We start from the raw sequence: 57,671 nt of genomic DNA on the forward strand, positions 1-57,671 counted from the left end.
TGGCGGCAGAAAGGCTACCTGTCTGCACAATCGCCACAAATAGGCGGAGATTGTTTAAATCCATCGTTTTTCCTTTTTATATATGGAAGTTATTTTATTATTTTTTATGGGATTATTCTATTGTTTTTTGAGATTTGGTTAATGCTGGGGCTGTCTTATGATAAGATTGAAAAGACAACCCATTGATTTTTCATTAACTTTTAATGACTTGCTTTGTGGCGGTGATTTGATTGGCTGTTGGTTATTTGTGGGAAGTTTTTTAAACTTTGTACACTTTGCAATTTCTTACCTATAAGAAAATTTGCCAGCCAGTACCTTTTGCAGATTTGATCAGAAATAGCATCATTTATTTAGACAGTTTCTTTTTGTCATTTTAATAAACACCTATATCACCACCTGCACCTTATAGCTTCTATAAAATACATTAGCAAAAATATTAATCGTTATAGAATTTTAGGAAAACTTGCTATAGAATTTAAAATTAATTTCTATATATAAGTTAATTATGCGAAAAGTAGGCAAGGGTAGAATCTTGGACAATCCTGATGAATGGTTTAACGGCGACCTTATTTATCAGCCAATCGCCAACCATCTCAGCGATGGCGACACCTACTACCTCTGATTTATATGAGTGGCTGGCGTAGGGTGGGAAGTCCAATGGCTATATTTGGTTAGAAAACAAATCCTGATGGCAACTTTGATATCTCAACTGGAAATCTCGAATTGCCCCATGGCATTTGATATTCTGCAAAAATAGGCTCCTCATTGGAATAAACACAAAAGTGAATTTCTTGAATTAAGATCTCAGAATGACTATGATAGATTTGCAAGAGATTTTGTGGAAAATCCACCTACTGGAACCTTAACAAAAACTAGATCTGATGGGGATGTTCTTTTTTATCAACCATCTACGAATACTTTTGTTATCAAAGATAAAAATGGCAGTATTAAGACAATGTTTAAGCCAAAAGATAAGGAGAAATATTGGAATGCTCAATAAGATAACATTTATTAACGATGGTGAATTTTTATGTCCGTGTTGTAATCAAACAAAATTTCATCAAGATGAAGAATTTGATATATGCCCAATATGTTTATGGCAATATGATAAAATTCAAATAATAGACCCAGATTACTCTGGTGGTGCTAATGGATTATCTATTAAAGAGTATAGAAAAAATTATTTATTAAAAAAAGATAAAAGGTGATTGAACATGCCTACGCTAAGAAAAATGTCCAGCAGTGTTTGAATGGTAAGTTTTCGATATTCTTTAGCTTTTTGAGTATTGTATTTATTGATGAAAGCATGGCTGGCATCAATATGGCTGGAGGCAAAATTCTTAGCAAGGCTTTTAAAAGCAAAGATGAAGCTGAAAAAGTGTTGGATAAGGCTAGAAAAGCTGGCAGAAAATCTCAAGAAAGTAAAGGTGTCACCAATCCAGAGGTGCAAAAATTAAGCAATCCTCCCGTGCCACAAGGTATGACAAAGGACATGGTTATTCAATAGCATAGGTTTTATAAGAATGAATATGCTAGAAATTTAAATAATCTTACTGCTGAAAATAGAGTGGTATTCATTATACTAAAATGTTACAATCATATCACTATTGTTTTTATCTGTCAGAGATTTGAACCGTGAACCATATTTATAAAATCGTCTTTAATAAATCCACACAGACTTGGATGGCGGTTTGTGAATATGCTCGTGGTGTGTCTTGTAACAGTGTCAGTGCTGGTAACAAGCCGTCAATAAAAGGCATGATGGGCAAAGTAACCGCTTTATCCTTTGTGCTATTATGCTTATTACAATCAGCCCACGCCAACACCCCAACAACCATCTTAGCCGACAAATCCGCCGATAAATCACTACAACCCATTGTTCTACTCACAGCCAGTGGCATCACTTCAGTCAATATCACAACACCCAATGCTCGCGGTTTATCCAATAACCATTATAGCCAATTTGATGTCGGCAACTCTGGTGTTATTTTAAATAACAACCGCCAAGCAACAAATACCCAAATTGCAGGCTTTGTGGCAGCCAACCCCTTTATGGCTCGTGGTGAAGCTTCTACCATCTTAAACCAAATCAATTCAAACCATCCAAGCTACTTGGGTGGTTTTATTGAAATTGCAGGTAAAAAGGCAGATGTCATCATTGCTAATCCATCAGGCTTAGTGGTTAATGGCGCTGGGCTTATCAATGCAGGCAATGCCCATCTGGCAGCAGCGGGTAGTGAAGTTAATCAAGGGCAGGTATCTGGTTATCAGGTGGGTGGTGATGTATTGGTGCTTGGTACAGGACTGGACAATCGTCAGGTAGATTTTACCCAAGTGATTGCTCGTCATGTGCAGCTAGATGCACCAATTGTAGCCAATGAACTACAGCTAATTACCAGCAATGGTTATATAGATACCAATGGCACAACAACCAGCACATCAGCACAGGGCAAGCAAATCACCAAAGGTCGTACCATCGCTGTCGATATTGGTGAATTGGGCGGTGTGTACGCAGGTAAAATCACACTGATCAGCAGCGAAATTGACACACTGGTGAATAACCAAGGTCAAATCTTTAGTGGGCTTGGTGGGCTGCAATTGGACATTGGGGGCAACCTTGTTAATACTGGCACCATTTCTTCACAAGGCAAAGCCACCCTTGTTGCCAAAGATGCAATAAACAGTGGCACAGTATCATCAAAAGAGCAGCTCACTCTTGTCTTTGACAATCTAGACAATGCAGGCACAGTTTTAACCACGGATGAAGTTAAAGCACAGGTTGTCAATACAATAAGCAACCAATCATCAGCACAAATCAATGCCCAACGCTTGAATGTGCAATCAAACCAATTCATCAATGACGGTACAATCACCCAAACAGGCACACAAGCCCTATCCGTTATCGCACAAGGCAAATTAACCAACCTAGGTGATATTGGCAAGGTTGATACAGTTGCCATTGATACCATGCCCACACCTGATACACCATCAGCACCGATATCTCCCAAAGAGACAACAGTTGCCCTACCAAGCAGTGCCACAGATCAAGGCATAAGCCAAATTACCAGCAGCCCACCACAAAACCAAAACTTAGCCACTGGTATCATCAAAACCATCAACAATCTTGATAATCTTGGCAAAATCCAAGCAAATGGCGGCGTTGATTTGACCGCCATATCAGGTCTTGATAATACTGGCAAGCTCAATGTACGCCACCTTAAAGCATCAGGTGATGCTTTGACAAATACCGCTGATATTCAGGCAAGCACCACTGATATTTATACCAATACAGTAAATAATAACCATGGCAAACTTACAGCATCACACATGCTGTCTATCACAACCGACCAACTAAATAACACCAAGGGCAAGCTGCATTCAGCCAAAGACAGCGACTTACAAGTTAGCCAACAGATAACCAACACCCAAGGTGAGATTTTAGCCAATGGCTTATTAAACATTCATGACAATAACCAAAACAGCCTAACTGTCATCAATGCCGATGGCACACTGCTTGCCCAAGATTTATCCATACAAGCCAAATCACTAAGCAACACAGGCGAGCTGTCAGCAGCAAACGATTTATCATTACAGCTTACTGATGATTTGCAAGTTCAGCGTGATTTGCAAGCAGGCAATACTTTAACCATCAACACCCAAGGCAGTATTGACAACCAAAAAACCATCCAAGCTGGCTTTGTTGTTGATATCTTTGCCAAAGACATCATAAACCAAGGCACCATAAACAGCAATAAAACAACCTATTTACAGTCTCAAAAAACTTTACTGAATATAGGCACAGGCAAGATTTATGGCGATCATGTGGCATTGGCTGCCAACACGCTAAGTAATACCGATACAGATAATGCATCTGCCATCATTGCAGCCTATACACGACTGGATATTGGTGCAGATAAAATCATCAATAAAACACAGCGTAAAACCCTACAAAACAGCGACAGTCATAGCAAACTGTTAAGCGAAGGCACGCTACATATTGGCGGCAGTCTTGATGATAATCATCAAGCAGTGGGCAAAGCGACTTCTTTGGAGAACTTATCTACCAATATTGAATCTGGCGGCGATATGTTTATTGCAGCTGCCAAAACAACCAATGACAATCTGCACCTTGAAACTGCCATTCATCAAATTGGTGATATAGAAGAAAAACACACAATCAGCTTTTCAAATCGCACCAGCAGCGAGCATGGACCAGGTGATTGGGGCTGGAACCTAAAAGACAAATTGCCAGATGAATATGAACCAAGTAAATTTCGCTTCGATGGCTTAAAGCACATCTATCTAGATAATGAAGACGGCAGCACGGTTGGCTTGGGTCGTATTTGGATAGAGAATTATGACAAGCTACGCCATTTTAAAACCTTGGTTAAGTATACAGACCCGTCGGTGATTAAGTCTGGCGGCAGTATTCGCTTTGATGGCGATGTAGACAACCTAGATAGCACCATCTTGGCACAGGATGATATTCTGGCCACAAGTACCAATATTAACAATATCAGTACCAAAGGTGTCAGCTATACACTAAGAGACAGACAAAGCACCCACCGAGACTGGTATCATGATGGTGGTATTGGTGGCAGTGGTTATACACGCGCAGATTTGTACAACAAAACCACCAATGAAAAAATTCATGAAAAAACCTTTGAGATGCCCACCACTGTTACGCTAAATCAGCAAAGCATTGACAAACCAAACAGTAATGCACAAACTGCTGACATCACCTCCAAGACAGCCAATGTTGCCATTGCCACCATCAACACCACATTGCTACCAAGCAGCAGTCTTTATACCATAAACCCTGCACATCCAGATTATCTGGTGCAGACCGACCCCGCCTTTGTCAATTATCGCAAATGGCTATCGTCTGATTATATGCTAAAGGCGCTACAATCAGACCCCAATTATATGCACAAACAAATTGGTGATGGTTATTATCAGCAGCGTCTTGTTGCCGAGCAGATTGCACAGCTTACTGGTCGCAATTATCTGTCTGATTATCAAAATCAAGAAGAACAGTTCAAGGCACTGATGGATGCTGGTATTGAATTTGCCCAAGCATTTAATCTTGCAGCTGGCACGGCATTAACCGCCGAGCAGATGTCGCTATTAACAAAGCCCATGATTTGGTTGCAGCTAAAAGACATCGCACTTGAGGACGGCAGCTGGCAAAGGGTCTATTATCCTGTGGTGCTACTACCAAAAAATCAACTCACACTACAGGCTGATGGTGCTCTTATTGCTGCACGCAATATCATTGTTGATGGCGAAATTATCAAAAATAAAGGCACAATGCTGGCAAAAGAGGATGTGATATTGGCAGCAAAGGATGTTTATTTGTCAGGCGGCTCTCTTGCGGCTAAGCGTATCCGAGTGTTGGCAGAGCAAAATATCCACAATCAAGCAAAGATTGATGCCGATGAATCTGTAAAACTGCACGCTGGTCAAGATATCTACCCAACAGCAACTGCTGGATTAAATAGCACATCACCTGCACAAATTCGTGTCGGTGATGCCAAAGCAGATACTCAGGCAAATCTTATATTACAAGCTGGTCGTGATATCACCCTAGCAAATGCCAATATCAGCAATGAAAGCCAAGCCGTTAGCATTATAAAAGCAGATCGCAACCTAAACATTGGTGCTGTCAGCACCACCCATACACAAAAGACTGTATGGAACCAAGACAATGAGCAGCAGCAAAGCAAAACCATTTGGCACGGCAGCCAAATCGATACACAGGGCAGTTTGTTGCTACACTCAGCCAATGAGTTAAATATCACTGTTAATCATACCACGCAAACAGAATCTTATTCTGATAGATTCTACACCAAGAACAAACAAACTCTATCAAGCTCATCAGCCAAATCACAGTCTAATTACAACAAAACCACCGCAGTAGGCAGTCAAATTACTGGTACAAAAGTCCTGCTGTCTGCCAATGACAATATTCAAATTACAAGCAGTCAGGTGGTGTCAGATGATGGCACATCGCTAAATGCTGGCAAAGACATACGCATTGACTCTGCCACCAACACCCTAAATAGCCAGTTTGCGTTTAGCCATGACACATCAGGTCTTATGAGTTCTGGTAATATTGGCGTAAGCATTGGCAAAGAAACCATAAGCCAAGACACGGTTCAAAACCGCACCACCCAAGCAGGCAGTACGGTTGGCAGCTTACAAGGTAATACAACCAGCCATGCTGGCAATAACTACAGCCAAACCGCTTCTATTATCTCAACACCGCAAGGCGACACTACCATTACTGCCAAACAAGTAGATATCACGACAGCAGATAACACCTACTATACCAACAATCAAAGCAAATACAAGAAAAAAGGTTTAACCTTTGCCGTCAATGTACCTATTGTCAATGCAGCACAAGCCACCGTCAACACCGCCCAAACTGTGGGCAAAAGCAGCAATGATAGAATTAACGCCATGGCAGTGGCTAATACTGGCTGGCAGGCTTATCAGACAAGCAAGACTCTGGCAAATACTGGCAAAGCCATCAGTGAGATAGCCAAAGGCAACTTAAAAAATGCCAACGAATTGGCTCAAATCAGTGCCGCCATCACCTATGGTGAGCAACAAAACACCACCCAAACCATCCTACAAGGTACAACAGCTGAGGCAAGTCAAGTGTTGGCTGGTGGTACGGTTACTATCCAAGCCACAGACAAAGATGGCACAAATAGCACATCAAACATCAATATCACAGGCTCGAATGTATTGGGCAGATTAAGCACACAGCTAACTGCTGATAATGATATTGACATTAAAGCCTATGAGCAATACCACAGTGAGCGTAGCTCAAATCAATCCAAAGGTTACAACGCAGGTGTTGCCATCAGTTACGGCAAGGATGGCTTTGCCTTTGGTGTAACTGCTGGTGGTAATTATGGCAAGGGCTATGGCAATGCTGATGAAGTAACATACAAAACAAGCCATGTTGGTGATTCAAACAGCCAAACCACCATTACCACTGGCGATAAACTTACCGTACAAGGCGGTCAGGTCAAAGGTGGTGGCGTTACCATCACTGCCAATGATTTATACCTAGCAAGTACACAAGACACAGCGACTTATGTAGCCAAACAACAAAATATCCAAGCCCAAGCAGCAGCTGGTTATGGTGCCAGTCTTAATGTCAACTACAGCCAATCAAAAATCAACGCCGACTACAAATCAGTTACCGAACAATCAGGCATCTTTGCTGGCAATGATGGTTTTAACATCAATATCAATAACCACACACAGCTAGACGGTGCCATCATCACCTCTACTGCCAAAGCAGAAGAACAAGGCAAAAACAGCTTTGGTACAGGTACCCTTACCATCACTCATTTTGATAATGAAAGCCATCATGAGGGCGATAGCTTGGGAGTGGGTGCTGGTGTAAATTTTGCAAGCAAAAAATCCAACCAATCCCAACCCAACACTAAGGATGTTGCAACAAAATCCAAGGGTATGGTTTCTAACAGTATTGGTTTGGGCAGTGATAGTGGCAATCAAGTTTCCGTTACAAAAGGCGGTATCTATACTAAAAATGTTGTCATTACCGATACAGCCAATCAGATACAGGTGGCAGGTAAATCTGCACAGGATGTCATCAGTAATGCCAAGATTGAGTATAGTACGGATGATTTTGCCAATAATAATTGGCAGGCAATAGGTTCATTAACCAATAACTTTGATGCTGATAAAGTCTTAAAAGAGCTTAATATTCAGGTTAAAGCCACCCAAGACTTTCGTGAGAATAGCTTTGGCGTGATTACAGAATATGCTGATAAAAAACAAGCCAATCTTAGAGAGCAAATCAAGCAAACAACCGATGAGACGCTTAAGACGCAGCTTTATAAAGAAATATACAAAGTTCAATACCAAAGACGGCTACTTGAAACCTTGGTTGGTAGCATCTCAGGAACGCCCGATGTGACTATTACCCAAGGTGCATTACAACTGGCGGCGACAAAGATGCGAGAAGAGTCGCTGGAGAATTCTCGCCAGTCACCTGGATTTGAGGACTTAGGTACAGGTCAAGCAATTAATAATGTCAGTTATGACAGTGGCTATTTTGATGGAGTAAAACTGGGCGGTACTCGCCTGGGTACAGATATTATTTGTGGCAAGGATGGGAGTAGGTGCGAAAAAGACCCTTCAAATCCAGAAAAATTCCTAATAAATGAAAATGGTAACTATATTTTTAAACCAAATGACATTTATCCGAATTTACAATCATTCCTAAATGATAAGAGCAAAGATGCAGCTGGAAAACTATACGGTCTAACAGGTGGCTCCCAAGCTCTATCAGGAACAATGTTTGGAAAACCTTATAAAATTGGTGGCTTTGTTGACTTAACTACAGAGAGTTTTGCTGGTACCCATGATTATCTAGGTGGTCAGCGACCAGGTTACTATGACAAAGATGGCAATACCAAGCCAGGTAATAATAAAGGACAGGGTATTGTAACAGGTTTAGCCATTCCAATATCGGCACCATTTGCCTTGGCTGACTTGATTACACCTGATTTTATGTCTATTATTTTAAAGATTGCGAGATAGGAGAGAGGATTTTATGCGATACAAATTAAACACTCTTATTATTATAGCCACTTCCTTTCTATTAACAAGTTGTTATTACAAACAGGGTTGTTGGTATGTTGCTCAGGATGTTTTTTGTGGCGAAGTTAAATCGGTTAAACCAGCACAACAATGGCAAAAACAAGGACTTATAGGTCGCACAGATGTTGAGCAGAGAAAACAAGATTTTATGCAATGTGGCGTACGAAATTATTATGATGGTGTATTAGATCTCAATGTTCGCTATGAAAAAACCAGTCAGGAACTGCAGGAGCGTTCAGAGAGGGTTTGGTCTTGCATGAGAGGCAAGGGCTATATACTCCTTCACCACTCCGAGTGTGTGGACAGTAAAAAAAATGAATATACTGGATTGTGTAATTAGCTTCATTCTACCAGTCATTTAATACCAAAGACGGCTACTTGAAACCTTGGTTGGTATCATCTCAGGAACGCCCAATGTGACTATTACCCAAGGTGCATTACAACTGGCGGCGACAAAGATGCGAGAAGAGAGTTTGGCAAATTCACGCTTATTTAAAGGTATATCCGATGGTGTAACTACGCTAACCAATACAAGCTATGATGCTAATAGCTTTGGCATTGGTGGAGGTGTTAATATCAGCGGTGAAGCATTGGGACAAAAAATCCCAAATCCCAACAAGCCAATCAAAGCCCAAACTGTATCAACCGCCACCACACCAACCTATCAAGGCATGGGCTATGGCACAGACAAAGACAACAACCACAGCCAAACAACAAGTGGTATTGGCACACATAATATTACCATCACAAATCAAGACAAACAAAACAGCAAATACCAAAACACAGACAGCCAAAACCTATACACCAACATCACCACCGATGATGTAGCAGAAAATAAGTATATCAATGGCATTATTAGCAACAACTTTGACAAAAACAAAGTGCAGCAAGAAATCACTCTACAGCAACAAGTAACCTTTACCTTTGGACAAAACGCACCAAAGGCAGTGGCTGAAATTTCTGACTATGCCATCACCAAGATACTTAACAACCCCAATCTTACCACAGATGAAAAACTGGCAGAAACTAAGAAATGGGCAGAGGGTGGTATTTACCGAATAGCACTACATACCCTAACAGGCATTCTTGCTACAGGTACGGTACAAGGAGCCATCACCACAGGTTCTGTAGCAGCTGCTGCACCCTATATTAATAAACTAGAAGAAAAACTGATCGATAAACTTATAGCCAAAGGGATAAATAAAAATGATGCCGAAGCTGCAGCAGGCAAACTGACCTCTTTGGTATTATTAACAGCAGGGGTTGCAATCGGTGCAGATACCTCAGCCACTGCCACAGCACTGAATGTGGATGCGTTTAATAGGCAGTTGCATGCCAATATGGGAGAGGCTTGGGTTATTGAAGAGCTCTATAAAAGACAAGGTGGTAATAAAAAATGGTCAAGAGAACAAATTGCTAATGCACTAAGAGCTGCTAATTTTAAAAAAGGTAGCTTCTATGAAAATGCTGATAGTCATAACGCTGTTCCATCAAATAGACCTGATTTGGGCTATGATAATTTGGTTGGCGTACAATGGAATAATCATGGTACTGGCATCAGCCTAAATTGCAAACTCCACACCCCCTTGATCACTCATTCCAGTCTCAAATGAACAGTAATTCCAATTTAAAATGACCAGCCATTCCGATGAATGCTGATCATTTGATTTTGGCTTTTGTGAAATTAGTTGCTTAATGATTAATTGATAACGTGCGCCAATTTCTTACGCATGGATTCGCCAGTCAGGGTGATTGGATACGCTCGGTGAACTATACGATCAAGCACTGCATCAGCAATGGTTGCTTCTGGAAACAGTCCATGCCAACGCTCAATAGGGAATTGACTGGTGATGAGTAAACCGCCCACAGTGGATTGCTTATCTATAATATCCAGCAGCACAGGGCAGATTTGGGGCAGCAATTCACCAATACCGAAGTCGTCTATAATCAGTAAATCTACTTTGCAATATTTCTGCTTGGTTTTGGCAATGCTGCCATCAGCGATGGAGAGAATGATATCTTCATACAGATCAGCAGCTTGAACAAATAGCACTTTTCTTAAATTGCGACAAGCATGTATGCCTAAGGCACAAGCCAGCCAAGTTTTGCCTGTACCAGTTGCACCCATGATGATTGCGCTACGATGCCTATCCAACCACTCATCTTCTAATAAGTGCGATATACTATCAGGACTTAACCGTTTGCTGCTGTAGTCTATATCTTCAATTCTAGCTTTATTGTAGCGAAATTTGGCGTTTTTAACCAGCTTGTCAATGTGATTATTGTGCCTTTTGTTAATTTCATACTCCAACATACCATCAATCAGCTGCACTGTGCTAATTTGTGGATTGCTTGGTGTAAGATAATGTGTCTCGTAGTAATTGGCAGCATGGCTTAGTTTTAACTGCTTTAATTTTGTGACAATTGGATTGTTTGACATGGTTCTTCCCTATATTGCAATTTGGTTTAATTTATTAGCATAGTAGCTTGATCCACGGATGTTTTCATGTGGCTGTTTCGGAGCAAAGACCACATCCAACTCTTCCATACTTGGCATGAGTAGATGCTCGTTCTTTTGGTAAACTTTATTTTTAAATACTGAAATAATCCGATCAACCGCACAGATATTGAGTCTTTGCACATAGTCAAAGCCTTGTTCTATCTGTATATTTGGTACTTTATGTTCAAGTAAATATCGCTTTAACTGATTGAGTTTTCTAAGATTATTGGCGTAGCCAGTTTTATTATTTAGCAGCTTTTGGATAACAGCTGCGGCTTGTGAGCCAATGCTCTTAGCCCATGCCATCAACCGATCTGGTTGCATTTCATCTTGTAGCTGATGGTTTCTTGGCATATGCTCAGTAAGAATACTATTGCCTAAGGCAATGTATGGATGTTCAGCAATAAGCTCTCTATTTAGATATATTAATACTTTATTGCCTGCCACTTTAGCATCTACACGCTGTCCGATAAACTGATATGGCACCGAATAATTTGAATCACCTACGGTAATAGTATAGAACTCAGATACTTTTAGGCCGTAAGTCCAGTGGCAGACTTCGTATGGTGCGGCAGGTAGTGGGTTTAAGAACGGTTCATCTGTCTTTGTAAAGCTAACATAACGACTTTCTGGGTAGCGCCTAGTGGTTTTGGTGTTTAAAATCACAAGCTCTTCTTTGAGCACTTGGTTGAGCTCGTCAAGATCAAAAAACTTTCGGTTTCTTAATTTGGCTAAAATACCCATCTGCACAATGCGAACTACCAGCTCTGCCATGGATTTATCTTGAGGTTTTCTAGGTCTTGAAGGTAAAATGATAATATTATAATGATCAGCAAGTTCACTGTACGATGCGTTTAGCCGAATGCCTGTTTTATTATTGCTAATCACCGCAGATTTTAAATTGTCTGTAACCAACTTTAAGGGCACGCCACCAAAAAATTCAAACATACGAATATGACACAACTGCCAATCATCAATCTTTTGAGAAGCAACGGCAGTGCAATAGATATAACCAGATGCTGGTAATATGGCAACAAATATTTGGGCATTGATCATGATTTTGCCCATTTTCTCATCGTATATCGGTACAGTACGACCGCAGAAATCCACTTGCACCATATCGCCAGCTTTATAAACTTGCCTTTTGCTTGGTCTTACTGTTTTCTTATACTTGCGATATTGTTCACAAAACTGTGAATAGCCAATGCCATCTGGATGTGTCTTCTTGAACTCTTGCCACAATAACTCAAGTGTCATATCAGGGCGTGTCATCTCCTGATCTATATATGTCCAATCAGGATGCGGCTTAACTGGATTGATTTTATGTGGGTTATATGCTTTTTCCAGACCCAACAGTCTTCGCATCTCAATATCACTGACGGTGAGTAGTTCATCAATATCAACAATGCAGCCAGAATAAAGCTTTCGTATTTTGGCGACAGTTGTGGGTGAGATGCTCAGATGGAGAGCTATGGCTCGGTTGCTTAAGTCTTGATCAATTTGCCGTATGGCGGCACGGATAATTTTATTATCTATTTTCATAAGAAATCCTCAATGGTTAAATTAAAGAATATTTTTAACTTTTAAGGATTGCAAAGCCCTATAGCACTTGACAAATCAAGTACTAGCAGAGATAATAAAGATGTCAGCCCTCTAGCAGACAATCTTTATGAAGCACTATCAATTGGCGTTGATAGCGCTTTTTTGTTGCAATCGTGTTTATGTTGGCGTTTAATTCGCTATGACCAGTGCATAAGCTACCTCCCGTTATTCATTCGTTATTCATTCTTTCTACCAGTTATTAAAAAGACACGCAAAAAGCGTGCCCAATCTTATAAAGATGCAAGATGTATTGATCTGCTTATTTGTGAGTTGTAGGTGTTAATCGCAGATTCGCGACGGTTCTTTTCTTCGCTGATAAGTTTGGCAATAAAGCCTGACAATGACTGAAAATCATTGTCAGCTTGCTCTTTTGCCCAGTCTTTCAGGTATGTTGGTAGCTTTATGTTGCTTTGCGTGATTTTACGATTATGTTGGGCAGACATGAGATACTCCTAGCTGTAAAAAGTTACGACTGATTGCCTTATCATAAATGATTGATTTGCTACTGTCAAATAATTTTGTACCAATATATATTTTTTATTTTATTTACATGTACCATATTGTACCATAAATATAAAATAATGGTATACAATGTAGCAAAATTATATTAATTCTCACTCACTTTTTAGTATAATGAATTCATTTAAATCCAAAGGAGCTGTTATGGCTGGTGATATTCAGGTGAATCTACGCATCCCACCTGATCTGAAACAAAAACTCTTAGAACAAGCAGAGTTTAACGGACGCTCGCTTAATCTTGAAATGAATTATCGCCTGGTCAATTCATTCTCTACCCCTAATGACAGCTATGCAGACATCATCCAGAAGATGGATGAGATTGTCGCTCGTCATCATAAAACCAAGCGATTAAGCGCCATTAAAGAACGATTAAATATCGCTTTATTGGAATTGTGTAAAGTTCCGATGGTTAGGCAGCTTACCTCTGCACGCATCGCCTATGAATTGGGCTATGAGCGTGCCGATGAAGTGGTTCGCTGGTTTGAAGGTGATCTTGAACCCACCTTTACCCAGCTTGAACAGCTGGCAGATTATTTAGGCTGTGACGCCGCTTGGTTGATGTTTGATGAGGGCTGTCCATACCCTACTAAAAACAAAGACTTTAGCAATTTAAATACCGTCGAGGCGGTGGTTGAGTTTTGTTTTAAGCCAGAGGCGAGATTTGATGAGGTTCAAAAGGTTTCATTTATCCGAAATGACACTCACACAGGTGAGGTATTGATCATCAAGCAATTTGATCAAAAGCACGCTCAAGTCTATACCACCAACATCCATTTGAGCGATGTTGTCGGTGCCACGGGTGCCAGAATACAAGCTTTATTTGTACTGGCACTAAGAGCTATTTGCAAAAGCAATGAATACAAACATCGAGCCATGAGTTATGTATTTGACACGGAACGGTGCGAACAATTAAAACAAGGCATACAACATCCACTAAATCTGATGGCGCGCACCACCTTTATTCCATGGATGGATGATATTTGGGATCGGTACATGTATGAAAAACAAGATGCTAATTACTACTGGCAAGGTTATCAAGATTTGTGCTTTAGGGCGCAGACATATATCAATGAGGATGCTAGGTTGAGAACTTATTATGATTGATTCAAGTCGTGACAGTCAAAGGTTAGGCAAATATTCAAGATCGTCTAATGACCATCTAATCAGCAATTAAAGTTACCTGATTGTAACTGATGGATTTGATGATTGCAAGATTCTTTATTTAGATTTTATCATCATTTGATTTATCTTAAAAAATTAAATCATTTTTTAAATATTGTGATTATAAACAGAATTGCATAGTAACCATAGATGCTGATTAGTATCATAAAACAAGAAGTGATTCGAGTATGCAGAGTAACTTTTAAATAAAGTTAAAAAATAAAAATTAAATTTTTAAATAGATAAGACTTTATTTTTAAGAATACCTGTGCTAATATCCACAAAATATTACTGCTTTGTTGCTAAGAATTGGTAAACTGGCAGGTGTTTTGGTAGATTAAGATTATAATTTGGTACTGTAAGATAGGTGTGCAATCATGAACCGTTTTTGTTATCGTGTGATTTTTAGCAAAAGCCTAGGCAGACTTGTGGTGGTTTCTGAAAAGACAAGATCGCAAGGCAAATCCGATAACTCAAGCATGGGCGGTAGTACGCCGGCTGCGTCATCACCTGTTGGTTTTGGTTTAAAGACTCTTGCACTATCACTTCTGCTTGGGCTGGACATGACTGCCCACGCCACCACCGTCATCGCTGATCCATCCGCCGATAAATCACTACAACCCATTGTTCTACCCACAGCCAGTGGCATCACTTCAGTCAATATCACCACCCCCAATGCTCGCGGTTTATCCAATAACCATTATAGCCAATTTGATGTCGGCAGTTCTGGTGTTATTTTAAATAACAACCGCCAAGCAACAAATACCCAAATCGCAGGCTTTGTGGCAGCCAACCCCTTTATGGCTCGTGGTGAAGCTTCTACCATCTTAAACCAAATCAATTCAAACCATCCAAGCTACTTGGGTGGTTTTATTGAAATTGCAGGTAAAAAGGCAGATGTCATCATTGCTAATCCATCAGGCTTAGTGGTTAATGGCGCTGGGCTTATCAATGCAGGCAATGTCCATCTGGCAGCAGCAGGCAGCCAAGTCAATCAAGGGCAGGTATCTGGTTATCAAGTCAGTGGCAACTCTGCTGCTCATATTGAAGTCAATGGCAAACTAAACCTACAAGGCACCGATTATGCCGCTTTAATTACCAAAACTGCCCAAATCAATGATAAGATTTATGCAGGTAATACGCTTGATATTATTCTAGGCGAAAATCAAATCAGTCTTCAAAATGGTGATTTTACCAAGCTTAATGCCACTAATAAACAAACCAGTGCATTATCCGCCAGTCAAACCACCAATAAAGAACAGCGAGGCGTTGCCCTAGACATCTCATCTTTGGGTGGTATGTATGCTGGTAAAATCCATCTGATTGGCACGGACAAAGGCTTTGGGGTTAATAACACTGGTGTCATCACCGCAACTGGCAAAGGCGTACAGGCAGGCGGTACACTCACCCTAGATGCTCAGGGCAATCTTGTCAATGCTGGCATACTGTCTGCCAAAGACAAACTTGCCATCAATACCCATAATCATTCTGTTCTAAACGATGGCACACTGCTTAGCGAACAAGCCAATCTCACCATCAATACAAAAGACCTTGAGAGTGCAGGCACCATCCACAGCACTCAGACCACCCAAATTGATGCCACTGATACTTTAAACAATCAAGGCAGTATTTATGGCGGTGTTTTACAACTTACCACCAATCAGCTTGATAATACAGGCAAACTCATCCAAACAGGCACAGGCCGTCTTAATATCAGCACAGACACACTCACCAACAGCAATAAAGCCGTCATCGGTCAAAGTCTGTATGAGCAAACCACCCTCGATGCACCAAGCACGCCAAGCAGCGATCAGAGTGCTGGTACTATTGGTAGTGATTCTAAAGACAATACAACAGCCAACACTGCCAACTCATCAAACCCATCACTACCTGCAACCACAGACACAACTCAGTCCATCCCAGTACCAAGTGCTGATGGTTTTATCACAGCCAAATCTTTGACCAACACAAACGATCAAGCACTCATCACAGCCACAGGCGACATTAGTATCACCGCCAATCAGACAAAGAACACCAATCAAGCATCCATTGACGCACAAACCTTAAACACCAAGACTCTTACCAACACCGACAGTAAAATCGCCTTAGACACCGTTAACTGGCAATTAACCAGCTTTGACAACAGCAAAGGCGATATTAGTGCCAAAGATGGTATGGTGATTGACAGTGAATCTACCATCATTAATGCAGAGGGTAGTTTGACAAGCGGTGGTGATATGATACTTATCGCCAAGGACAGTATTATCAATCAAGACGGCACCATTACCGCAGTCAAACAAGCAGATATCACTGCCAAAGAATTACAAAATGGCGGTACTATCACGGCTGATACGCTGACCATCACCCAACAAGCAGACTATACCCACACGGATCAGGATAAGCTTGTTGCCAATCGCCTAGCGTTTACAACAAGTGGCAAGCTGATTAACCAAAGTCAATTTACCGCCGATCAAGATTTGACACTGAATGCCAATGACATCACAAACCAAGGCTTGATCAACAGTGAAAACACATTCATCAAAGCTGCAGGCACCATTGATAACTTGGCTGGTGGTCGTATCTATGGCACACACCTTGCCATTACTGCCGACACACTAAACAACACCCCAGCCAAAGCCAGTGATACCGACAGCCATCACACCGCCCCAGTCATTGCAGCCAGAGAGCGTCTGGATATTGGTGTAAACACCCTAAACAACAACCCCAACCCTGACAGAGCGGGCAAATTCAACGAAAACTTCGACAGTCAAGCTTTAATCACAAGTCTTGACAGTCTTAACATTGGCGGCAGTCTTGATGACAATCATCATGCCACAGGCAAAGCCGAAGCCATCATCAATAACGGTGCAACCATTGAATCTGGTGGGCAGATGCAGGTTAATACCAAAACCTTGTTAAACACCAATGCCGACTTTAACAAGCATACAGTCAAGGTAGAGGAAGAATCTGTCTATGGACAAACACTCTATCGCAACCGTGAGCAGTCAGGGGCAGCTCCTGTCATTCAAAAAAGCACCAATACTGATGATTTGGGCAATAAACCCATGGCAGGATTGTTTGACTGCCCAGAGGGTAGCGACTGCATCATCAACTACGGCAATGATTCTGCCATCTGGTCGTACTTTAAAATTGAGCCGCCCAAAGAGCCTATCCCAAGCATTAAAGCTCAGGATCTGTTAGATGAGCCTGATCTGCCAGAAAATGAAACCGCCGAAAGCTGTGCTTTGGCAGGTGCAGCCAATCAAGCGTGTGCTCAGTACAACAAAGAGCTGGCAAATTACACCAAAGTTATGGGTCCATTGTTAAAATGGGAAGAGGATAATGCTGCATCCATCGAAGCGCTAAATTCAGCGATTCGAGAGTATAACCGTCAGTTCGTCAAAGACAAAAGCGATGTGGATTTGGCATTAAACATCTACACCACCGATGAAGCGTATTTGGGTCCAACCAGTAAAAAAGGCGCACCGACTGGTGCTTTATATGTCAAACAAGCTAACGGTGATTATCATCGTGTTGGTGAAGAGATTGATGAGATCACTGTTGACTTTGTGGTCTATGAGGATAAAACCCTCACCTCTGACCCTGCTCGTATGGTGGCTGGCAATAATCTTATCATTCATGGCGATACCTTAATTAATGATAAAAGCCAGATAACTGCAGGTCATGACTTTGCTGTCATTGGCGATACTGTCATTCAAACACCTGACAATGGCCTGCATGGTGAAAAAACCAAAGTCACGGAAAATGGTCGATATGTCAGCCGCACGGTTGAGTCATCTGCTGCAGGTCGTAGGCATAAGCGTATTGATATCGGCAGTGGTGCCTTTGTACAATCCTTTGCGCCGCTGGCAACTTACGAGCTCCCCATCCTAAACGCTGCGATCAATACCACGCCAAATAGCACCAGCATTGACAAGCCAGCTGTGGATAATGATGTTTCTACCATCATTAAAGATGTGGGTGATGACACCATCACCTTACCAACTTCAGCCTTATACATCATCAACGCTGACGACCCTAATCAGCCACTGGTTCAAACCGATGCCGCCTTTACCGATTACAAACAGTGGCTTGGCTCGGATTATATGCTAAAAGCCCTACAATCAGACCCAAATCACATCCACAAACGCCTCTCTGATGGCTATGGTGAGCAACAGCGCATTAAAGATCAGTATTATCTACTGACAGGCAGACACATCAACACCGATTACCGCAGTAATGAAGAAGCCTTTAAACAGTTGATGGATAATGGCATCACTCATGCCAAACAGTTCGGCTACACGCTTGGCACCGCACTCACGCCTGAGCAGATGGCGAACTTAACCACAGACATCGTCTGGTTGGTCAAACAGTCCATCACGGTCGCCACCAAAGACAAAGATGGCAATACCATCACCAAAACAGAAGAAGTGTTGGTGCCTAAGCTGTATCTAAGATCTGCCAACATCGCCACAGGTGCACTTACCCCTGATGGCAGATACAGTGCTGTCTCAGCAAGAAATATTAACATGCAGCTGACTGGCGATCTTGACAATAATGGCAACCTCATCGCCAAAGACACAGCTGCCATTACCGCAAACAATGTCAATAATACAGGCACCATTTATGGTAACTTTGTCGCTGTCACAGCAGATAATACCATTGCCAATCATGGCACCATGTATGCAAACAGTGCCATGAGTCTAGATGCAGGCAACCAAATCATCAACCAAAGCCAAACAGCTACCCAAACAAACACACAAGGACAAAGCCACTCATCTAACACCGCCACCACACGCATCGCCACCATCAGTGTTGGTGAGGGCTTAAAAGACAAAACTGATGATAATGGCAAACCTTTAACCACCCTAAGTCTGCGTGGCAATCAGATCATCTATCAAGGTGCCACATCAGACAACGCTGGTGGCAGCACCCAAATCACCGCCGAAAACGGCATCGACATTGGTGCTGTTACCGTAAGCAATCACATCAGTGCTGTCGCCGATGAGAATAACTACTTTAAGTACAGCCAAACTACCGATGTAGGCTCAAATATTAGCAGTTATGGCAACACCATCATCAGAACTACAGGTGAGTATGCAGACATTAACATCCAAGGCTCGCACTTAGACTCTGCCACAGGCACTACGGCTATTATTGGTACTGGGGATGTACGCATGATTGAGGGGCGGCAGACACAGAGTGTAGAGAGTGCAAGTTTACACACCAATCGCCGCTTAACAGGCAGTAAAACTGAGCGGTCTAGCTTTGAGCAGCACAGCAGCACCAGCATAAAAAATCAGGTGGGCGGCAATCAAGTAGTCATCAGCGGTGTAAATACAACATTGGTAGCTACCGAAGTGTTGGCAGATGGCGATGTCCTTGTTAAAGCCGACAAACAGCTTAGCATTGGCTCTACCGCAGACAGTCTAAGTAGCCACAGTAGCGAGCAAACCACCAAAAAAGGCATATTTACCACCGCGCCCGCCTCAGTGACCCTAGGCAAACAGCAAACTCGTCAGAACGATGCCTATGAGCAAGTCACCTACACAGGCTCATTGGTGGGTACAACAGGGGGTAACATCCGCCTTGAAGCAGGTGATGGGGTGGATGTCATTAACAGTGACATCATCGCTCAAAAAGATGCGATTGATGCCAATACAGGTAATATTTTATTTAAAGCCCAAGCTGTCAATATCACAAGCCAAAATATCCAATCCAGCAATGAATCACACTTCTTACAAAAAACCACAGGGGTGACTGCCGGTGTTTCAAGCAGTGTTGTGAGTGATACACAAAGCATTGAAAGCTTAAAAGACGCTGCCCAAGACACCGACTCTCGCCGTGCTAAGCTCATGGGGACTTTAGCAGCTGCATCTAAAATACGCACCCTTAATCAAAACCTACAAGACAGCAAACTAGGCTCTGTCAGAGCCCAAGCTACCATCGGCAGTCAAAGCACCAAAAGCGACAGCCAAAGCCATCAAGAGACCAATGACGCTGCCAATGTCCATGCAGATGGCAATCTGATCTTTGATGTCAAAGGCAAAGGCGAAAACAGCACACTCACCGTCACAGGCTCAAACATCAGTGTTGGACAAAACCTATACAACCATGTTGAGGGCGATGTCATCTACCAAGCCTCAACCCAAACCAGCACCCAAGACAGCCAAAACAGCAGTAAAGGATGGGGAGCAGGTGTCTATGCCTCTGCCAATCTTGGCACCGATGGACTAAGCTCAAACTCTGCTGGCTTTACCGCTAATGCCAATAGAGCAAAAGGCAGTAGCCAAGAGATTGCCACAACCCACACCAATACCCAAGTCACTGTTGGCGGTACAACCGTCAATGACATTGGTGGCAGTCTTATCCTAGATGGTGCCAATCTTGATACCACATACCTAACAGGCACAGTAGGCGGTGATCTGATCGTCAAAAGCCATCAAGACGAATATCAATACACCCATGACCAAAAACAAATGGGCGGCAGTCTTGATGTCAGCTTCCAAGGCACACCACAATCTGCCAGTATCAATGGCGGCAAAACAGACATAGACGCAAGCTACAAGCAAGTCACCCAGCAATCAGGCATCAAAGCCAATACCTCAAACCTATCCGTACAAGGAAAAGGCAGCTTCACTGGTGGCTATCTCATCACTGATGCAGGTAAAAACCAAACTCAATTTGCCCAAGGCATCCAAACCCAAGACATTGAAAATCAGCTAAGCTATGAAGGTGATGCCATCAGTGTCGGCATTGGTATCGGTGCAGACGCCAGCAGTCTAGATGGCAAAGCAAAACCTGCCCTACAAGGCTTAGGCTATGGTACAATAGACCCAGTTAATAAAACTAGCACCACCCATTCTGCCATCACTGACCAAGCAGGACTTAGCCATATCAATACAGAGAACTTCAAACAAGAAGAAGTGCAAGATGAGCTAAATCAAATCATCACCAATGACTTTGATAAGGAGCAGGCATTAAAAGAGTTAAATGCTCAAACAATCATTACCACAGAGTTTGGGAGGGAAATACCTAAACAAATCGGCGATTATGCCCAAGCCAAAGAGTTTGAACTGCTTGCCCAAGGCAACATCCAAGAAGCCCAAAAGTGGAGCGAAGGTGGAGTTTATCGTGTGGCTTTGCATACGGCTGTGGGTGCAATAAGCGCGGGTACTATTGAAGGTGCGGCATCGGCAGGTACAACCACTTACGCCATTCCAAAGATTGATGAATATCTAAAAGAACAGGGTTTTGACGAAACAGCACGACACTCTGCTTTGCTTGCCCTATCAGCAGGACTGGGAGCAACCATAGGTGACAGCACAGCAAGCACCATCAATAATGTGGGGCAGGTGCAGTGGAATTATTTGTACCATGAATCTGCATTAAGAAGTGGCAAATTAACTCCTGCACAATTGGAACATGTTCTAGCTCTCAAAAGAGCTGGTGCTGTTTCTTATGAAACACTAGAAAGAAAATATAATGCTTGTAAAGATGATGCTTGTAGAGATGCGGTTAAAAACGAGTGGCATCGAGAATCAGAACGCACCAAGAATATACAACTTCAATTAGTAAAGCAGGGTATACTTACTTGGGAGGATTTTGATAGTTTTGCTAATGATGGCTATATTGGTGTAAATTCACCACATTTAGAAACCATTCAAAATAAACGTCATACTTTGGCTGCAATGGAGCTATCAAGCTGGTCATCAGCTCAAACGCCACCAGCACGAATAGAGGCTCTTCGAAGAGATGGTGGAGTAACACCTGGAAGCATTGAAGATTTGCTAATGCAAGCTGGTGCTGGGACGGTTGGTGCAGCAGTTGCTGGGCGTGGAAGCCGAACACCTGCAAAGGCTAATAATCAGACGTTATTACCTGCGGCACCTATTGCCAATAGTGGTGCTGCTTACAGACAAAATATTATAACAGTTGCAAATAACCGTCAACTTGCACAAATGCCCATTACCATCAATAATAAAACATACCAACCCATTGCACAACCAACAACCGCTGGTGCACCTATTTATAGAGGTGTAAGCAACCAAGATGTTTATCGGGCATTTAAAGATATAGCTGGGATTAAGACATTGCCACAAACGGGCAGTCCTATGTATCAAGCTATTCCAGGCAAAACATCGCCATCAGGCAAGCCAGGATATATAATCAAAGTTCCGCAAAGTGATGGCTCAACGGTATTATTAAGAAACTTTGCAACATCTAACAGGGAACATCCTGTGCGTTTTACCATTGAAATTCAACGGCCTGTTGGCTCATCATCTAAAACATTGGAGTTAAAATTCGAATGAAACAGATTGAACTAATTATCCATACCTTTTTAAATCGTCATTTTGCTTCAGAGCTTTACTTTCTTTGGGATGATGTCTGGGCGGTTAGTGAAAATCTCATACAACCACCCTGTGAAGAAATTATTTATGATAACGAAACGGCATTTTTTCTCGCTTTGGAACTCTTGTTTGCCCAAAACTACTGTCGCTTAATAACCAATGATGGCAATAAAGAGATTGATGATGAAATAGCCAAGATGGATGCCAAACAAGCTTGTCAGCTACTTAAAGATGTTTGGATTGGTGAGGAGGCTATGAATAAGCTTGATGAAGAAAATCAGTATGTTGGTTGGTGGTTTAGGATATTATGCCCCTATAACATCGTTCATCGATATGTAGATGAAGATGGTGAAGAGAGATGGGTTCTTAATTAATTTTAACCTCCTGTAACAAAAGCTGCAACGGCTAGGGTTAGATATCTAAACAGCAACTTTGGTAAAATGTGGGTGGTACAAATTAAAGTTGGAAATAAATATCTAGATTTCGATGGAAATTTTTATAGAACCCCCCAACAAAATATTACTCATATTCCTGTTAATATAGCTAAATCATATGAAAAATTTAGATTACTATCAATCGCTGGTGCAGCCCGTAGGCTGGGTTAGCGACAGCGTAACCCAGCATTTATAGTGTAACTCATTGATTTTGTTGGGTTTCGCTTTACTTAACCCAACCCTTAAAGACTATAACCTATTAACCCAACCCACAACCCAAAAAGACCCAAACCCATGACCTATACCAACCACCCATCTTGCCATATATTATCCTTACCAACACGATTGGCATTGGCTGTCTCTTTGACCTTATGCTGTTCAGCATATGCCAATACCCCTGAACAGATTGCCCATCAGCAAATCTTGCTTAATGAACAAAGACAAGCGGTGCTTAATCAATCATTGATGACAAGCCCTAGCGTGCAAGTTGATGTGCCCGCCTTTGAGTCTATTGCCAAGATGGATTCTATTCATACTGACAGTCAAAACAGCCACGATGATTTGCCTTGCTTTACCATCAATCAAATCGCTTATGCACCGATTGATGCTGCTAGCGATATTACTGGCGATGCTGATAGAGCAGATTTGAATCAATTCGCCTTTGCTCTTACGCCTTTAACACATGGCAAAAGTAGTGTATTGGGTCAATGTTTAAACATCAATGATATACATCACATTGTCCGTGATGTACAAAACCGCTTGATTGAGCGTGGCTTTGCCACCACCAGAGTCTTTATTGGTAATCAAAACTTATCTGGTGGTCAGCTTGTCTTGTACTGTCGTACCAGGTGTTATTGGACAGATTAAGGCAGATACGGCAAATAGTCCCAAGCCCATTTATACAGTTTATACAGACCCCACAGGACTGCCTGCCAATTTTAATACCGCTTTGCCTTTTAAATTTGGTGATGTACTAAACATCAGACAGCTTGAAACCGCCCTTGAAAACCTAAAACGAGTGCCAAGCTCTGATGCTGATTTTGCCATCATGCCAAGTGAGACTAGCAAGGTGGGAGCAAGCGATGTACTCATCAAATACGCCGCATCCAGAAAAGTGCGAGGCAGCCTTGGTCTTGATGACTCAGGGTCAAAAACCACAGGTAAATATCAAGGCAGTGTTACCTTAAGCTTTGGCAACCCCACTTGGCATAATGACTTACTCTATCTGACCTATAGCCGTGATTTAGGCAATCACATCAATAAAGACGAATATACCAATAAGACTGATAAAGGTGGCAGTAAAAACTATGGTATGGGCTATGTATTACCTATTAACAACACCGTCTTTCATGCCAATGCCAGCCATTACACCTATCATCAAACCGTGGCAGGGGTGAATCAAGACTATCTCTACAGCGGTGATTCTGATAACATCAGTCTAAATGCCAGCCACTTGGTACATCGAGATGCTAAGAGCAAAACATGGCTCAATGCAGGTGGCTTCACCAAATCACAAAAAAGTTATATTGATGATACCCAAATCGATGTACAACGCCGCAAAATCTCAGGCTGGACGGCAGGCATTCGCCATGAGACACGCTTGGGGCAAAGTCAGCTAAATACAGATGTCAGCATACAAAGAGGTACAGGTGCATTTAATGCCTTGACACCACCTGAGAGTCTGTTTAACGAAGGCACGGCACGCACACCGATTTATAAGCTTAATCTAAACTTTGCTACACCTCTCAAAATGGGCGATAACTACCAAGCAGGCTATCAGGCAAACCTAAAAGCCCAATACACCCAAGAAGCCCTAGTCCCCAGTGAGCGAATGAGTATTGGTGGACGATACAGTGTGCGTGGCTTTGATGGCGAGCGGACACTGTCAGGCGACATCGGAGCAATCCTTCGTCAAGATGTCAGCTTTCCCATTAAGCAGTCAAATCACAGTCTATATCTAGCCCTAGATGCTGGCAGTATCGCCATGTAAAACAAAGAGCAAGACAATCTGCTACTTGGACACACACCCATCGGTGGTGCCATCGGCATCAAAGGGCAAATTAAGCCACTGCGCCTAAACTACGACTTCTTTGCAGGGCATCCCATCAGACAGCCTAAGTATTTTGGTGATAAAGATTGGGTTGGTGGAATGAGTTTGGGGGTGGAGTTCTAACCAAACGGTTTTTTAAACCAGCAGACAAATAAATCCTGCGTAAACCATCAGTTAGGCATTGGCTTGGCTGGTGGTTTTTTATTGGGTGGGTAGAATGTTTACAAATATTTTGTAATACTTGCACATTGCCATCTCTTGTTTTAAAATATATAAACCTTTATGTAACAATTGTGCAAAATTATACCCAATCATCTGATGTTTGGGTAAGGTATTAAAATCTTCGAATGTTTGGTGGTATATCAAGCTGGTAAAAAACATGGTTGTTTTGGTTTTGTGAATATACACATAATTGGTGTATAGATGCTTACATCAATGAAAAAAGTAATGGTGAACTATATGGACTTAAATGTGATTAGAGAGAATCGCTGATTTAGTAGATGTGGCTGAGCAGCGCCGTATTTCCTTTTCTGAAATACAATCGGTTTTTAAATCTGTCAAAAATTCGTTAAATGGCAGAACATTTATTCATCTTAAAAATAAATTGGGTGGCGAGTACGACAGTGTTAAATTAACGACATTACATCAAAATTTGTCTAACATAATAAACGCACATATTTTCTTTGATGACAAGTTGATTTTTATTTTTGAAAAAGAAGATGAGATAAAAACTAAGCTTGATGCATATTTTGATGGTCAAAATTTTGGAAGTTATCAACCATACAAAAAACAGAAGCTTGATGAATTATGTGATTTCTATCATTTTTTTGTTTGCCGAGAGATTAATGTTAAGGTTCAACTTAGTTTGAATGATTTAAAGGAAGTTGATGGCAATTATCAAGAAATATATGCCATCGAAAAAATTCCGCTAAATTGCCATGATTTTATCATGATTGATAATAAGTGGATTGTGGTTGGAATTGATTTGGCGGACGTACTTGGTGCCAATGAGCTAAATATTGCCGAAAATAACTTTTTTAATTTTTTAAACAAGGAAATTGACATTCGGTTGGATAAGCGAGTGGATTTTTTCCCAAAAATTAGAGCATTTTACGACTTGCCACAGAATAGCGACAATGGCGTTACCGAGATTTCATTCATCACAACAGCAGGTACGGCTCATCATGAAGTACTAAAAGGAAATGCAACGGATTTGCGCCAAGCTCCTTACCATGATGGCGGTGTAAAAGCAGTTCGTGGACAAAAATACAACGGGCAGTTGTTGAATAATGATATCACTCCTTATAAAATAAACACAAGATTCTATCGCGTGGATAATAGAGACATGGATATCGCCATCAAGAGCAGTTATCGAGCTCTGCATACAGCCAATGCTTCACATGTCTATGGTGCTTTTATTTACGGCAGTAGGAGTTTGTCTGATTTGAATTTTGCAATTAATCGCTTGACTGCTTGATCATGAATATTGTTGATAACGCAAAAAATGAGCTAGACTCTCGCCACATCCCCCAAGATGTAGCGAGTGTTTGTCTTGCGATTATCAATCATGTGTCAAGATCCCCAAAAGCTTTCTCTCACTTGAGCTTTATGGATTTATATCGAATTAGCCCGAGAGTTGATGACGATAGCTTTTATCAAGCGGTATTTTTGTTAACCAGGCATCCATATAATATTCTAACTCAGAACTTTGAAGCTCAGCATCCAAGAGATGGCTTTAAAATTGTACCAAATAAAGAAGAGATCATAGAGGCAATGAAAACTAGCGATTTCTTCAATCCTTTTACTGGGCAGAGCTTAACCGAACAGGAGTTTGGAGAGCAGGTACTAACTTTTTTTTCACCCTCAGATGAATTATTGGAAATGTTTAATGCTAAATAATTCGCAACTATCCAATAATAAGATACGCCAATTGTCCATAACACCCAATCCAAAAAGCTATCAAGAATTTTTGGATGCCTTGTATTGCGATCTAGATTTTGCTATCGCAGAGCTTGCAAAATATAAAAATATTTGCTCTCAGGGGATTAAAAATAACCCCACCCAGGGCGAAAACCTGATTAATGTAATTATTTGCGTCATTCTGACCGCTCGTGGTTGGCAAGCTGGGCATGACACTTCTATCAATGGTCACGCTGATATTGTCGTCACTTTGCCATATATGAGTTATCAATGGATTGGTGAAGGAAAAATTTATAGCGGACCCACTTATACCACTAAAGGCTTAAATCAGCTTGCTTATCGCTATTCCACTGGACTAGAAGGTCAAAATGCAGGTGGGCTTTTGATTTATATTGACAGCACAAATCTCAACCAAAAGCAGATACTAGATAAATGGTTCAAGTCATTGCAGGATTCCTGCTTTCCAATAATCAAGCCCAACAGTCCTTGCGCAAATAACAGCCTTGCATTCTATAGTACGCATACCCATCCTTCTTCAGGTCTTGATTACACCATCCGGCACATGACGCTAGATTTTCGATATAATCCAAAAGACTAAGCAAATCACGTCTTAACAACTGTTAGCCACCTCTACAAATTAATTTAATATAGTCATTATACAAAATAACTACTAGATGATCACATGAAGAGTAGAATAAGTGGTCACGTGAAGAGTGGAATAAGTGATCATTTGGAGTGGAATATGCAGCCTAAATATCCCAAAAGTTGATCCAAGTTTAGTTTCATACATTCAAAGTCATACTGGCAAGGGTGATTTTGCGTCATATCAATATACTTGGAATAATAACAGGATTATTGGTAATCAACAGCCCTCAACAATACCAAGAGCAACAAGAGTTCAAGCACCAACCTATCCACAAAGTGCTTTAGGAAGGTATAATAATACTACAAAAGCCTCTAATATTAATATTTCTGGGGCCAGAACTACCAAAAGTTATATCACTGATTCTCTAGGAAGATATGGAGATTCGGTTGTAAACACTACGCTATCTGGTGCGAATACTTCAGCTTCTTTTGAAGCGACCGGCATGGTAGGCTTTGGTTTTGGATATAGTGGAGGGACAGCATTGGATACAGAAAGAAAAGTATGTAATGTTGATAGTGTTTGTTTTTTGTTAGGTCCAAGATTTGGTGGTTCTGCTAGTGGAAATATTGAGGTAGCTACAGGAACATTGAGTCCTGGAGAAAAAACAACAGGTGTTTCTCTTGAGGGTGCTGTTGTTCCCATTGCTGGCATAAAAGGGAATGTTACTCTTTACGGAAATGGTTCTGTTGGCTATTCTTATAGCAAATCATTAGGTGCCGATACTGGAGTTGCCTTAAAAGTATGTTCCGTAGAAACTAAAAAGGATTGTAAAGACTTGCAATGAAAAGAAATTATTTATTTTTTGTACCATTCTTGCTGATAATTTTTTTGGGTAATTTTGGAGAATATATTTCAAAGCCAGTTTTTTACACCATTTTTTTATTGATAATTATTCTTTCTTTTTTTGGTTTTTTAGATGTATTCTTTTTCATGTTTAGATTTTTTAAAAAAAAGTTAAAATAATAAGTAATAAAATAGGCACATTGGGCGGTGCCATAATGATTTGTTCAAAAAAAGTGGGAGATGCTTGTGCCAATGAATGATGGTTATTACAAGAATAAAACTAAGTTGAAAAAATTTCATATTAGTTTTGTAATTTATCTTATTTTATTTGCCATTACTGGTGTTTTGGCTTATTTGCAATTTATGACTCTGTTTAAATTGTTTTTTTTCATAGTAGTTTTATCATTTTTTTATGTGTTTTATAGAGGCAATGACTTTTATAATCATATGAAAAACAAAATGAAAGAAAAAAAGAAAAAAGGCGTAAAACCTGCTTTTGATATAGATATTATTGAAGACTAAATAAAACCTAAGAATCTTCGATAGCATCACCTCAGCCTTGTATGCTCCTAATTCAAATGGTATCATAGGTGATGTGGCAAGAGCGGCAAGTCCAGAGCTTGCTTATCGGATTGGGCAATATTTTAAAGAAAACAAACTCAAAAATGAAATTGATGGTGGTAATCGCCCAGAAGAACAAAGCCCACAACACCTATTAGCCCATACCATACTAGGTGCTGCTGTAAGCTACGCCACAGGCAATAACCCAATAACAGGTGCTGTATCAGCAGTAGGCAGTGAAGCTGTTACTCCTATCTTATCTGACTTCTTATTTGGCAAAAAACCAAACGAGCTAAGTCAAGAACAAAAAGATACTATTACAAGTATTTTAAGTCTAACCACAGTTACTACTGCTTATAGCACAACAGGCGATGTGAGCAGTGCGGTGAGTGGGGCTGAAGTGGGGAGAGTTGGGGTTGAGAATAATGCTAATATTTTTGTAAATGGGCATTGGAATAGGTATGTTGGCAATCTGGAGAAGCTAACAGGTGGTCTCATCCCTAACCTTTCTCCCGCCAGCCCCGGCAAAGAAAAATATTGGGATTGGATAGGTGGAACTTCTTTTGTTCCAAAAGCCAAAGAATTTTTAAATTCAGAAGCAGAAAAAGACATCTTTGTCGATGGATCTAGTTTCATGGGGATAGATCAGGATGGTAAAGACAGATATCGTTTAGGCTATCAAGAGGTCTATAATAACATCGATAAGTATGAATCACTTTTGACGAGTCGTAACGAAACTTTTAAAATTATCTCGCATAGTGAAGGTGGTGCGTATGGAGCAGGCATGGCTCAAGCTTTGATAGATAAAGGCTATAAAGTTGAAACCATGCTGAGTTTATCACCTGATGAAGCGACAGATTATTCTGTGCCAAGACAGCCCACCACTTATCAGATACACAGTAATTTTGATATGGTATCTCCTTTTGCTGTGCCAAAAGGTACAGACTATGTGTTGTTATTAACAGATAGCAATGATGTCACTCGGACTCACACAAGAACAGTTTCAGCTAAGTCAATCAATAGGTTAAAAAATTATCTGAAGCAGCTTGGTGGCAGAAAAAACTCCTTTTATGACAATAAAGGAGGAATTAGGAGGTATGAGTAACTTGAGTTTAAGACTTTTAAGTTGGATTTTTTTTATCTTTAACTGCTTATACATTCCATTATTTTTGGTGCAGTTGGGAGGTTTTTTATCTTCCTCGTATATGGCTTGTGTTAGAGTGCTGAAATATGGTAGATTTTACGATTCCTTGATGAGTTATACGATTATTTTTGGTTTATTCATTATTTTAAATTTATGCTTTTTGTGTGTTATTTATTTGCTTAATAGAAACATGATTGGTCTTATTATTAAGGAGAATAAGAGAATTCTAGTTTTTCTAACCGCTCTTTCTCATGTTATACTTTTGTATAGCCTTTGGATGGATATTGAGAGTGACTGTTCGGCATTTCCTGAGCTCGCAGGTTGGGTTGAGCACCTATAGCCCGTAGCACGGTAGCCCGTAGGCTTGGGTTAGCGATAGCGTGTGGCAGAGTTTGCCGACAACCAAGCCTTTAAACTCATTCAAAAGCTAGATGAACTCAATGATAAAAACATTGACATTACTTCTGATGAGTATCAAAATACCATCAAAGAGATCGACAAGTGGGGTGAAGGCGGCATCTACCGAATAGCACTACACACCCTAACAGGTGTTCTTGCTACAGGTACAATACAAGGAGCTGTATCAGCAGGTACAACCGCCTATACCATTCCAAAGATTGATGAATACCTTACAAAACAAGGCTTTGATAAAGAAACAAGAGACGCAACCTTACTTGCCCTATCAGCAGCCCTAGGCACAACCATAGGCGACAGCACAGCAAGCACGGTGAATAATGTGGGGCAGACAAGGTGGAATTATTTATATCATGAGTCTGCATTAAGAAATAAGCAATTAACTAAGAAACAAAAAGATCATATTCTAGCACTTAAACGAGCAGGTGCTGTTTCATACGAAACCCTTGAAAAAAAGTACAACGAATGTGAAAATGATACATGCAGAAATGAGATTAAACAACAATGGTATCAAGAATCTGAAAGAACCAAGCAAATACAGCTTGAGCTGGTAAAACAAGGTGTGCTTACTTGGGAGGATTTTGATAGCTATGCAAATGGTGGATATATTGGCATAAATTCAACTCACCTAACAACCATACAAAACAAACAGCACACCCTAGCTGCAATGGAATTGTCAAGCTGGGCACAAAATCAGAACACTCCAGCAAGAACAGAAGCCTTAAGAAGAGATGGAGGAGTAACCCCGGGAAGTACCGAAGATTTGTTAATGCAAGTTGGTGCTGGTGCGGTTGGTGGAATGGTTGCAGGGCGTGGGCAGAGAGGCAGTAGTGTTGCCACTCCGACTACCAATCAAAGCACAATATCAAGCTCAAATATTGTTGTTTATAATCCTCAATATGCTACGAAGCAAGTTTTGAATGGAGGTAGGATTAATGAATCTAATTTGAGAAAATTGGTTCCTCAGGGGACAACGGATATTTTTGTATCATCAGCAAGTATCAGGCAGGGCTATAAATATGAATTTTATGCCAATGGTACAAAAGTTCAAATTAAATGGCACAGCCCAGACCAACAAGCTGCCCTTAAATACCCAAACAGTAACTCTGGCAGAATGTGGACGGCACAAATTAAAGTTGGGAATAAATATCTAGGTTCCGATGGAAATTTTTATAGAAACCCTCAACAAAATATTACTCACATCCCTGTTAATATAGGCAAATAGCATGAAAAATTTAGATTACTATCAATCTTTGCCAGAATCTCCTTCTGTGGCATTGATGGAAAATGAGTTTGACTATCTGATCGATAACCTATTACCCAATTTGAACTTTAATGATTTACTGCCAATATTATATGAATTGTCAGATAGGCAATGGAACACCTATACCATCGCCGATGACAAAATAAAAGATGCTGTAAGTGGATATCTAATTAAGTTTATGAATATAAACTCTGAAAATGAAGTAGATTCTGCCTTGCATATTTCATTGGCTATGGGGTTGCCAAGTGTTTATTTTTATATTCTTAACAGTTTTGATAACATTGTTAATGTAAATGTAAAAAACTTAATTAATGAGTACAGGGAGGAGGTTGTTGATATAGCAAACCCTTATATAGGGATGGAATAAACTGGCTCGTAGCCTATTTTGATGGCCAAACAAAACCTAAGACCCTTCGATAGCATTACCTCAGTCTTGTATGCCCCTAATTCAAATGGTATCATAGGCGATGTGGCAAGAGCAGTAAGCCCACAAGTAGCTTATAACATAGGACAATACTTTAAACAAAACAAAACCCTAAACCAACTAGACAATGGTAATCGTCCAGAAGAACAAAGCCCACAACACCTACTAGCCCATACCATACTAGGTGCTGCTGTAAGCTATGCCACAGGTAATAACCCAACCATAGGTGCCTTATCAGCAGTAGGCAGTGAAGCTGTTGCTCCAGTTTTATCAAATTATTTATATGGCAAAAAACCAAACGAGCTTAGTCAAGATGAAAAGGATACCATCACAAGTATCTTAAGCTTAACCACTGCCATAACTACCTACACCACAACAGGCGGTAGTGTAGCCGATGCAGTTAATGGAGCTGAGATTGGGAGAGTTGGGGTTGAGTGGAATGCTGGACACTCAGCAAAACAAATCGCAAGTATTTCAAAGAGACAACAAAATGAATGTAAATCTTTGGGCATACCTTCAAATCAATGTGGCAAGTATCATGGTGAGAAAAGCCTTGAAATCCTCAGACAAATAGGCTTGTTCATTATACCAACCACTCCAGAAGAAATTGCTATTGCAGTTGTAACTGGCGGTGCTGGTGGGTATGTGATTAAAGCTGGAGGTAAAATTCTTAGCAAGACTTTTAAAAGCAAAGATGAAGCTGAAAAAGTCTTAGCGGAAGCTAAGAGGGTAAGATATAACAATCCACAGACTTACAGAGAAGATTTGGCTCGCCAAGCCGGCATCCCTAGGGATATTATCAACAACCCTACCAGCATTTGGGGTAAAGCCGCCGATCAGATTAAACAATCCCTTGAAATGGACGGTGCTGTTGTTACCAAAAAACCTCACAGAGCTAGATCTTCAGGCAATGGTCAGGTTTATGAAGTTAAAGGTGGTTCATCAGGAATTGGAGAGTTTGAGTATCATGCAGGTGGAGGTGTTCATGGTGCACCTTATTACAAAATAGTTAAAAATGATGGTACCATAGTCAAGATTATAGAGAAAAATAGTGGCTACAAGCCAGGAACCATAACTCGAAATCAGATTTATTTAAACCCTCAAGGTCAGCGATTAATATATAAAGGTGAAAAGTGGATGATTTGGGAATGATGAGTGTTCAAAACATACCCTTGGTGCCAGATTTAATGGCAGATATTATTCCTGAGCAGTCTGCTGCTGGTTATCATATAGGTATGGATTTTAATCAATTTTTTCAGACAATATCTACAAATTTTATTTATCAAAGAGAAGATATTGACTTATCTTTGACCGAGAAAGATGTTTGGGTGGTGGAATTTTTTTTCAGTGAACATTACCCGAATAGACAGATTGCATCTTGGAATAATACGGTAACACTCATATTTGATGATAACAAGCTCAATATTATCAGTTTAAAAAATGACTATCAAGGAAAATTATTTGATAAAGTCAACATTGGCGATAGATTGGATATATTGTTAGATAAGTATTATTTTTTATTTTATTTTGAGGTGCATTTATTGGTTGAAAAGAATCAAAATAGAGAAATTTTAGAAAAATATATATTTGATAATGATTTATATGATATTGATATAGAAAATGATTTTGATGTAATGAGTATCATATATGATATAAATGATACAATTACTGTTTTGGGCGTAGAATTCAATACAAACTATAAAATTCAATTTTCCAAAGAATATCCAGATCAAATTATTGAAGAGATTGTTATTTTTGGCTCATAAAAACATATTTTCTATAGTAATTTTATCAGCTACTTACTAGCTTTTAAGTCTACTGTTGTCATTTGGTGTTGGTTGGTAATCACCTCTCATATTAAATTTACCTAGACAAACAGGGAAATAGACTTGAATTTATTGGTCACGGCAAATGGAGAATAAAGAAATGAATTATATACCAAATATGAATGCTGAAATTATACCTTTTCAAGGTGCGGCGGGATTTTGTTTGGGTATGGAAATTGATCATTTTATCTGTAATGTAAAGTACATTCACGCTTCTGATGATTTTATTTACAATAGATATTCTGTAGAAAATATATCAAATATGGAAATTTGGCGTATTAAGGATGAGATAAACCCTGATTTTTTTGATAACAGTAAGTCACATAGAACAGTACATTGCTATTGGAATCATGATGTTTTATTGGTTTTTTCTGGTCAAGAAGATTGTGTCTTGGAATCCATTACGCTTGGTCAAAACTATCAGGGTAAGCTTATTGGCTGTGTAGGTGTCAATGATGTTCTTGGTCGTTTTAGTGATGACTATGATTTTGAAATATATGCCGATGCCTGCTACTTGATGCCAAAAAACAGTCAAGATGATGCTGTTATTGGAGCAGAATTACATCTAAGTACTTTAGATACAAATTCTAAAGAATTTTTAGAACAACGAATTATTGGAATTAGAATTTATAGTCACTAAAGATGCTTGGAGAATAAAGAAATGAAATATATAATACCAAAACTAGATGCTGAAATAATTCCTTTCCACAGTTCTGCTGGATTTGAGCTAGGCATGCCTTTTAATGATTTTATCAAAAATGCAAAATATAAAAAAAGCGACAGATGAGTTTTTATCTAGATGGTATTCCAATAATCCCATTAAATCTACAGAGGGTTATTGGTATATTGAAGATATTTACAGTCAAAATATACTCAATAACAATGTTGGTGAAAGAATAATTTCATGTTATTGGAATAATGACGTTTTATTAATATTTTCTGGAAAGGATTGTTCCCTAAATTCAATTATAGTATGTGGTAATTATTATGGAAAATTATTAGGAAATGTTTCTATAGGAGATAATTTAATCGATGTGCATAAAATATATAATTTTGAATTTTATGCAGATACACTATATTTAATGCATAAAGATGAATATGATGAGGTAATAGGTGCAGAAATTATGACTAATTATTTATCAGATTATTCAGATTTAATATTAGACCAAATAATTCTGGCTATTGGGATTTATAGCGAACAGGAAAACGGTTAAAACAACCAAGGAGAAATAGAAACCCTAGAAACCACAGCAGAACACTCATTTTGGATTAAAGAGACTGGCTGGCTAAAAGCATCTTTGCTTATAAAGATACTCCAAATGGGTATGAGCCTGATAATGATTTTTTAAGTAGTCAAGCCAGTAAAAAAGCTAGAGATGAAAAGTTAATCAAAGATGCTGAAAATATCAGCACGGCCAAACCTGATGGTAGACCGCCGCAAGTAACAGCACCAAGAAACATTCAAGAGCAAATATTGTGGAGTGAAGTTGTTAAAAACCCTAAGACCGCTGGTAAACCTTTAAATGGTATGAATAATGATCCTAGATTCCCCAAAGATGCAGGATTTCAAAAGATGGAAGCCAAAATGAGAAGTAATGATGGAAAGACGGTAGTTATACATTATCAATACAATCATAAGACAAATAAGGCTTATGATATTAAGATAACCTCAGTTGAATAACAAGAATTTAAGGAGTTAAAAAGATGTTGATTAGAGCAAAAGATAGTTTGTTAAATAATTATATTTACATTTATTCAATATATTTGTCTAAAAACGGCTTTGATGAAACTTGTTGGTATTTTTTATGTAGCTCTGAGAATAAATTTGGACTTAATGTTTTTACATTAGACGAGATTAAGGAAATTGAGATTTTGGATTTTGAATGTCAGATTTCTTACTTCTATATTGACAACGAAATTGCAAACAGAATAAGAAAAAACAATTGGAGCATAGATGAAAATTTATACTTAAATTCACAAAATCAGTATATGCACCCAGTTTTAAAATATTTTTTAGATAATCAGTGGGAAGTTTACGAAGGAATCATTGAAGGTCAGATTGATGATTGGAGAGAATTCGAAAAAAAATTAGGATTTAGACCTTGAATAATTCAAAAGGCTCTCGACCATCAAAGTTAAAAATCTCACTTAATCAAACTCCATAAATGGCGTTGTAACTCATCAACATCTTTGTTCCAACGCCATTCACATTCTTTGTCGTTGCGTTCAAAGTTGACAGTAACACCGTTAAATTTAGCAAGCCGTCTCTTTTGAAGATACCAAAAACAGGTTGTTTTATGTGCCACGACCTTGCTTTAACTTGCCGTGAAAGCCTCTTTGTTGCTTTGCCCCAAAATAGCTTTTATCCAGTTCAATTTCACCGTATCATAAGCGTTTTTGGTTGGTTTAATACTCATAGATTTCTTGTCTAAAAACACCAAACCGATGATTGATTGTATTGCGATTGAACTCAAGGACCCTGGTTCAAAAAGTATGCTACACCCACCCATAGTTGATATAATGAAACACCAAGTCAAATGCTTTAAGATGATTGGTTAGGTTTTTAGAGAAACAACACGTTTTTCTAAATGCTCGCCTAGCAAAGGTTCTAAGCCTTGTGTTATTGCCTTCAATACCAACGGTAAAGTGTTTACCCACTTGTTTGATAGAGTGCTTAAAAGCCGTCAGAAAGCTGTCCCAATCATCACAAGCAATTTTATCAAAACTTATACCTAAACTCATCAGTTTTGACCTTAACTGTTTGGCAGTAGCAAGGTTTCTTTTGCCCCATACATAGGCAACAATCTCACCTGTGTGTCTATCGTACGCATAGATGAGCCAAACTTTGTTTTTCTTGTTACCCACATAAGTCCAAAACTCATCTATCTTTAAGGTATTGTAATGCTTTTGTCTTGGTTTGATTTGGTGATTACTGTTTGCAAGCACACTAAGCACTTTGCCCTTACTCACTTGTTCAAGTATCACAATGTCAGCAATGCTACAACCACGAACTAACATTAAGCGTATTTTGTTATCTATGTAAGATTGACAACCTTTGTAAGTAAGCTGTAAATGATGAACAAACTGTTTATGACAATCTTTGCAAAAATAGTTTTGTTTGCCATAGCTTTTTATGCCATTTTTCTTATACTAACCGATAGGCAACTTGGGCAAGTAATGGTAATTTGTGTCTTCATAACCGTAAATTACCAACTTTTGTGCAAGTTGTCTTTTTAGTTTTTGTTACAGCATACTTTTTGGGCTACTACCCAATTATTAACTCCTGTAACGAATGAGCAAATGCTTGGGCATTATATTTATGGCAACGGACAACCCTTAACAATAGATCAACTAGGAGTTGCACCATTATTGCACAGTACTGTTAAAAAAAAGGGAGCATTTGGTATGTCGGGTTCTATAGAAAGTAGATTTACCGAGCAAATTGTTACCAAGTTTAAGGCAGGCAATAGAAACTATACATTTAATAGCTCTTATAATGTGGGTTCGGAAATTGGAGTTTGGGCTTTTGGTTCAGGTGTAATTTCTGGTCAATTTGATGGCACTATTAATAAATTGCCTAATGGTAAATATCGTGTTATAGGAACTATTAATTATCAATTCAGTGATGTATTTGAAGACCCTTATGATACATTTAATTGGATTCCTGGTTCTTATGATCCGAATGGCAAGCCCTATAAGATCACAGGTGCTTGGTCTGAAAATATTGATAAAATTTTGGATGTTAATAGATGAAGAAAATTAGCATTTTTATATGCATGATAATTCTGATATTTGTTTTTGCGTGTTTAGAATACTATTTTAGAAGTTTTGAAATAGCAGATGGTGTAAAAATAAAAAGAATGGTAGATGGCAATTATTATATTATTTATAGAGGGAGAAAAGTAGGGGGAGTGGTTACAGCTGTTGATAGTTGGTATATTCATCAACATTATATTCATGGATCAACCACCATAAAAAACACAAGTGATAATATTATATATTTTATAATTGATGTATGCAGTAAAGAAGTTTACCAAACGGAATATTCTAGCAAATTTTATTCTTATCTTGAAGAGAAAAATATACCTAAAGATCAGATAGGTAATTATATGAGTGGTGATAACATTGTTGATATGAGAACTCATAAAAATAAATATAGTTATGAATATAAGTGTCCATAATGATGTCTTGTATCTTTACTAAACCCCAAACCACGAAATCGCCCACCACAACGGACAAGGCGAAACTTCTGCCACTTAAAAACCAAGAAGGCAATAATGGAGAACAAGGATAAGTTTGGGGGTGGACTATGACAGGCGGCATTGCCAAAAATAAATACAATTATTGTGCCACCTAGGGCGTATTCAAAGAGAATCAACGATTATATATCAGGCAATAAACCAGGGCGTTTGGAGATAGTTGCTAAATAGCGTATAATAGCAAAAAAACACAAGTGCCAATAAGCAAACAAAAAAATAAATCAAATTTAAACCATTGATTTTAATAAAAAATTTACAAGTAGTTGATTTTATGAAAGATAAGCGTATCAGCCTTGCACCAATGATTGATTGGACGACCAGTGATTTTCGGAATTTTGCTCGCTTTTTTAACCCTGATATTTATTTATATACCGAGATGATTAGCACCAGTGCTATTTTAAAGGGTGATGCCGCTCATATTTTGCGATTTACGAATGAAGAACACCCTGTAGTGCTACAACTGGGCGGTTCTGACGCGTCTCATATGGCTGCTGCCATCGAGCGAGCGGAGGCGATTTGTGGGGGGTATGATGAATACAACATCAATGTTGGCTGCCCGTCTGACAGGGTGCAGCACAATCGAATTGGTGCGTGCTTGATGGCTGAACCGCAACTGGTTGCTGATATGGTGCGTGCCATGCGTGAGGCAACCGACAAGCCCATCACTGTCAAGCATCGGATTGGGATCGATCATCATGACAGTTATGAGTTTATGCGTGATTTTGTCGGAGAGGTTGCTCAAGCTGGCTGCAAGCGTTTTATTGTTCATGCACGCACGGCATGGCTGCAGGGCTTATCACCCAAAGAAAATCGAGAAATTCCGCCCCTGCGTTATCAGGAGGTGTATCGGCTCAAGGAAGAATTTACCGAATTAACCATCGAAATCAACGGCGGCATTGATAATTTATCGGCAATAGATGAGCATCTTAAACGAGTTGATGGCGTGATGATTGGTCGAGCGTTTTATCACAATCCGTATTTGATGGCACAGTGCAATACTCTGTGGCAACGGAGCGTACCAAGCCATCGAGAGATTTTTGAGAAACTGCTGGCATACTTGCACACCAGAGCGGAGCAAGGGGCAAATTTGGCAACGCTAAGCCGACACTATTTGGGCTTGTTTCAGGGCATGGCAGGGGCTCGCCATTGGCGACAGCAATTAAGCGGCAAATCGGTTTTGACACTTGAGCAAATTCGCCAAGCAGGTGAGTATGTACTGCTGCATAACAATGTCTAATACTTATTAGAAATAATGAATAATAAGGCAATTGTTGGCGATGAAAAGCCTATCAATTCGTCCTTGTTAAACTTGGGTCAATCGTGGGATTGTGTTAATGCAACTTATTGTTTTTAATTATTTTTTCTGATAATTTTGCCAAGTGCAGTTTTTGATCAACCAATAAAGCAATGACAGCATGAACGCATCTGTCATGCTGGTGTGTTTGGTCTTGCCAGTCGCCAAGCACCATGCGAGTTTTTTGCCCGTATTGATGGCTGGCAGGGCGGTGCGTATGCCCATGCAGCAATATGTCGCAGCCATGCAGAGCGGCCTGTACGGCTTGGTCATTAACATCCATGATGGTTGCAGATTTGTTGTGTTTTTGGGTGGTTGCTTGAGTTTTGATATTGTTGGCAAGTTTTTGGCGAAAACTAAGTGGCATATTTAATAATAAAAACTTAACAATTGGATTGCGAATAATCGCACGATAGCGTTGATATGCCACATCATCGGTGCACAGAGCATCGCCATGCTCAAGGCGAATGCGGGCGGTTGGGGTTTTTAGGAAAAATGGTTCGTCAAGCAGCACACCATTAAAGCTGTTGCACAGTTTTTGTGAAATGGCAAAATCGCGGTTGCCATGCATCACAAAAATCTGCACGCCCTTGAGCTTTTGTAGTGCAGTGATGACAGGGTGTAGCCAATGCGTAGTTTTATCGGCCGTATCCAGATAGTCATCATCACCAAGCCAGCCATCAAGCCAATCGCCCAACAAATACAGTTCGGATAGGTTTGGCAATTGTTGCAGATGTTGTATCAGCTTGATAAACACTTGCGTCAATCTGGGCGTGTCAGCTGATAGGTGCAAATCACTAACAAAAACCGCCTGAATTTCAGACGGCTTTTTGTACAAAAAATCATCAACGCTGTGCATGGTTATTTTTTGATGATTTTGGCGGTGTTGATGACCACAGGCTCTGTTGGTACATCGGCATGATAGCCGAAACGACCTGTTGGCACGCCTTTGATTTGATTAACCACATCCATGCCGTCAATCACACGACCGAAGACAGCATAGCCCCAACCTTGAGGCGTTGGGCTTGAGTAGTTCAAAAAGTCATTGTCTTTGACATTGATAAAAAATTGTGCAGTGGCTGAATGTGGATCGCTGGTGCGAGCCATGGCAATCGTGCCAACGCTATTTTTTAGCCCATTGTCGGCTTCATTTTTAATTGGTGTGCCTGTGCGTTTTTCGTTCATTTCGGCATCCATACCGCCACCTTGAATCATAAAGCCGTCAATCACACGGTGAAACACCAAGCCATTATAATGACCAGATTCTACATAATCCAAAAAGTTGGCAACGGTAACAGGGGCTTTTTCGGCATTTAGCTCAAGCACGATAACGCCATAGCTGGTGTCAAGTTCTACAATTGGCATATCCATGATGGTATCCTTTAAATTAACAGGTTTTGATTAAATTTATAATTATAACACAGCTTGCTGATTTTTGGGTGGTTTTCTTATCATTTGCCAATATGCTTTTGGCGAGCAGGTTTATGCTTAATTTGCATCACTTATGCCATCAAAACTTATTTGGTTAATTTTGTTCACAAAAATTGTGTCAATTCTGCTAAAATAATCAATATTTACATTATATCACTTGGACGACATCATGACTCAATCTACTGAAAAAAACGATTTTATCCGCAGTATTATCCGTGAGGACTTGGCAACAGGCAAGCATGAGCAGGTTTTGACGCGTTTTCCACCTGAACCGAATGGGTTTTTGCACATTGGTCATGTAAAGTCCATTTGCCTAAATTTTGGCGTGGCGGCTGAGTTTGGTGGTGCGTGTAATTTGCGTTTTGATGACACCAACCCAACTGCCGAAAAACAAGACTTTGTTGATGGCATTAAGCAAGATGTGCAGTGGCTGGGCTTTGATTGGGCAGGGCAGGTGCGTTATGCTTCTGGCTATTTTGATCAACTGTATGCATGGGCGGTGCAGCTGATTGAGCAGGGTGATGCTTATGTGGATTTGCAAAGTATCGATGAGATTCGCACCAATCGCGGCTCGTTTAATCAGGCAGGCACGCCTTCGCCATATCGTGATAGCAGCATCGAGGAGAATTTGGCACGCTTTTTTGATATGAAAGATGGCAAGTATGCTGATGGCGGTGCGGTATTGCGAGCCAAAATTGACATGGCACACCCAAATATGAATATGCGTGATCCTGTGATTTATCGTGTCATGCACGCTCATCATCATCAGACCGCTGATGCGTGGTGCATTTATCCGATGTATGATTTTGCTCACCCGCTGTCGGACGCAATTGAGGGCATTACGCATTCTTTATGCACGCTAGAGTTTGAGGATCATCGTCCGTTTTATGATTGGGTGATTGATAAAATTGGCTTTGAGCGTCCGCCACGCCAATATGAATTTAGCCGCTTGAACATTGACCATACACTTACCAGCAAACGCAAACTTAAGCGATTGGTAGAGATGGGTGCGGTGTCTGGTTGGGACGACCCAAGAATGCCAACCATTGCAGGTATGCGTCGCCGTGGTTACACGCCAGAGGGCTTGCGTGATTTTTGTGAGCGTATTGGCGTAACCAAATCAGATGGCTTGGTGGATTATCGCATGCTGGAATTTAGCGTACGCAAATCGCTGGAAGATAGCACGGCACGAGGCATGGCAGTCCTGCGTCCGCTTAAGGTGAGCATCACCAACTTTGATGAGGCGGTAGCACAGTTTGCACAGCTAAAAAATCCCAAAACAGTTGCAGAGTTTGATGGCGAAGTGTTATGGCTTGTGCAGCCAAAGCACCCGACTTTGCCAATGGGCGAGCGTCGCATTCCGTTTACCAAGACCATTTATATTGACAAAACCGATTTCGAGGTTACTCCACCAGAGGGCTATAAACGCCTATCGCCAGAAAATCCCGAAATTCGTCTGCGTAATAGCTATGTGCTAAAAGTTGATGAATACAAAACCGATGATTCAGGTCAGGTGGTTGAGCTGATTGCCAGTATTGATGAGAAGACGCTGGGCAACAATCCCGAGGGTCGCAAGGTCAAGGGCGTGATTCATTGGGTATCAGCAACGCATGGCGTACCAGCACAGGTGCGACTGTATGAGCATTTGTTGCTAGAAGATGATGAAATTACTGACACGACCACAGTGCCAGATGCAGCTGATGCTGACAGTGCATGGATTTATCAGCATCTCAATCCCAATTCACTGACGGTCTGTCAGGCGGTGATTGAGCCTGATTTAGCAAAGGCAAAATCAGGTGAGCGATTCCAGTTTGAGCGTGAGAGTTATTTTATTGCTGACGCTGTGGAGCATAGCGAAACAACACCTGTATTTAACCAGATTGTTGGGCTAAAAGACAGCTTCAAGCCTGAATAAGCACTGAAGTTTTGCGGTCAATCTTAATTTAAGCTGCTTGAACTTAGGTGAAAAGACGGCTGCAACAATAAGCAGATACGCTGGATAATGCTATGAAACAAGCCACCGCTTTGGCAATTTTGCAAACAGGGCAGAATGTGTTTTTGACTGGACAGGCAGGTGCGGGCAAGACCTATGTGCTAAATCAGTACATTGATTATTTGCGTGTGCGTGGCGTGCCTGTGGCAATTACTGCCAGTACAGGCATTGCAGCAACGCACATGAATGGCATGACGATACATTCTTGGTCTGGCATTGGCATTCATAACGAGCTTGAAAAAGTCAATCTTGCCAAGCTACAAGCACGCGAAGATTTTGTTGAGCGATTAAAAAAAACCAAGGTGCTGATTATTGATGAAATTTCCATGCTGCACGCCAAGCAAGTGGATACCATTGATGGCGTACTGAAGCACTTTCGCGACAGTCAGCTGCCTTTTGGCGGTATGCAGGTGATTTTTTCGGGAGATTTTTTTCAGCTTCCTCCGATTGGCGAAAAAGGCGAAACCTCAAAGGAAAAATATGCGTTTATGTCGCAGGCGTGGCTTGCTTGCCAGTTTCAGATTTGTTATCTGACCGAGCAACATAGACAAGCAGGTGCTGGAGAGCGAGAGACTTTTGGCTTGTCGCTTAATGATATTTTAAACCAAATTCGCAGTCAGACGGTAACCAAGCAGGCGGTTGATGTACTACAAGCCACCGAAAATCATACGATTGACCTAAACCGTACACGATTGTACACGCATAATGCCGATGTCGATACCATCAATCAGCGGCAGTTGCAACAATTGCCAACCAAGCCCATCACTTATCAAGCAGCCACAATGGGCGAAAAGCCACTGCAAGAGGCACTTACAAAAAGCGTGCGAGCACCGAGCGAATTGACAGTTGCCATCGGTGCCAAGGTGATGTTTGTTAAAAATCTGCCACTTTTGGGCGTTTATAATGGTACGATGGGCGAGGTGATTGGGTTTGTTGGCAGCTCTGGCAAGCGTTATACGCAGCAAACAGAATCCAACATGGACGAAAAAGCCTATCCGCTTGTACGATTAAATGGCGGTGGTGAGCTGGTGGCAGAGCCTGAGGAATGGACGATTGAGGACAAAGATGGCATGGTGCTGGCAAGTTTCACCCAAGTGCCATTGTGCTTGGCGTGGGCGATTACTGTGCATAAATCGCAGGGCATGACGCTAGATGCTGCTGAGATTGACCTATCCAAGACTTTTGAGATGGGGCAGGGTTATGTGGCGTTGTCGCGTTTGCGTAGCTTGGCTGGCTTGAAGTTGCTGGGATTTAACCTAAAAAGCCTACTGCTTGACGAATGGGTGCAGCGGGTGGATTTGCGGTTCATTGAATTATCCAAAGAGCACGAAGAAAAGTTCAATAGCCTTGATGATAAGGCATTGGCAGAGATACACCGAGCGTTTATTCAGGTGTGTGATGGCATTACAGATGAAAAAGTCATTGCAGAAAATCTAAAATATTTGACCGAAAAAAGACAAGCCAAGCAAGCCAAATCAGCAGAATCTAAGTCGGCAACCGTGCTACAAAATGGCCTAACTGCAACGGTTAATGAAACTTTTAATTGTGTGCAAGCAGGTCTTGATTTGCAGCAAATCGCCAAAAAACGCAGCTTGGCAGTATCAACCATCATTACGCATTTGGCTGCCATTGCCAAGGCGATGGGGATTGGTGCCATTGAGCAATTTTGCCCCGAGCAAAGCGTGCTAGATGAGATTGCCGCTGCCATACAGCGACTACAGGCACAAGGCGAGCTGCTTGATGATATAAAAATCACACCAATTTTTGATGAATTAAGAGAAAAATATCCTCACAACGAGATTCGTTTGGCATTGCCCTTTATCATACAGGCAGATGGCAAAGATGGGGCAGATGATGAAGCGTGAAAAATTACGATTGGCAATTAATGGTTTTGGACGGATTGGGCGTAATTTGTTGCGTGCTTATGTCAAATATCCTGCGGATTTTTCGCTGATTGAAATTGTTGCAATCAATGATGTGGCAGATGCTGATATTTTGTTGCATTTGTTAAAATTTGACAGCACGCACGGGCGATTTGGGCAAGATGATGGCACGCAAGTTTGTCTGCTGGATAAAGGTGGGGATACTTATTTGTCTATCACGGCTGGTGGCAAGTCGTGTGATATTTTGCTTTTGCAGCAATCAGATCCCAAGCGACTGCCATGGGAGGGGCTCTGCATTGATATTGTGCTAGAATGCACAGGGCAGTTTCGCTCTTATCGTGATGCCACAAAGCACAAGCTGGCAGGGGCGGCACAGGTGATAGTTGGTGCTGCACCGTTTGATGAGGTTGATGCAAGCATTGTGATTGGCGTTAATGATAATAGCCTTAGTCGCACACTGTCTGTTATTTCTGGCGTATCTTGCACCACCCAAGCGTTGGTGCCGCTGCTACAGGTGTTGGATAGTGATTTTGGCATTGACAGCGTGATGATGACAGAGATTCATGCAGTTACCGCCGACCAAAGCGTGCTGGATAAGGCTCATCGTGATTTTCGCCGTGCTCGTGCCAGTGGGCATAATATTATCCCAACAACCTCAAGCAGTATCAATGCAACCGAGCGAGTTTTGCCGACCATGCGTGGCAAAATCAACGGACATTCTATCCGAGTGCCGACCATCAATGTGGCAGCGATTGATATCACCGTAAAATTCAACACGCCACAAAACTGCGATGGTGTAAAATCCGCCTTAATTGCCGCAAGCCAAAGCAGGCTACAGGGCATCATGGCTTATACTGATGAGCCTTTGGTATCAAGCGATTTTATTGGCAATCGTCATTCTTTGGTCATTGACGGTCAGCAGCTCATGCAGGCAGGCGAGTTAATAAAAATCTATGCATGGTATGATAATGAATGGGGTTATGCCAATCGCTTGTTACAAATGTGCCAAAAATTAGCACTTTGTCCCAGCTGAGCATTGTTTCTGATTTATTTTAAAATATAAATTTAGCAATAATAAATTATGGAGCTATTATGACTGACAGCATGAATATTGAACCTACCGCCACCCAAAGACGCATTATTTATCAGGCACGCCGTGGATTAAAAGAGCTGGATTTTTATATCGATCCGTATGTTAAGCTGCATTATTTGCAGGCAAGTGATGAAGAGCAGGCGGCGTTTGCAACACTGTTAAATTATGAAGATCCAGATTTGCTGTTGTTTTTTTTGGGTCAAGAAATACCGCAAGAGCCTGAGGTTGCCGAATTAATCAATAAACTAAAAGAATTAAGATACGCTAAAGATTAATTGATATTTATGAAGCAAATCATCAACGATAAGAATTTGCTTATTTTGGACATTCAGCTACAACCAAGCAAGATAGCGTGGTATCTATGGTGGCTGATGTCAGCCATGGTTGGCTTGATTTGTTTTGTGGCGGCAGTGGCATGGTGGCAATGGCTATTGCTATTGTTACTATTTTTATTATTAAGCATATCTTATAAAAATCACCTATCATCTGCGATAAGCAAACTTAGCACCCGACAAATTGATGGCGTATGGTTGCTTGCCATTCCAGCGGATAAAGATGGCACAGAGTTAATTTACCAAGCCTATTTGCAGCGTATTCAATTGGTGAATTTGGGGTTTGTGTCGGCTGTTGTATTGGATTTTTATGTTGTTATTCCCAAAAAATCACGGTTGACCACCACGATATTTGTCGACCAGCTGACCGCGGCTGACTATGCCACATTGGCAGCGTTGGCAAAATTATCCAGCCAAGTTCAAAAATTGTCGTAATTTAATTATGGCAATGACAAGGTGATAAATCGCGTGATTATTGTTTTGGATTTGGTTGCTATTTGTTACAATCAATGAAATATCGCTAACAATTTTTAAAAATCATTACAAAAATCTGCTATGGGTTAATTGTTTGTTTTGTTAAGATAAATAAGAATAAGTTGCTTTTAGTGGAGAATTTTTATGAGTTTATTACAAAATGTCTTTAGCGAAGTGCTAAAAAACGCCGTCCAATCACAACAGTCCCAGCAGTCGCAACAACCGCAAAATCAAGGCGGTTTGGGTGGTTTGCTGGGTACATTGGCAGGCATGGCAGGGCAATCGCAAGCACAGGGCAATGCAGGCTTGGGTGGCTTGTTAGGAAGTGTGCTTGGTTCACAGCTTGGCAATCGCCAAGGTGCCAACTTAGAAGCTGTATTGGGCGGATTATTGGGTGGAAATAATCAAAACACCAGTGCAGGCGACCTAGGCAGTGTTTTGGGTAGTGTACTTGGTCAATCTCGTGGTGGCGTGGCAAAATCATCAGGAGGCATTAATAAAGGTGCGTTGCTGGTGGCATTATTGCCTGTGGTGCTGACTTTTATCCAAAAAAATGGCGGTTTGTCGGGAATTTTAGGTAAATTTTCTAACAGTGGACTTGAAAACAAAGCCCAATCTTGGGTGAATATCGATACCAATAACGATGGGATTGATGCAGGCGATGTGGCACGCTTGTTTGGCAATGAGCAGATTCAGCAAGTTTGTGAGCAGACAGGGGCGACTCATGGCGAGGTATGCCAAGGCATTGCCGAGCTGTTGCCACAGGTGGTTAATGATTTGACCCCAGAGGGTGATTTGAGTAATGAGCAGCAAGCCAATGATGAAATTGCTGAAATCTTGACAAAAATGAAATCCTCTCAAGCTTAATTGAGTGCCTTAAAAGCTGCCTTTGGGCGGCTTTTTTATTGGGTGGGCAACACCGTGGCTAAAGTGGTAAAATTAGCGGCATTGATTTGATAATTATAAATTTAAATTTATTAATTGTTTTTAATATTTAACTGGTATCGCTTGATTTTATCAAATCCTTATGAGTTTGTATGGTAGATATTTTAGCCTGCATTAGTCTCGGCGGTGGTTTTGTGATAGAGGGCGAAATGTGTCAGTGGTAAGTGGTCGCTGAATTTGGTATAATTGGTCTGATTTTTGATGATAAATAGTGATTAGGAGTATGTATGGAAATCGCCCAGTATCAAGAACAAATCAAAGACCTAACCCAGCGAGGTCAAGATCTTCGGGGGTATCTTTGACATTGATGCCAAAAAAGAACGCCTAGAAGAAGTAAACCTAGAGCTGGAAAATCCCGAAATCTGGAATGACCCTGAAGTCGCCACCAAAATCAGCAAAGAAAAATCAGTGCTTGATGGCATTATCGGTGTTATCGAGGGGCTTGATGGTAGTTTGGCGGATGCGGTAGCAATGTTGGAACTTGCCACCGAAGCTGATGACGAGAGCCTGCTTGCTGATGTGCAAGCTGAGTTGGATTTGGCACTGTCAAAGGTTGAAGAGCTGGAATTTAAGCGAATGTTCTCAGGCGAGATGGATGCCAATAATTGCTATCTTGACATTCAGGCAGGCTCGGGCGGCACAGAGGCTCAAGACTGGTCACAGATGTTGCTTAGAATGTATTTGCGGTGGTGTGAATCTCATGGCTTTAAGGCGGAGGTGATGGAAGTCTCTGAAGGTGGGGTCGCTGGCATAAAATCAGCAACCATCGCTGTCAAGGGTGATTATGCCTTTGGTTGGTTGCGTACCGAAATTGGCGTGCATCGCTTGGTGCGTAAATCACCATTTGATAGCAATAATGGTCGCCATACCTCATTTGCGGCGGTTTTTGTATCGCCAGAGATTGATGATAATGTAGAAATTGATATCAATCCTGCCGATTTACGCATTGATACCTATCGCTCTAGCGGTGCAGGCGGTCAGCATGTTAATACCACCGATTCTGCGGTGCGTATCACTCACCAACCAACTGGCGTGGTTGTGGCTTGCCAAAATGAACGAAGCCAGCATGCCAACAAAGATACTGCAATGAAAATGCTACGAGCCAAGTTGTACGAGCTAGAAATGCAAAAACGCATGGAGAAACAGCAAGCACTGGAGGACAGCAAGTCAGATATTGGCTGGGGTTCACAAATTCGCTCTTATGTGCTTGATGATTCACGCATTAAAGATTTGCGAACTGGCGTGGAGACCTCAAATACTGGTGCGGTGCTTGATGGTGATTTGGATAAATTTATTGTTGCCAGCCTAAAGGCAGGATTGTAAGTGATATTTATCTTGGTATCAATAAAAACCAACCAGTCGGTTTTTTATTTATTATAGCCATCAATGATTACTAATATTTTGTGGCAAAGCAGATATAATTTATCACAAGTTTTGTATTAGCTATTTATTTTATTTGGTGATAGTGCTACAATCGCAGTAGCAATTAGCTTATAGTAAAAGTTATAAGGAGACAGTATGTCTATTGATCGTATTCGTAACGCAGCCCTGCGTGAAAAAGTCATGAGTGCCGAAGCGGCAGCTGAATTTGTCAAAGACGGCATGAATCTTGCCATTACAGGCTTTACGGGTGCAGGTTATCCAAAAGCATTACCAACTGCCATTGCCAACAAAGCAAAGGCTGCTCATGCCAAAGGCGAAAAGTTCAGCATCGGCATGGTAACTGGTGCATCTACGGCACCTGAATGCGATGGCGTGCTTGCCGAAGCTAATGCTGTGCATTTTCGTTCGCCTTTTCAGTCAGATCCGACATTGCGTAATAACATTAATGCAGGCAATACCAACTACCAAGATATGCACTTGTCGCATGTAGAGCAACAAATGCGTCAAGGTTTTTATGGAAAATTTGACCTTGCGATTATTGAGGCGGCTGGCATTACCGAAAATGGCGAAATCATCTTTGCTATGGGTATTGGTCATGGTGTAGAAGCGGTCAAAAATGCCGACAAAGTTATCATTGAGATTAATGCGGCACTTAGCACGGGGCTTGAGGGCATGCACGATGTGTACGGTGATGTTGGTTTGCCACCGCACCGCAAGCCAATCCCGATTGTAGGAGCGTTTGACCGCATTGGCACACCTGCCTTGGCGTGTGATAGCGATAAGATTGTGGCGATTGTACTGACCAATGCAGGTGATCGTAATTCTAAGTTTGCTGAACCTGATGAGGTTTCTAAGCGTATCGCTGCCCAAGTCATCGACTTTTTGGATCATGAAGTGAAGGCAGGGCGACTGCCAAAAAGCCTGTTACCACTACAATCAGGTGTTGGTAATGTTGCCAATGCGGTAATGGCAGGACTGCTGGATGCACCGTTTGATGATTTGGTGGGCTATACCGAAGTTTTGCAAGACGGTATGCTGGATCTGATTTTGGCAAAAAAAATGAAAACAGCATCTGCCACTGCCTTGTCATTTAGTCCAGATGCACTACAACGCTTCAATGAAAATATTGAGTTCTTAAAAGACAAAATTATCCTACGCCCAATGGAAATCAGCAACAACCCAGAGATTATTCGTCGTCTTGGGGTGATTGGCATGAACTCAATGATTGAGGCGGATATTTATGGTAATGTAAACTCAACCCATGTTATGGGTACTCGCATGATGAACGGTATCGGTGGCTCTGGCGACTTTACTCGTAATGGCTTCTTTAGTTTTTATGTCAGCCCATCAACCGCCAAAGGTGGGGCAATTTCTGCCATCGTACCAATGGTGAGCCATCATGACCATACTGAGCATGATGTGATGTTTATTGTTACCGAGCAAGGCATGGCGGATTTGCGTGGCAAATCACCGCGTGAGCGTGCCAAATTGATCATCAATAACTGTTCACACCCTGACTATCGTGATATGCTACAAGATTATTATGATCGTGCATTGGTTGCTAGCGAAAAAGCAGGCGGTATCCATACGCCACACCTATTACTTGAGGCATTGTCATGGCATCAGCGTTTTATCGAAACTGGCGATATGCGTATCAAATAACCTGTTTGCAATGCAAAAAACCGCTCTATCATTGAACCGACCCCCAAATCTTAGACACAAGATTAAAGGTTAGGTTGATAAAGCTAAGTGGTTTGACCAAGGACTAAGCTTCTGTATCTGACAGGACTTAGTCCTTTTAGTTTGGTCTTTATTCTATTATAATTGTAATAATGAATGTACTCATCAATCGTTGTTTTAAGCTCATTGATGGATGTGAAAGTGGTTTGTTCATAAAAGATTTCCTGTTTGAGTGTCCCAAAGAAACTTTCAATGACTGCATTATCAAGACAATTACCCTTTCTTGACATACTTTGGATTAAGCCTTGTTCCTTTAAAGTTTGTTGATAATGATACTGTTGGTAGTGTATGCCTCTGTCTGAATGAATGATGGGTGTTTCATTAGGTCTTAGTTTAGATAAAGCATTACTTAACATCTCATTAACCAAGTCATAAGTAGGTCGTTCATTGAGAGCATAACTGACAATCTCGCCATTAAACAAGTCTATGATGGGTGATAGATACAGTTTTTTCTCTGTGATTATGCCATTTTGTGCCTCATCTTGCACCTTAAACTCTGTTACATCAGTTGACCATTTTTGATTGGGTCTTGTGGCTTTAAAGTCTCTTTGTAGGACATTGTCTTTAATCTTGTCTTGGTGTTCCCCTTGATAAGAGGAGTAGGCTTTGTATTTTCGTTGTCTGATTTTGGATTTCAAGCCCATTGCTTGCATTAAGGTTGCACTCTTTTGTGGTTGATGACAAGATTTTGATTGTTAAGCTGATGGTTGAGTTCTAAGGTAATTCTACGATACCCATATCTGCCTTTGTGCTTATGGTAGATGTGGTTAATGCGTTCTTTTAGGAATTGGTCTTTGTCAGGCTTTGTACTTTGACGAATGTGGTAATAAAACACACTTCTTGGCAGGTTTGAGATTACCAACAAATCTTTTAGAGGGTGTTTATGCCTTAATTCTTGAACAATCAGGACTTGTTCTTTGATTGTTCCTTTTGACGAATTAAGGCATCGAGCTTTTTTAGGTAGTCGTTTTCTGCTTCTAAGTATGCTAGGCGTTTTAGAAGTTTGGCATAGTCATCATCTTGTGGCTTAGTTTTGCTTGTTGATTTGTTTTTGGTTGTTTTGTCTTTATTGGTGTTGTGTTTGTTTGGCATTGCTTTTCTGCCTTTGGGTTTGGGAGTAAGTCCCATTATACCAAAGCTTTGATAGGACTTTAACCAGTTTGACAGTAAAGCAGGTTGTGGTAGATTAAGCTCTATGGCAAGCTGTGTCAAAGATTTGCCAAGAAGAACTTGTTGTACAGCGTTAAGTTTAAAGGTGGTGTCATAGATGGCTTTGGTTCTTCGTCTTTTAATACCATCAATACCGTGTGTTTGGTAGAGTTTGACCCAAAGCTCTACTGTTTTGTGGTCTAAACCAAAATGTTTTGCTGTACGTTTGTAGCTGTGATTGTTTTGATAATAGGCCATCACAGACAGCTTGAAATCAAGTGTGTATTTTGCCATAGAAAGCACCCCAAGAGTTAGTAGTGGAATGTCTAACTTTTGGGGTGCGGTTCAAATGGGCGGTTTTTTCATGATGACCCATCAGTCATTTATGAAGGCTTGCATTGATGATTGCTATTGGTTATTTTATTAATAAATTTTTGTTAAACTTTAAACCAAATAAAAAGGATATGCCATGCAATATGTCGCACCGCTTCGTGATATGCAATTTGTTATGCACGAATTATTGGACAGCCAAGCACATTATCAGCGATTGCCTGCTTATCAGGAATTGGACAATCAGACGGTTAATAGTTATCTGCAGACGGCAGCTGATTTTGCCGAAACAGTTTTATCGCCGTTAAACAGCGTGGGGGACAAAGAGGGGTGCCGTTTTGTTGATGGGCAGGTTTTTACACCCACAGGCTTTAAGCAAGCATATCAAAGCTACTGTGAACTTGGTTTTACGGCACTGGCTGCCAGTCCAACTTATGGTGGCTTGGGTTTGCCCAGTTCGCTTGCCAAGGCGATTGATGAGATGACAGGGGCGGCAAACTGGGCATTTTCAATGTATCCCGGTTTATCCCATGGGGCGATTGCCACCATTGAACATCATGGCACACAAGCTCAAAAAGACACTTATCTACAGCATCTAAATACAGGGGCTTGGTCAGGGACGATGTGTCTGACCGAATCGCAAGCTGGCTCTGATTTGGGCATTATCAAAACTCGTGCCACGCCAAACGCCGATGGCAGCTACGCCATCACAGGTCAAAAAATATTCATCTCAGCAGGTGAGCATGATTTGACAGAAAATATCATTCATATTGTTCTGGCACGCTTGCCTGACGCACCTGCTGGCACAAAGGGCATTTCGCTATTTATTGTGCCAAAGTTTTTGGTCAATGATGATGGCAGTTTGGGCGAAAGAAACGCTGTTTCTTGTGGCTCTATTGAGCATAAAATGGGCATCAAGGCTTCGGCAACTTGTGTGCTAAACTTCGATGGGGCGACAGGGTATTTGATAGGCCCTGAAAATCGTGGACTAAACTGTATGTTCACCTTTATGAATGTGGCACGCATTGGCACTGCAATTCAGGGCTTGGCGGCATCGGAACTTGCCTTTCAGGGTGCGATACGCTATGCCAAAGACCGCACAGCCATGCGTGCCATGACAGGGGTTAAAGATACTGACAAAGCCGCCGATCGCATCATTCATCACCCAGCGGTACGAGAAATGGTATTGACCACCAAAGCATTTGCCGAAGGTGGACGAGCTTTGATATACTTTTTGTCGCAATATGTTGATATGATTGAGGCAGGTCAGGGCATAGATGGTATTGATGTGAAATTTGCCGATGAGATGTTGTCATTGCTCACACCGATTGCCAAAGCGTTTTTGACCGAAACTGGCTTTGAATCAGCCAATCACGGTGTGCAAGTTTATGGCGGGCATGGTTATATTAGCGAATGGGGCATGGAGCAAAATGTCCGCGATACTCGCATTGCTTGCTTGTATGAAGGCACAACAGAGATTCAAGCGATTGATTTGTTGGTGCGTAAAGTGCTTGGCTCCAAAGGGCAGCTGCTTGTTAATTTTACAACACTGATTGATGAGTTTTGTGCAAAATATGCAGATGATGACAACTTGCAGCAGTTCATCACACCTTTGCAGGCTTTGGTGAAAACATGGCTGAATTTGACCCAGTCTTTGGCGGTGGCGGCCACTTCTAATGCAGATGATGTGGGTGCGGCAGCGGTCGATTATTTGTATTATAGCGGTTATGTAGCTTTGGCATATTTATGGGCAAGACAGGCTGCTGTGGCGTATCAAAAACTTGCCACATTTGGTGATGGTGAGCAATCCTTACAAGGGGATTTTGGGTTTTATGATGCCAAGATAAAAACCGCTCAATTTTATTTTGGTAGAATATTACCACGCACTCAGACCCATGTGGCTCGTATCAAGGCGGGTTCAGCAACTGTGATGGCAATGGATATTGAGCAATTTATTTATTAAAAATAATGAAAAAATTAATCTCTGGTCGATAAGACTGGTCAAATAACCAACAAAGGATTCGTTTATGTCTTTGACTTATACTGCACCACTTGACGAAATGCGTTTTACCTTGTCAGAGGTATTTGATGCAAAGAATTTTTGGCAACAGCACAGCCAGCTAAATCATGTTGATATAGATACGGTGGAGATGATTTTGGCAGAAATGTCAAAATTCGCCAGCACAGCCTTATTGCCCATCAATCAATCTGGTGATAACGAGGGGGCAAGTTATCTGGGTGAGGGTAAAGTTGCCACTCCAGCAGGCTTTGTTGATGCTTATCGTCAATATGCCGAAGCGGGCTGGATTGGACTGGGTGGTGATCCTGAATATGGTGGTCAGGGCATGCCAAAAATGGTAACCATGCTTGCTGAGGAGATGTTATTTACCGCCAATCAATCTTTCGCCCTGTATCCAAACCTAACCGTCGGTGCGTGCTTGTGTCTGTTGACAGCTGCAAGCGACGAGCAAAAGCAGCAATATCTGCATAAGCTGTATGCAGGAACTTGGTCGGGGACAATGTGCTTAACCGAGCCACACGCAGGGACGGATTTGGGCATTATTAAAACTCGTGCCACGCCAAACGCCGATGGCAGCTATGCCATCACAGGCACGAAGATTTTTATTACTGGTGGTGAGCATGATTTGACAGAAAACATTGTTCATTTGGTGCTTGCCAAGACCCCTGATGCACCTGTTGGCACAAAGGGCATTTCGCTATTTATTGTGCCAAAGTTTTTGGTCAATGATGATGGCAGCTTGGGCGAAAGAAATGCTGTTTCTTGTGGCTCTATTGAGCATAAAATGGGCATTAAGGCTTCGGCAACTTGTGTGCTAAACTTCGATGGGGCGACAGGGTATTTGGTTGGGCAAGAAAATACAGGGCTTGCTACCATGTTTGTTATGATGAATTATGAGCGTCTAACCATGGGACTGCAAGGCTTGGGGGCAAGTGTGCTGGCGTATCAAAATGCCGCTCGTTATGCCAGTGAACGACTGCAAGGGCGTGCTGATGCTGGTGTGGCAAATCCTGACAAACCTGCCGACCCAATCATCTGCCATGCTGATGTTCGCCGTATGCTGTTAAATGCCAAAACCAACAGCGTTGCAGCACGCACCTTTGCTATGTATGTTGCCAAGCAGTTGGATATCAGTAAATTTGCTGATGATGCCGATGAGGTGGCTACTGCCAAAGCCAAAATTGCTCTTTTGACGCCGATTGCTAAGGCATTTTTGACAGATAAGGGCTTTGAGGCGGCACTTGACTGCCAGATGGTTTTTGGTGGGCATGGCTATATCAAAGAATGGGGCATGGAGCAGATTGTACGCGATACACGAATTTCACAGATTTATGAAGGAACGAACGGCATTCAGTCGCTGGATTTGCTTGGTCGCAAAGTTATTAAAGATGAAGGCCGTGCGTTATTTGCCTTGCTTGATGAAATTCGTGCCGAGTTGGAAGGCGTACCCAATCACAGCATCGGCACCGCCATGCAGCAGGCTGTTTTGGAGATTGACAGTTTAACCAAATCACTCATGCAAGCAGCCAAATCAGACGCCAATGCAATCAGTGCCAGCAGTGTTAGCTATTTGCACGCCGTGGGTTATCTGTGCTATGCTTATATGTATTTATTGATTGTTAAGACCTGCGATGGCAAGACGGGTGAGTTTTATGAATCACGCCGCCAGCTGGCAGAGTACTTTGTGGCACGCGTTTTGCCAAATTTATACACGCACAGTGCCATGGCAAAGGCAGGCTCATCGACATTGATGGTGTTTGATAATGAGTTTTTTATAAACCATTGATGCAATCGGCATATTAAATCAGAGCGGCAGCCAAGCTGACCGTTCTGTTTTTATTAATACAGTTTTTATGATAAGTTATTTATTTAAGACAACTTATTATTTACTGGTTGCTTTGATATTTTAAATTGAACATTCTGTAAGAAATGCCATGAGTGATTGATTTGACAAATTGTTTTTTATAAATTAAAAATTATCAGTAAAATATTAAAAAATAACAAGATTTTGATACAATTTTTATCATAAATTCACCATTGAAATTTGGCAAATACCGCCAAGTGTGATACAGTGGCGTATTTTATATTTATCATAAATTCACCCAAGAAAACACACGGTGCTGATTGTGTGGGTGTAGATTGCCTTTTGTGCTAAGTGGAGTTTGATTGTGCTGACTGACACTTCAGGTCTTGAGCAGATATTACAACGCATTACGATGCTGCAGGAATTGCCTGAGCCCGAGTCGCTAAAGCGTCTGATTGATGCCTTGCGAGTTGCTGATGGCAATAACGAATCGGCAGATGCCAAGATTGATGAACTGATCGAAATTTTGCGTACCAATCCTGAATATGGTGCAGGTTTGGCGGCGTTTATTTTACGCTTGATTAACAAATATCGCCAAATTACGCTATATACCGATACGGGCATTGCTTCGGATCAGAGTTTTTCTAGCAGTGTGTCAAGGCTGATTAGCCATCGGTTTTTGCCATTATTGCCAGAAGAAGATTCGGTGGTGGAGCTTGCCAATTATTTGTTTGATAAACGCAGTGATTGGCGGTGGGTTGAGTCCATCAGTGAGGAGCGTTGGGACGAGCTGGTGCAATTGATTCGTCCTGACGAAAAAGATTTAAGCCTCGTGGCACAGGCCAAAAACAGCATTTTAAACGCCATTGTTGTGCTTTCGTATCGTATCAGTGGTATTGGTTTGCACCCTGAGCTGATGAATTTTTATCCTGAACTGTTGAATTATTCGGCAGCTTTTGTTGCTCAAAACCAAGAGGCGATTTTGTTTGTCAATCAATACCGTCAAGCACATGAGCTGGATTTGATGACGGATGTCATGCCCGAAAATGACATTGACCCTGCTCCTTTGATGGTGATGGTTGAGCAGTGTGAAGATATTGTTGATACTTTACGCAAGCGAGTTTATAAAACAGGGATATCAATTCGTCTGACCAATATGCTGGCTCGGTTGGAGCAGAGCTTGCAGCGTATGCGTACATTGGTTGAGCTGGTTTCTGATGCAGAGCATAAGCGAGATCAGGCGGTGGTGGATTTGACCGTGGAGGTGGTACAAACCGCCAAAACTCGCTATAGTTT

48 protein-coding genes and 1 pseudogene (2 of these 49 only partly in view) are annotated in these 57,671 nt (G+C 41.1%); 38 read left to right on the forward strand and 11 right to left on the reverse strand.

Annotated features, from left to right (window positions below; all coding sequences use genetic code 11):
- A protein-coding gene (locus EL162_RS06315; RefSeq protein WP_126330887.1) for a LysR family transcriptional regulator crosses the window boundary here: on the reverse strand, window positions 1-64 show its start. It extends 782 nt beyond the left edge of the window; only the first 64 of its 846 coding nucleotides appear in the window; the start codon lies at window positions 62-64; the stop codon falls past the left edge of the window.
- Window positions 65-938: 874 nt separating this feature from the next.
- Here EL162_RS06315 and EL162_RS06320 point away from each other — a divergent pair.
- From EL162_RS06320 to EL162_RS06340, 5 genes are all read left to right on the forward strand, one after another.
- A complete protein-coding gene (locus EL162_RS06320; RefSeq protein ID WP_197718964.1) occupies window positions 939-1,208 on the forward strand; it encodes a CPCC family cysteine-rich protein in 270 nt (89 codons plus the stop codon).
- The gene (locus EL162_RS06325; protein WP_126330889.1) at window positions 1,205-1,507 is read left to right on the forward strand and encodes a hypothetical protein; all 303 of its coding nucleotides are present in this window, start codon (window positions 1,205-1,207) and stop codon (window positions 1,505-1,507) included. Before EL162_RS06320 ends, EL162_RS06325 begins: the two co-directional genes overlap by 4 nt.
- Window positions 1,508-1,635: 128 nt before the next feature.
- Entirely contained in the window at window positions 1,636-8,586 is a 6,951-nt protein-coding gene (locus tag EL162_RS06330; protein WP_126330891.1) for a hemagglutinin repeat-containing protein, read from the forward strand.
- 13 nt (window positions 8,587-8,599) lie between these two features.
- A complete protein-coding gene (locus EL162_RS06335) occupies window positions 8,600-8,986 on the forward strand; it encodes a hypothetical protein (RefSeq protein WP_126330894.1) in 387 nt (128 codons plus the stop codon).
- Between the two features lie 76 nt (window positions 8,987-9,062).
- Window positions 9,063-10,259 (forward strand): hypothetical protein, encoded by a 1,197-nt coding sequence (locus tag EL162_RS06340; RefSeq protein WP_126330896.1) that lies wholly within the window; start codon window positions 9,063-9,065, stop codon window positions 10,257-10,259.
- Between the two features lie 86 nt (window positions 10,260-10,345).
- Here the strand turns inward: EL162_RS06340 and istB are convergent, their stop codons facing one another.
- From istB to EL162_RS06355, 3 genes are all read right to left on the reverse strand, one after another.
- Entirely contained in the window at window positions 10,346-11,086 is a 741-nt protein-coding gene (gene istB, locus EL162_RS06345; RefSeq protein WP_126329763.1) for an IS21-like element helper ATPase IstB, read from the reverse strand.
- Between the two features lie 9 nt (window positions 11,087-11,095).
- On the reverse strand, window positions 11,096-12,688 hold the full coding sequence (istA, locus tag EL162_RS06350; RefSeq protein ID WP_126329765.1) for an IS21 family transposase: 1,593 nt from the start codon (window positions 12,686-12,688) through the stop codon (window positions 11,096-11,098).
- A 290-nt stretch (window positions 12,689-12,978) separates the two neighbouring features.
- Window positions 12,979-13,191 carry a hypothetical protein gene (locus EL162_RS06355; protein WP_126329767.1) on the reverse strand — a complete coding sequence of 71 codons (213 nt, stop codon included), beginning with the start codon at window positions 13,189-13,191 and terminating at the stop codon, window positions 12,979-12,981.
- Between the two features lie 220 nt (window positions 13,192-13,411).
- Between EL162_RS06355 and EL162_RS06360 the strand changes: the two genes are divergently transcribed.
- The 19 genes from EL162_RS06360 (at window position 13,412) to EL162_RS06450 (ending at window position 36,351) form a co-directional block, all read left to right on the forward strand.
- On the forward strand, window positions 13,412-14,371 hold the full coding sequence (locus EL162_RS06360; protein ID WP_170161396.1) for an Arc family DNA-binding protein: 960 nt from the start codon (window positions 13,412-13,414) through the stop codon (window positions 14,369-14,371).
- A gap of 434 nt (window positions 14,372-14,805) precedes the next feature.
- Window positions 14,806-22,740: a two-partner secretion domain-containing protein gene (locus tag EL162_RS06365; protein ID WP_126330899.1), complete on the forward strand. Its 7,935-nt coding sequence runs from the start codon at window positions 14,806-14,808 to the stop codon at window positions 22,738-22,740.
- On the forward strand, window positions 22,737-23,153 hold the full coding sequence (locus tag EL162_RS06370; RefSeq protein WP_126330901.1) for a hypothetical protein: 417 nt from the start codon (window positions 22,737-22,739) through the stop codon (window positions 23,151-23,153). The genes EL162_RS06365 and EL162_RS06370 overlap by 4 nt, the downstream gene beginning before the upstream one ends.
- Window positions 23,154-23,507: 354 nt before the next feature.
- Window positions 23,508-24,080: a POTRA domain-containing protein gene (locus EL162_RS06375; protein WP_126329781.1), complete on the forward strand. Its 573-nt coding sequence runs from the start codon at window positions 23,508-23,510 to the stop codon at window positions 24,078-24,080.
- A complete protein-coding gene (locus tag EL162_RS06380) occupies window positions 24,040-25,203 on the forward strand; it encodes a ShlB/FhaC/HecB family hemolysin secretion/activation protein (protein ID WP_170161397.1) in 1,164 nt (387 codons plus the stop codon). The genes EL162_RS06375 and EL162_RS06380 overlap by 41 nt, the downstream gene beginning before the upstream one ends.
- 562 nt (window positions 25,204-25,765) lie before the next feature.
- The gene (locus tag EL162_RS06385) at window positions 25,766-26,740 is read left to right on the forward strand and encodes a hypothetical protein (protein ID WP_126329785.1); all 975 of its coding nucleotides are present in this window, start codon (window positions 25,766-25,768) and stop codon (window positions 26,738-26,740) included.
- A gap of 2 nt (window positions 26,741-26,742) precedes the next feature.
- Entirely contained in the window at window positions 26,743-27,162 is a 420-nt protein-coding gene (locus EL162_RS06390) for a hypothetical protein (protein WP_126329787.1), read from the forward strand.
- Window positions 27,152-27,781, forward strand: a complete 630-nt coding sequence (locus tag EL162_RS06395) for a hypothetical protein (RefSeq protein WP_126329789.1) — start codon at window positions 27,152-27,154, stop codon at window positions 27,779-27,781. The genes EL162_RS06390 and EL162_RS06395 overlap by 11 nt, the downstream gene beginning before the upstream one ends.
- Window positions 27,782-27,905: 124 nt before the next feature.
- Entirely contained in the window at window positions 27,906-28,613 is a 708-nt protein-coding gene (locus EL162_RS06400; RefSeq protein ID WP_126330903.1) for a hypothetical protein, read from the forward strand.
- A 245-nt stretch (window positions 28,614-28,858) separates the two neighbouring features.
- Window positions 28,859-29,134 (forward strand): hypothetical protein, encoded by a 276-nt coding sequence (locus EL162_RS06405; RefSeq protein ID WP_126330905.1) that lies wholly within the window; start codon window positions 28,859-28,861, stop codon window positions 29,132-29,134.
- 73 nt (window positions 29,135-29,207) lie between these two features.
- Window positions 29,208-30,278 (forward strand): VENN motif pre-toxin domain-containing protein, encoded by a 1,071-nt coding sequence (locus EL162_RS06410; RefSeq protein ID WP_170161424.1) that lies wholly within the window; start codon window positions 29,208-29,210, stop codon window positions 30,276-30,278.
- A 421-nt stretch (window positions 30,279-30,699) separates the two neighbouring features.
- Window positions 30,700-31,956: a hypothetical protein gene (locus EL162_RS10195; protein WP_227543388.1), complete on the forward strand. Its 1,257-nt coding sequence runs from the start codon at window positions 30,700-30,702 to the stop codon at window positions 31,954-31,956.
- 1 nt (window position 31,957) lies between these two features.
- Window positions 31,958-32,362, forward strand: coding sequence for a hypothetical protein (locus tag EL162_RS06420; RefSeq protein WP_126330909.1), 405 nt, complete (start codon window positions 31,958-31,960; stop codon window positions 32,360-32,362).
- 21 nt (window positions 32,363-32,383) lie between these two features.
- Window positions 32,384-33,571 (forward strand): VENN motif pre-toxin domain-containing protein, encoded by a 1,188-nt coding sequence (locus EL162_RS10200; RefSeq protein WP_126330911.1) that lies wholly within the window; start codon window positions 32,384-32,386, stop codon window positions 33,569-33,571.
- On the forward strand, window positions 33,553-34,185 hold the full coding sequence (locus EL162_RS06430) for a hypothetical protein (RefSeq protein WP_126330361.1): 633 nt from the start codon (window positions 33,553-33,555) through the stop codon (window positions 34,183-34,185). The genes EL162_RS10200 and EL162_RS06430 overlap by 19 nt, the downstream gene beginning before the upstream one ends.
- A gap of 145 nt (window positions 34,186-34,330) precedes the next feature.
- Entirely contained in the window at window positions 34,331-34,885 is a 555-nt protein-coding gene (locus tag EL162_RS06435; protein ID WP_126330913.1) for a hypothetical protein, read from the forward strand.
- Between the two features lie 103 nt (window positions 34,886-34,988).
- Complete coding sequence (locus tag EL162_RS06440) at window positions 34,989-35,459, forward strand: hypothetical protein (protein WP_126330915.1); 471 nt, start codon at window positions 34,989-34,991, stop codon at window positions 35,457-35,459.
- A 260-nt stretch (window positions 35,460-35,719) separates the two neighbouring features.
- Entirely contained in the window at window positions 35,720-35,926 is a 207-nt protein-coding gene (locus tag EL162_RS06445; protein ID WP_126330917.1) for a hypothetical protein, read from the forward strand.
- Between the two features lie 23 nt (window positions 35,927-35,949).
- Window positions 35,950-36,351, forward strand: a complete 402-nt coding sequence (locus tag EL162_RS06450; RefSeq protein ID WP_126330919.1) for a hypothetical protein — start codon at window positions 35,950-35,952, stop codon at window positions 36,349-36,351.
- Between the two features lie 154 nt (window positions 36,352-36,505).
- Here EL162_RS06450 and EL162_RS10400 read toward each other — a convergent pair.
- Both EL162_RS10400 and EL162_RS06460 read right to left on the reverse strand, forming a co-directional pair.
- Window positions 36,506-36,723: pseudogene (locus tag EL162_RS10400) on the reverse strand (IS1595 family transposase); the annotation flags it as partial.
- Between the two features lie 18 nt (window positions 36,724-36,741).
- Window positions 36,742-37,442, reverse strand: a protein-coding gene (locus EL162_RS06460) for an IS1 family transposase (RefSeq protein ID WP_446030805.1) whose coding sequence is annotated in 2 segments (ribosomal slippage) — window positions 36,742-37,394 and window positions 37,394-37,442 — 702 coding nt in all. Because the reading frame shifts where the segments join, the coding sequence is not laid out codon by codon here.
- A gap of 43 nt (window positions 37,443-37,485) precedes the next feature.
- Here EL162_RS06460 and EL162_RS06465 point away from each other — a divergent pair.
- From EL162_RS06465 to dusA, 3 genes are all read left to right on the forward strand, one after another.
- Window positions 37,486-37,998 carry an alkaline phosphatase family protein gene (locus EL162_RS06465; protein WP_126330921.1) on the forward strand — a complete coding sequence of 171 codons (513 nt, stop codon included), beginning with the start codon at window positions 37,486-37,488 and terminating at the stop codon, window positions 37,996-37,998.
- Complete coding sequence (locus EL162_RS06470) at window positions 37,995-38,426, forward strand: hypothetical protein (RefSeq protein WP_126330923.1); 432 nt, start codon at window positions 37,995-37,997, stop codon at window positions 38,424-38,426. The genes EL162_RS06465 and EL162_RS06470 overlap by 4 nt, the downstream gene beginning before the upstream one ends.
- Before the next feature lie 349 nt (window positions 38,427-38,775).
- The gene (gene dusA / locus EL162_RS06475) at window positions 38,776-39,741 is read left to right on the forward strand and encodes a tRNA dihydrouridine(20/20a) synthase DusA (RefSeq protein ID WP_076555198.1); all 966 of its coding nucleotides are present in this window, start codon (window positions 38,776-38,778) and stop codon (window positions 39,739-39,741) included.
- 94 nt (window positions 39,742-39,835) lie between these two features.
- On the opposite strand, the gene EL162_RS06480 is transcribed toward dusA, so the two are convergent.
- Together EL162_RS06480 and EL162_RS06485 are read right to left on the reverse strand one after the other, a co-directional pair.
- On the reverse strand, window positions 39,836-40,657 hold the full coding sequence (locus EL162_RS06480; protein ID WP_126330925.1) for a UDP-2,3-diacylglucosamine diphosphatase: 822 nt from the start codon (window positions 40,655-40,657) through the stop codon (window positions 39,836-39,838).
- Between the two features lie 2 nt (window positions 40,658-40,659).
- Window positions 40,660-41,169, reverse strand: a complete 510-nt coding sequence (locus EL162_RS06485) for a peptidylprolyl isomerase (protein WP_076555200.1) — start codon at window positions 41,167-41,169, stop codon at window positions 40,660-40,662.
- Window positions 41,170-41,395: 226 nt separating this feature from the next.
- Between EL162_RS06485 and EL162_RS06490 the strand changes: the two genes are divergently transcribed.
- The 8 genes from EL162_RS06490 (at window position 41,396) to scpC (ending at window position 50,994) form a co-directional block, all read left to right on the forward strand.
- Entirely contained in the window at window positions 41,396-43,144 is a 1,749-nt protein-coding gene (locus tag EL162_RS06490) for a glutamine--tRNA ligase/YqeY domain fusion protein (RefSeq protein WP_126331695.1), read from the forward strand.
- Between the two features lie 92 nt (window positions 43,145-43,236).
- Window positions 43,237-45,087, forward strand: a complete 1,851-nt coding sequence (locus EL162_RS06495; RefSeq protein WP_126330927.1) for a DEAD/DEAH box helicase — start codon at window positions 43,237-43,239, stop codon at window positions 45,085-45,087.
- Window positions 45,074-46,138, forward strand: coding sequence for a type I glyceraldehyde-3-phosphate dehydrogenase (locus EL162_RS06500; RefSeq protein WP_375537697.1), 1,065 nt, complete (start codon window positions 45,074-45,076; stop codon window positions 46,136-46,138). Before EL162_RS06495 ends, EL162_RS06500 begins: the two co-directional genes overlap by 14 nt.
- A gap of 71 nt (window positions 46,139-46,209) precedes the next feature.
- Window positions 46,210-46,473 carry an FAD assembly factor SdhE gene (locus tag EL162_RS06505; protein ID WP_126331697.1) on the forward strand — a complete coding sequence of 88 codons (264 nt, stop codon included), beginning with the start codon at window positions 46,210-46,212 and terminating at the stop codon, window positions 46,471-46,473.
- 9 nt (window positions 46,474-46,482) lie between these two features.
- Complete coding sequence (locus EL162_RS06510) at window positions 46,483-46,965, forward strand: hypothetical protein (protein ID WP_126330929.1); 483 nt, start codon at window positions 46,483-46,485, stop codon at window positions 46,963-46,965.
- A gap of 183 nt (window positions 46,966-47,148) precedes the next feature.
- Complete coding sequence (locus EL162_RS06515; protein ID WP_126330931.1) at window positions 47,149-47,871, forward strand: YidB family protein; 723 nt, start codon at window positions 47,149-47,151, stop codon at window positions 47,869-47,871.
- Window positions 47,872-48,176: 305 nt separating this feature from the next.
- Window positions 48,177-49,272 (forward strand): peptide chain release factor 2 gene (prfB, locus tag EL162_RS06520; RefSeq protein WP_126330933.1). Its coding sequence is split into 2 segments (ribosomal slippage): window positions 48,177-48,248 and window positions 48,250-49,272, totalling 1,095 coding nucleotides; the frame shifts between segments, so codons are not numbered across the junction.
- A gap of 195 nt (window positions 49,273-49,467) precedes the next feature.
- Window positions 49,468-50,994, forward strand: a complete 1,527-nt coding sequence (gene scpC, locus EL162_RS06525; RefSeq protein WP_076555206.1) for a succinyl-CoA:acetate CoA-transferase ScpC — start codon at window positions 49,468-49,470, stop codon at window positions 50,992-50,994.
- 83 nt (window positions 50,995-51,077) lie between these two features.
- Here the strand turns inward: scpC and EL162_RS06530 are convergent, their stop codons facing one another.
- From EL162_RS06530 to EL162_RS06540, 3 genes are all read right to left on the reverse strand, one after another.
- Entirely contained in the window at window positions 51,078-51,710 is a 633-nt protein-coding gene (locus EL162_RS06530; RefSeq protein WP_170161426.1) for an IS3 family transposase, read from the reverse strand.
- Window positions 51,711-51,724: 14 nt separating this feature from the next.
- Window positions 51,725-51,907 carry an IS3 family transposase gene (locus tag EL162_RS10015; RefSeq protein WP_158078467.1) on the reverse strand — a complete coding sequence of 61 codons (183 nt, stop codon included), beginning with the start codon at window positions 51,905-51,907 and terminating at the stop codon, window positions 51,725-51,727.
- A 68-nt stretch (window positions 51,908-51,975) separates the two neighbouring features.
- Window positions 51,976-52,515: a helix-turn-helix domain-containing protein gene (locus EL162_RS06540; RefSeq protein ID WP_126330937.1), complete on the reverse strand. Its 540-nt coding sequence runs from the start codon at window positions 52,513-52,515 to the stop codon at window positions 51,976-51,978.
- Between the two features lie 175 nt (window positions 52,516-52,690).
- Between EL162_RS06540 and EL162_RS06545 the strand changes: the two genes are divergently transcribed.
- The 3 genes from EL162_RS06545 to EL162_RS06555 all read left to right on the forward strand — a co-directional run.
- Window positions 52,691-54,514 (forward strand): acyl-CoA dehydrogenase C-terminal domain-containing protein, encoded by a 1,824-nt coding sequence (locus EL162_RS06545; RefSeq protein WP_126330939.1) that lies wholly within the window; start codon window positions 52,691-52,693, stop codon window positions 54,512-54,514.
- A gap of 64 nt (window positions 54,515-54,578) precedes the next feature.
- A complete protein-coding gene (locus EL162_RS06550) occupies window positions 54,579-56,357 on the forward strand; it encodes an acyl-CoA dehydrogenase C-terminal domain-containing protein (RefSeq protein WP_126330941.1) in 1,779 nt (592 codons plus the stop codon).
- Between the two features lie 430 nt (window positions 56,358-56,787).
- On the forward strand, window positions 56,788-57,671 hold the 5' end (the start) of the coding sequence (locus EL162_RS06555) for a site-specific recombinase (protein ID WP_227543454.1). It continues 1,372 nt past the right edge of the window; only the first 884 of its 2,256 coding nucleotides appear in the window; it begins with the start codon at window positions 56,788-56,790; its stop codon lies beyond the right edge, outside the window.

Origin of the sequence: Moraxella cuniculi (genome assembly GCF_900637105.1) — a bacterium.
In the GTDB taxonomy this organism is placed as follows: domain Bacteria; phylum Pseudomonadota; class Gammaproteobacteria; order Pseudomonadales; family Moraxellaceae; genus Moraxella; species Moraxella cuniculi.

Excerpts from the sequence above, each read along its gene's own strand:
- EL162_RS06320 (WP_197718964.1), top strand. The coding sequence starts at position 939 with ATGGCAGTATTAAGACAATGTTTAAGCCAAAAGATAAGGAGAAATATT.
- EL162_RS06335 (WP_126330894.1), top strand. The coding sequence starts at position 8,600 with ATGCGATACAAATTAAACACTCTTATTATTATAGCCACTTCCTTTCTA.
- istB (WP_126329763.1), bottom strand. The coding sequence starts at position 11,086 with ATGTCAAACAATCCAATTGTCACAAAATTAAAGCAGTTAAAACTAAGC.
- istA (WP_126329765.1), bottom strand. The coding sequence starts at position 12,688 with ATGAAAATAGATAATAAAATTATCCGTGCCGCCATACGGCAAATTGAT.
- EL162_RS06355 (WP_126329767.1), bottom strand. The coding sequence starts at position 13,191 with ATGTCTGCCCAACATAATCGTAAAATCACGCAAAGCAACATAAAGCTA.
- EL162_RS06360 (WP_170161396.1), top strand. The coding sequence starts at position 13,412 with ATGGCTGGTGATATTCAGGTGAATCTACGCATCCCACCTGATCTGAAA.
- EL162_RS06365 (WP_126330899.1), top strand. The coding sequence starts at position 14,806 with ATGAACCGTTTTTGTTATCGTGTGATTTTTAGCAAAAGCCTAGGCAGA.
- EL162_RS06370 (WP_126330901.1), top strand. The coding sequence starts at position 22,737 with ATGAAACAGATTGAACTAATTATCCATACCTTTTTAAATCGTCATTTT.
- EL162_RS06375 (WP_126329781.1), top strand. The coding sequence starts at position 23,508 with ATGACCTATACCAACCACCCATCTTGCCATATATTATCCTTACCAACA.
- EL162_RS06390 (WP_126329787.1), top strand. The coding sequence starts at position 26,743 with ATGAATATTGTTGATAACGCAAAAAATGAGCTAGACTCTCGCCACATC.
- EL162_RS06395 (WP_126329789.1), top strand. The coding sequence starts at position 27,152 with ATGCTAAATAATTCGCAACTATCCAATAATAAGATACGCCAATTGTCC.
- EL162_RS06420 (WP_126330909.1), top strand. The coding sequence starts at position 31,958 with ATGAAAAATTTAGATTACTATCAATCTTTGCCAGAATCTCCTTCTGTG.
- EL162_RS10200 (WP_126330911.1), top strand. The coding sequence starts at position 32,384 with ATGGCCAAACAAAACCTAAGACCCTTCGATAGCATTACCTCAGTCTTG.
- EL162_RS06435 (WP_126330913.1), top strand. The coding sequence starts at position 34,331 with ATGGAGAATAAAGAAATGAATTATATACCAAATATGAATGCTGAAATT.
- EL162_RS06440 (WP_126330915.1), top strand. The coding sequence starts at position 34,989 with ATGATTTTATCAAAAATGCAAAATATAAAAAAAGCGACAGATGAGTTT.
- EL162_RS06450 (WP_126330919.1), top strand. The coding sequence starts at position 35,950 with ATGTTGATTAGAGCAAAAGATAGTTTGTTAAATAATTATATTTACATT.
- EL162_RS06470 (WP_126330923.1), top strand. The coding sequence starts at position 37,995 with ATGAAGAAAATTAGCATTTTTATATGCATGATAATTCTGATATTTGTT.
- dusA (WP_076555198.1), top strand. The coding sequence starts at position 38,776 with ATGAAAGATAAGCGTATCAGCCTTGCACCAATGATTGATTGGACGACC.
- EL162_RS06480 (WP_126330925.1), bottom strand. The coding sequence starts at position 40,657 with ATGCACAGCGTTGATGATTTTTTGTACAAAAAGCCGTCTGAAATTCAG.
- EL162_RS06485 (WP_076555200.1), bottom strand. The coding sequence starts at position 41,169 with ATGGATATGCCAATTGTAGAACTTGACACCAGCTATGGCGTTATCGTG.
- EL162_RS06495 (WP_126330927.1), top strand. The coding sequence starts at position 43,237 with ATGAAACAAGCCACCGCTTTGGCAATTTTGCAAACAGGGCAGAATGTG.
- EL162_RS06500 (WP_375537697.1), top strand. The coding sequence starts at position 45,074 with ATGATGAAGCGTGAAAAATTACGATTGGCAATTAATGGTTTTGGACGG.
- EL162_RS06505 (WP_126331697.1), top strand. The coding sequence starts at position 46,210 with ATGAATATTGAACCTACCGCCACCCAAAGACGCATTATTTATCAGGCA.
- EL162_RS06510 (WP_126330929.1), top strand. The coding sequence starts at position 46,483 with ATGAAGCAAATCATCAACGATAAGAATTTGCTTATTTTGGACATTCAG.
- EL162_RS06515 (WP_126330931.1), top strand. The coding sequence starts at position 47,149 with ATGAGTTTATTACAAAATGTCTTTAGCGAAGTGCTAAAAAACGCCGTC.
- scpC (WP_076555206.1), top strand. The coding sequence starts at position 49,468 with ATGTCTATTGATCGTATTCGTAACGCAGCCCTGCGTGAAAAAGTCATG.
- EL162_RS06540 (WP_126330937.1), bottom strand. The coding sequence starts at position 52,515 with ATGGCAAAATACACACTTGATTTCAAGCTGTCTGTGATGGCCTATTAT.
- EL162_RS06545 (WP_126330939.1), top strand. The coding sequence starts at position 52,691 with ATGCAATATGTCGCACCGCTTCGTGATATGCAATTTGTTATGCACGAA.
- EL162_RS06550 (WP_126330941.1), top strand. The coding sequence starts at position 54,579 with ATGTCTTTGACTTATACTGCACCACTTGACGAAATGCGTTTTACCTTG.